Raw genomic sequence first — 55,756 nt, 5'->3', positions numbered from 1 at the left:
GCGGGCGTTCCACGCGCGACGCTGGTGGTGTTGCTCGCGACCGCATCGACCTTCCATCTGCCCGTCGAGCCGATCTTTGTCATCCTTGGCATCGACGCACTGATGGACATGGCACGCACGATGGTGAACGTCGTCGGCAACTGTCTGGCCAGCGTTGTCGTCGCGCAATGGGAAGGCGTCTTCGGTACGGAACTGCCGGACGAGATCGTGCTGGAAGGCGTCGAGGCATAGAAGGTCTTTCGTTTCTCACGAAAGAATTCGACCTTTAGTCCCAAGCCTTATCTCACGACAAATGCTCTGTCCACGATCTACCAGCAGTTCGGATCAGGCTGTGTGCTCGTGGTCTTGTTGTCGGGTCTGCCGGGTTGCGGAGGTTGTGAGGCGGGGGGTGGTGGGTTCGGGCAAGGTGTGGAAGTGGGTACGCCCGTTGAAGGGCCACTGGGGCCATGGTGCGGCGGAGCCAGTGGGGGAAGAACTCCAATAGACCGCAGCCAGATGGTGGCCAATATCGTCCAGTGTTCCTCGGGCATTCCAACGGGATGTATCCCGAAGCCGTGGCCACCGGCGCTGAAGAGATGCATATCGGCGGGGACATTGGCATCCATTAGCGCCCGATAGTAGACCAGAGAGTTCTTGATGTGGGTGTGGTCATTCTCGGCCTGGATCAGGAACGTAGGTGGAGTGAACCTATTGGGTGTGTAGGCCGGGTCAAGTGTGGTCTGTTCGGGTTCGATGGTCAGATAGGCGGGATAGGCGACGATGGCGAAGTTAGCACGTGCATCGACCTTGGTGTCTATGTCTGCAGAGGCGGGCGTGCTTTCAACGTGCTGATCGTCGGGGTGCGTGCTGAGCAGGACGGCCAGATTGGCTCCGGCCGAAAACCCGACTACACCGATGTGCGCGGGATCGATGTGCCACTCGGACGCGTGTGCGCGGGCAAGACGCATGGCCTGCTGGGCGTCTTCGAGATCGGCGGGATTATCTGGATAGCGGCCTTTCTCGGGAACGCGATACTTCACCAGCAGGCAGGTCATGCCGACTGAGTTGAGCCACTCGCAGGTGTCGGTGCCTTCGCCGTCCCAGGCGAGTCGAACGTAGCCTCCACCGGGGAAGACGAGCGCGGCTGCGCCGGTGTTCTTGCCTCCCGTAGGCGGATACACGCTGAGCGTAGGCTTCGTGACATTCGTCAGGCGCGCTGTGCGATGTCCGCTGATGAAGGAGTCTTTGTCCGTTGTTACGTCGCGTTCTGGTTCGGTGGTTTGAGCGGGTTCGGGTGTAGCGTGGGGCCAGAGAGGAAGAACGACCTGCTGTGCGAGTGCCACAGACGAAAGAGCGGCGAGGCTACAGGCAACGAAGCTACAGACGTGGGCGCGCAGGAAAATCTTCATGCGCAGAATAGTACGTCGTAAACCGCCTCCAAGGGAAAGGCAGCGCGAAGTCAGGCAAGTACATGGCTGGAATAGACAGCTACGTTGTCCGCTTGTTCGTGGTCATCCCGAGTTGTGTTTTCGGGATGACCACGAACAAGAGCAGCAATTTAGTCTTCAGCTAAGACACGGGCAAACACCGTGTCGATGTTGCTGAGTTGGCGATTGACATCGAAGGCCGCTGCCACTTTTTCCGGCGAGAGGCGAGCTTTGATCTCTGGATCGTTTTCGATGAGCTCGCGGTAGTTCAGCTCATTCTGCCAGGCGTTCATGGCATGCGATTGCACGAGACGATAGGCGTCTTCGCGAGTCATGCCGGCGGCGGCGAGATCGATGAGCAACTGGCCGCTGAAGATCAGGCCTCCGGTGGATTCCAGGTTCCTCAGCATGCGCGCCGGGTAGACGAGCAGCTTCTCAATCAGCGTCGCCGCCTTGTCGAGCAGGTAATCGGCGAGGATTGTTGTGTCGGGCAGGATGACGCGTTCGGCTGACGAGTGCGAGATGTCGCGTTCGTGCCAGAGGGCTACGTTTTCCAGGGCTACCTGAGCGTTGCCGCGAACTACGCGTGCGAGTCCGCTGATGTTCTCGCAGGTGATGGGGTTGCGCTTGTGCGGCATGGCGCTGGAGCCTTTTTGACCTGCGGAGAAGAACTCCTCCGCCTCGCGTACCTCGGTACGCTGCAGGTGGCGAATCTCCGTGGCGATCTTATCGAGCGTGGAGCAGAGCACAGCAAGGGTTGTGATGTAGGCGGCGTGGCGATCGCGCTGCAGGACCTGCGTGGAGATCAGGGCATGCTTGAGTCCGAGCGAGCGGACGATGTCCTCTTCGTGCTCGGGCTTGAGTTTGCCGAAGGCTCCCACCGCGCCGGAGATCTTACCCACGCGGAGGTCTTCGGCAGCCGCGTCGAAGCGGCTTAGGTTGCGGCCCATCTCCGAGTACCAGAGCAGGAGCTTCATGCCGAAGGTCGTAGGCTCGGCGTGGACGCCGTGCGTGCGGCCGATGGTGGGCGTGTGCTGGAACTCGATGGCTCGTTTCCGCAGGACCTCGCGCAACCGCAGAATGCCGGAACGGATGATCTCGGAGGCTTGGGTGAGGGCCAGTGCCTGGGCTGTGTCGACGACGTCGGTGGAGGTGAGTCCGTAGTGCAGCCAACGGGCTTCGGGGCCGACCGACTCCGCGACCGCCTGGGTGAAGGCGAGTACATCGTGACGGGTTTCGGCTTCGATGGCGTGGATGCGCTCGACGGTAAAGCTGGAGCGCTCATGGAGTGCCGTAGCGGCTTCCGCGGGCACCATGCCAGCGCGGACAAGGGCGTCGGTTGCGGCTAATTCGACACGCAGCCAGTTGCGGTACTTGTTTTCTTCGGACCAAATGCTGGCCATCTGTGGACGGGCGTATCGGGCGATCAATAGGACTCCTGGAGGTTTCTTTGGCTCAAGGCTAGTGTAACGAGTTGGAGAAGCCCGGGCATCAGGATCTGTGGCATTTCGGGGTGGAAGTGGTACTGCTGGAAGAGGGGTGGCTATAAATATCGTGAGACGATATAATTGAGTCATACGCTTATGAGAGTAGAAAACACAGAATCGAACAGCATTCCGCATCTGGTTGAATTGGCTGAGTTTAGATATCAGCTACGGGCATTTCTCAGCTTTAGTGAAGCGGCGTCGGAGACCTGTGGGATCGCGGCGCAGCAGTATCAGCTCATGCAGGTTATCGCGGCGACGCCTGAAGGCCGGTCGGCGACGATCAGCTACCTGGCGGAGAGAATGATTCTGCGGCACAACAGCGCTGTGGAGCTCGTGGATCGCGCGGAGCGGGCTGGGATGGTGCGGCGCAGGAACGATGAGCAGGACTTGCGGCGGTCCTTAGTCGAACTTACTCCCTCGGGGAGGGAGATTCTGCAGCGGCTGGTGGCAGAGCACCTGGAATATCTTGGAACGCACGGCGAGGGGATTACGCGGACACTCCGCATCCTGCAATCAGCGCCTCAGGAGGGGAATCGCACCCATGTTGAGGGCGAAAAAGACGGGGATCGATAATGCAGCAGCTTGGCAGTAAATGGCGCGGTAGCGTGTTGCGGGACTACTCGGCAGACAGCCGAATTCTGTATGTGAGTGCGCTGGCCGGTGGCCTGGGCGCTGTGAGTGCTGTTGCTGCCTGGGCTCTTTTGGAGATGATCGCGCTCTGTACGAACTTGTTCTACTTCCATCGCTGGAGCTTTGTCGAACACGATCCATGGCAGAGCGGTGTGCATTGGTGGTCGCCGATGATGCCCGTGCTGGGTGGGTTGATCGTCGGGTTGATGGCGCGCTATCTGTCGCCGAAGGTGCGTGGGCACGGCATGCCGGAGGCGGTCGAGACGATCGTCTTTGGCGGAGGCAAGGTGCAGCCGCGTGTGGCGATCCTGAAGCCGGTGGCGACGGCGATCTCGATCGGCTCAGGTGGCCCGTTCGGAGCTGAGGGCCCGGTCATCATCACGGGAGGCGCGATCGGCTCGGTGCTGGGGCAGCTGTTGCCGATGACCGACTCCGAGCGCACGGTGCTGATGGTGGCAGGAGCGTCGGCGGGTATGGCCGCAACCTTCAACTGCCCTATGTCGGCGACACTTCTGGCGGTGGAGATCCTGCTCTTCGAGTGGCGACCGAGGTCGCTGGTTCCGGTGGCGATTGCCTGCGTCACAGCAGGTGCCGTCCGGCGGCTGCTACTGGGGCCGCAATCGCTTCTGCACATGGTGCCAACGGGCGCGCCGGTGTATCACTCGGCCATGCTGGGAGCGCTGGTTCTGGGAATCATTGCGGCGTTTGTCGCTGCGGGGCTGAGCAAGGCGGTTCATTTCACGGAACACATGTTCGAGAAGCTGCCCATTCACTGGATGTGGTGGCCGGCGATCGGTGGTCTGGGTATCGGGCTGGGCGGGTTGGTCTTTCCGCAGGCGCTGGGTGTGGGCTACAGCGTGATTCAGCAGATGATCTCGGGAGATACGGCGTGGAAGCTGCTGGCCGGGGTACTGATCGTCAAAAGCTTGATCTGGGTGTTCTCCCTGGGGTCGAATACAGCTGGAGGCATTCTGGCTCCGCTGCTGATGATCGGCGGAGCGCTGGGCGCGGCGGTGGGGCATCTGATGCCTGTGATGTCGCCGGGCGCCTGGGTGCTGGTGGGGATGACCTCTGTGCTGACGGCAGCGATTGGGTGTCCGCTGACCTCGGCGATGCTGGCGTTGGAGCTGACCCACAACGGCGGGTTGATGCTGCCGGTGCTGCTTGCCTGTGTATCGGCCTATGCGGTGAGCGCGCTGGTGCAGCCACGGTCAATGCTGACGGAGAGCCTGAGCCGGCGTGGGCTGCATCTGAGTCGGGAGTTTGGTGTCGACCCGCTGGAGACGATGCTGGCCAGTCAGGCGATGCATACCAGCGTCTTTGCCCTCAATGACAGCGCCACACGTAAGGACGCGGCGGACTGGTTGCGCAAGATGGATGAGCGAGGTGCGGAAGCCTGGTCGCACTGGCAGCGGGTGTTTCCGCTGGTCGATGCAGATGGCAAGTTGACTGGCCTGCTGACACGTTCGCAGATGATGGCCGCCGCCAAGCAAGCGGATCTGTCACAGCCACTGGTGCTGAGCGGATCCACGACGCCGATCACCGTATCGCCGCGCGATACGCTGCGCGAGTGCGCGGTGATGATGGCCGAGACCAAGCTGACGTCGTTTCCAGTGGTGAACGCAGATGGCAAGTTGGTCGGCGTCATCATGATCGATGACCTGTTGAAGGGACGTAGCGAGCAGTCTCAGAGAGAGAACATGCGAGAACGTGTGCTGCGGCTCAGGTGGCCTTTTGGGGGGCGTGGTGAAGAAGTAGTGACAAGTGATAAGTGACAAGTCGTAAGGGCTGAAAGTCCGATATATCTCGCCAGCGCAGACGAGATATATCGGGCTTTCAGCCCTTTATCGATTGCTTAGATCCTTACCTGGGGCTTGCGCCCCAGGCTGGGATATACCGCCCCTTTGGGGCTGGCATTGTGCCGCTTCCAGGTGTTTGGGTAAATCCGTACCACTCGTCACTCGTCACTTACAACCAGCGTTTACGCCGAAGAGTTCGGACATCTCGTCGTGGAGGAATCCCTTGCCGGGCTTGTAGGGCTGGATCCATTTGCCGTCGAGGACGAACTGCGGGATGCCGCGTTTGCCGGTCTGGGCGATGACCTTGTCGGCGGCGCCGGGGGTCGTTTCGATATTGATCTCGGTGTAGGGAATCGAGTGCGTGGCGAGAAAGCGCTTGGCCTCGCGACAGTCGCGGCACCAATCGGCAGAATAAACAAGAAGATCCATAGGGATATTGTCGCCGATATGGCACGATGATTGCACGCGGTTGCTTTGGCCCAACCCGTAAAGTCTTGAAGATAAAGAGCGGAAGTCAAGCCACGAGAAAGGCTGTGTGTATGCCGGAAGGTATTCAAACTTGTACCAGCAGCTACTCCGTCGACGAGGTTGTTGCACGGTTGGAGACACTGCTTCAGGAGAAGGGGATCAAGCTTTTCTGCGTCGTCGATCACTCCGGCGAGGCTAAGACGGCTGGCTTGGAGATGCCCGCGACGAAGTTGCTGATCTTTGGAAACCCGAAGGGTGGGACGCCAGTGATGCTCGCAGCGCCGAGCGCGGCGCTGGACCTGCCGCTCAAAATTCTTGTCTCCGAGAGTGGGGAGGGGAAGACACTTCTCTCGTGGAACGATCCCGCCTGGCTACAACAACGGCATAGCTTCCCGGAGGAGTTCATTCCGAATCTTTCGGCTGCGGGAGTATTGGCGAGAAAAGCTGCCGAGTGAGATGAGCGCGGCGGCCCTAAGGAAATTTATGACTCATGCACGGAGCATCGTATCGTTCGTTTTGGGAGTCATCGCCCTCGTGGGTGGTGCTTATGCCCAGACATCCAATCCAATTCTTCCGCACGCCGATCCGTTTATCACGTTCGACCCCGTCACGCGCGATGGACAGTATGTGCTGACGACGACCGGGCGGGACATCATTTTATGGAGTGGGCCAACCCCAGCCACCGCTGCCACGAACTCACACGTCGTCTTTACCCCGAAGGACGGCATGACTCAGACCTGGTCTCCCACGGTGTGGAAGATGGATGGACACTGGTGGATCTACTTCACCGCACAGATGCCAGGCGAGAAACATAAGATTTATGTGCTGCGATCCGACACGGATGACGTGGTGGGAACTTATACCTTCAAGGGAGCGTTGGAGACAGGGCGGCAGTCCATCGATCCTTCGCTGCTGGTTGTCGGCAAATTGCGCTACCTGATGTATGTGACCGTAGACAGCGGAGCCAACCAGATATGGATTCGCCGGCTGAAGGGGCCGATGCAATTCGAGGGCGAGGCCGCGCTGATTGCAGATCCGGAGGCACCGTGGGAGAAGGGCGCAGGTTCCAGCAAGAATTATCCAGTGGATGAGGGGCCAACGGCGCTGTATCACGCGGGCAAGACCTTCATCGTGTTTTCAGCGAGCGACACGGCCTCGCCGCGCTATTGCCTTGGTCTTCTTGAGCTGCAGGGGCGTGATCCCATGCTTCGTGCGAACTGGAAGAAGACACCGCAGCCGGTCTTCGCGTGGTCTCCTGAGAACTCCATCTACGGGCCGGGACGTGGAACATTCGCGAGAGCAAAGGACGGCAGCTTCTGGTTACTCTATGCGGCGAAGACGACCGACGCGGAGAATGCTGCGCGCAGAGAGACCCGTGCGCAACGGTTTCTGTGGCACTCGGATGGTACTCCGGATTTTGGTGCGCCAGAAAAAGATGGTCCGATTAAGCCATGACGGCCAGCACGTCGAGTGGTCCCGCTCAGGATGATGCTTGCCGATGCGAAAACCATCTTCAACATGAATTGCCATGTCCTTTTCGCTGGGAGCACCTGAAGGGATACCTTGACCGCTTTCAAAGTACGCGCCTTCCCGAAATATGGCGTTCCGTAAGCTATTACGGCTTAGTCCCGACAATGTTGGCTAATGAGATGGTCCGCCGCTTGATTTACCTGCGAGAGCAGGAGGATCGTGGTGGCAGCTTCTAGCAAGGAGGATCATCGGCGTCCATATTTTCTGAGCCTATAATTCCGTAGCCTAAAGGCGATTGCCTCCCTTACCCTCCGTCTCCCCGATGCTAAAGCATCAGGGAACGCGCTTCGGGCTGTGGTGAACACGTCAATATTATTCAACGAACGAATGACTCACCACACTAGAGGGGCTCATCAAGCCTATGCGTCGTTACTCACAGCAGAGGAGACGAAATCGAGAAACACGCGTGTTCTGGGCGGGATGTAGTTGCGCGAGGGATAGATGGCGTGGATAGGGAAGCGCTCGTCGCCCCACTCGGGGAATAGTTCTACCAGAGCTCCTGATGAGAGCATTGGTTGGACAGCGATCTCCAGGACTTGCGCAATGCCCCAGCCGGCCATGCAGATGCCATGCAAGGTGACGATGTCGCTGACGATCAATCTTCCCGGCGTGGCAATCTTCACAACCTTGCGGCCGCTATGGTGCTCCCATTGGAACGGTCTTCCGGTCTCCGGATTTCGATAGACGATAAGCGTGTGCTCTTCGCTGAGAAGATCGCGGGGATGGGTGATCTTCCCGTGGCTCGCGAGGTAACCGGGAGAGGCGACGGTGATGACTCGCGTGTTCACGAGTCTCTTCGCGATCAGGCTGGAAGAGGGTAGATCGCCTACGGAGAGAGCGATGTCGATGCCTTCGTTGATGAGGTCGCCCAGCTTGTCGCTGGTGATGAGTTCTACCGACAGCTCGGGGTAGGTATCGAGAAAAGCCTTGAGCTGCTGGCCGGGAATCACATGGGACAGCAAAGGGTGCATCTTCACCCGCAATCTGCCACGCACCCTGGACTGTTCTTCGGCTACCGAGGCGAAGGCCTCTTCAAAGCCATGCAACAGCGGTTCGAGCCGCTCGAAGAGTGTCCGGCCTTCGTCGGTTAATGCGACGGACCGCGTCGTTCGGTCGAAGACCCGCACCCCGAGACGCTTCTCCAGACGCGCGACGGAGCGACTGGCCACCGACTGAGAGAGATTCATCGATCTTGCTGCGCCGGCGAAACTTCCGCTTCGCACGACCGCAGCGAAGACATTCGCGTCGCTAAGTGTTTGCTCGTCAGGGTTCATGATTATCGCTTTCCACGCACTACTAATATGCAACTTATGCGTGAAGCGCTGCAATAGCCGTTGGCGTCAGATATCCAGTAACGAGCTTTCGCTCACCTTAGGAGGAAATCATGTTTACCGTTACCGGCATCACGGGAAAAGTAGGGGGCCAGGTGGCCCGCGGCCTTCTTGCAAAGGGACACAAGGTGCGGGCCGTTGTACGCACTCCTGCAAAGGGAGAGGAATGGGCAGCCCTGGGCTGCGAGATCGCTATCGCGAATATCGATGACGCCGCGGCGCTGACGGAAGCTTTTCGCGGTGCGGAAGGCGTGTTTCTGATGACGCCGCCCAACTACGATCCCGAAATCGGCTTTCCGGATACGCACCGAAATGCGGCCGCGATTCGTGAGGCCATCGAAAAAGGCCAGCCGAAAAAAGTGGTCTTTCTGTCTACTGTTGGAGCACAAGCCACTGAGCAGAACCTGTTGAATAACTCCAGTATCACCGAGGCCATGCTTCGCACCGTCTCCGTGCCGGTGGCTTTCCTGAGAGCGGCATGGTTCATGGAGAACGCAGCGTGGGATATCGATTCCGCGAAGACGGGAGTCGTACACAGCTTTCTGCAGCCGCTCGACCACCGGATTCCGATGGTGGCTACGGAAGACATCGCCCAGACTGCAACCGGCCTCATGACCGAGACGTGGAAGGGTGTACGCGTTGTTGAATTAGAGGGCCCTGAACGCTACTCCGCCGAAGATGTGGCGGCCGCACTGGCAGGCGCGCTTGGCAACCCTGTGCGAAATGAGATCGTTCCTCGCTCAAGCTGGGAAGAGCTGTTCCGCTCGCAAGGGATGAAGAACCCGATTCTTCGCATACGAATGATAGATGGGTTCAATGAAGGCTGGATCGACTTTGAATCAGGGCAGGAAGGCACAAAGAAGGGTACGACGACCCTGGCCTCCGCTCTTCGTTCGTTGGTCTCCAGCAAACAACGCTGAAGACTCCTCGCGTGACCTGAGTCTCTGCGATTTGAACCAGGAGCAGAGACCAGGTTGTGCCACCAACTACAAAGCTGTTTGGGCGTGATCGACATCGCCCAGTGAACAGGAGAGCAACATGGAAACCCGCATCCTTGGAAAGATCGACGGCCTGAACGTATCGGCCATTGGGCTGGGTTGTATGGGCATGAGCTGGGCTTATGGTCCGGCACCCGACAGAAACGAGATGATCGAACTGCTGCATGGGGCGGTCGATCGCGGTGTTACGTTCTTCGACACCGCGGAGGTCTATGGGCCGTTCCTCAATGAACAACTTCTTGGGGAGGCCCTTTATCCGTTCCGGGATCGTGTTGCGATCTCGACGAAGTTCGGCTACAAGCTGGACCCGAACGGAGGCCCGCGACCGGTCGGAGTCGATAGCCGGCCGAAGCATATCAGGGCGGTTGTCGAGGCGTCGTTGCGCCGTTTGCAGGTGAACGCCATCGACATCTTGTTCCAGCACCGGGTTGATCCTCACGTTCCTATCGAAGACGTTGCTGGAGCCGTTCAGGACCTGATCTGGGAGGGTAAGGTAAAGCATTTCGGGCTTTCAGAGGCGAACGCTGAGACGATCCGGCGTGCGCACAAGATACTGCCCGTAACCGCGGTCCAGACGGAGTACTCTCTCTGGACGCGAGACGTGGAAGAGCAGGTGCTTCCGACGCTGGAAGAGCTTGGTATCGGCTTCATCGCGTACAGCCCGCTGGGGCGTGGGTTTCTTACCGGAGCCATCGACGCGAAGACTTCCTTCCATGCTTCTGATTTCCGGAGTACGAATCCGCGTTTTACGCAAGCCGCGCGCGATGCGAACCTGGCGCTGGTTGACTTGCTAGGGGACGTAGCGAAGCAGAAAGGTGCGACTACATCGCAGGTCGCGCTCGCCTGGTTGCTGGCACAAAAGCCCTGGATCGTTCCTATTCCCGGAACTCGCAAGCTGACACGCCTGGCAGAGAACATCGGCTCCGTCAACGTCGAACTATCAGCCGATGATCTGGCGCAGATTGACACTGTGGCGGGAACGCTGAAAGTTTATGGAGAGCGCTACGACGAAAAAGGGTTGCAGATGGTGGGCTTGTAGCCGAACGGCCGCAGAGCACTTGAGCTTTTCCCCGCAGAGGAGAAGCGACTAACCACCTATAAGGAGCAAATGATATGAGCCGCATCTTCATTACCGGATCTTCAGACGGACTTGGTCTTATGGCTGCACAACTATTGGTTGAGCAGGGACACTCCGTCGTCTTACATGCACGTAACGCCGAACGCGCTGCGGAGACACAGCGCAAGCTTCCAGCAGCCGAAGCCGTAGTTACAGGTGACCTCGCCAGCCTGCGGCAGATGCGTTCGGTCGCCGAGCAGGTCAACGCTCTTGGGAAGTTTGATGCGATCATTCACAACGCAGCGGTCGGCTACCGGGAACCGCGGCGCGTGGAGACGGAGGATGGGTTCGCCCATCTCTTCTCCATCAACAGCCTCGCGCCGTATGTTCTGACTGCGCTGATTCACACACCGCACCGGTTGGTCTACATCAGCTCCGGGCTACACGAGCAAGGCGATCCGAGTCTCCGCGATCTGAACTGGGAGCAGCGGCCATGGGAGGGGATGCAGGCCTATTCCGATTCGAAGCTGCATAACGTTCTGCTAGCGTTTGCCATGGCACGCCGCCTGCCTGGGGTACTTTGCAATGCGATGACACCCGGCTGGGTGCAGACGAAGATGGGCGGTCCCGGTGCCAATGACGACCTCGACCAAGCACACCGTACCCAGGTGTGGCTAGCGGTGAGCGACGACGCTGCAAGCCAGGTCTCGGGAAAGTATTTTTACCATCTACACTCGAAGGCTCCGTTCGCAGCAGCGCTCGATACCGGCCTGCAGGACCGCTATATGGAAGCCTGCGAGAAGCTCAGTGGCGTAGCTGTACTCTCGTAGGTTTCAGCATGCGTGACAGCTTCGCGTATCTGGCAGTTCGCTTGAGTTTTGTGGGTCGCTGGAAAGTCCTTCAGCACGTTCCTCAATTTTCCGTTGGCTTCGCGATGTGGTCGATCACGAGGTTGGGCACGGACTCGTGCACCGCTTCGAGCTGGAGTCCAAGCGGTTCCTGCACCGCGGTGAAGATCGAAGGCCAGCTGTCCGGATCGTTTGCGGACCATAGGCACTCATCCCGGGAGTTAGATTTCAGTGTCTTTCCTCCTCAGCGTCCGGGGTCAGAGAAGCCGCATACCGGCGAGGCGCGCAGCCGACGAGACGTTTGAAGGCTGTGCTGAAGGCGCTCTCCGACCCATACCCGACCTGGACGGCGATAGTCCCGATTGGGTCGACGGAGTTGAGGATGCGCTCTTTGGCCAAAGACATTCGCCACTGCATGAGATAGCTCAGTGGTGCGACCCCAACCAACTCTTTGAATTTGACCGCGAAGCCGGTTCGAGACATACCGGCGTGTTGCGCCAAGGTGTTTAGAGTCCATCGCTGACTGGGAGCTTGATGCATTGCCTGCAAGGCCAGACCGATCTTTCTATCGGAGAGCGCGAACATCCATCCAACCTTACGTTCCACCCCGGAGGTGAGATGGGTACGGAGAATCTGTACGAGCATCAAGATGCCAAGTTGCTGCGCGGCAAGAGATGTTCCGGGCTGAGGATCCTGCAACTCTTTCCTCATTCGTTCAAGGCACCAACGCAACACCTGTTTATCCGACTCCTCCCGGATGTGCACGACCGGCGGAAGCATGGAGAGCAGAAGGTCTGCATTCTCGCCTGCGATGTCGAAGTATCCCGCTATGCCGAAGCAGTCGCTTCCGTCACCAAACTGCGCTATCTCGCTGGGGAGAATAGAACGAAGGAGATGACCCCCATCGACGGGGAGCAAACTAAGATCGCTTGCCGCGCGGTAGGGCCGTCCGCTCGGCAACAGTATGCAATCCCCGGTGCGGATATGTGTCGGGTTTTGCGCTCCATCGTTTTGCACTCCATCTATGGCCAGCCACCCTTCTCCAGAGACGACCGCGAAGAGCTTGATTCCGCTAGACGGCCCAAACGATACTGACCAATCGCCGCCGGCCTGAAATCCCCGGCAAGCGTAGGCACGTATTTTGAGAAGTGACAGGACGTCTGACAGAGGATCCATAGAGCCGACTTTGAACGATCGCGAAAGTATCTTGCACTTTCAACTATAGAGAGTTTGATCTCGGAGGCCTAACCTGAGCTCAGGAGATCATCTTGAGGCAAGTAAACGACATCTGGATTTTGGGAGCAGCGGGCCGCGCAGGGCGAGCCATTGCGGCAGAGTTGGCAGAGATGGGTCTTTCGATGACCTTTGTTGGACGGGAAGCGGAGACCCTGAAGCAGGCAGCCCGAGCCTTGAACATTGAGGCCGGGATAGTCGTTGCCACTACGATCGAGGACATGGCCGCAGCGATCTCGCGCACAAAGCCACGAGTCGTCATCCATACGATTGGCCCGTTCTCGAGGACTGCGGTTGCTATTGTCAATGCTTGCCCACCAGGTACGCACTATGTTGATATCGGCAACGAATTGCCAGCATTTCTCTCGCTCTTTGCGATGAGCGACGAGTTGGCACGGACGGGACGATGCGTTGTCCCCGGAGCAGGCTGGGGTGTTCTCGGTACTGAGAGTGTCGTCCTCCAACTCTGTGAAGGCCGCCCTTCCGCAACGAAGGTGCGAGTCGATAATGTGGCAGCCGTTGCAGCGAGTGGGCCTCTCGGAACCACCTTGGCGCAGACCATTGTTGAGGGCATTCCCTACGGAGGACGACGGTATGCGGGAGGCAAGCTGAAGAAGGCCTTGGCTGGCGGCGATCAGGAAGAGTTTTTCTTGCCGGATGGCTCGACAGCAGTAACCCGTTTGATCGCAAGCGGCGAACTGGAGGCAGCCCGCCGCGCGAGCCAGGCTTCCGATGTGGTGGCCGGATTTCCCGCTGTCCCTGGTGGCCCGATCCGCTTCGTCATCCCTGCGATGGCCTTGCTCCTCTCTCTCCCCGCGGTACGTCGGTTTGCTATGGATCGATTAGCGAAGCTTGTGGCCCCTCCTTCGAAGACTGAAGTTTCCTGGGCACGAGCCCGCATCGAATGGCCGGATGGATTGGTGCGCACCGGATGGCTGCGTGCGGGGGACGGGTACGCTTTTCTCGCCAAAGCGTCGGCTGGTGTTGCTCAGCGTTTACTCGATGGAAAGGGACGACCCGGGTGCTTTACGCCTGGCGCACTCTTCGGAACCAGTCTTGCCATCGAGGCAGGCGGAACGTTCGTGCTGGAGGAGGCGGGGAGTAAGACGCAAGAGCGGCCCTGAAGAGTCGCATTCGCCCTGATAGCGACAGGCGTCAGACCAGTTGAGGTGACAGGAGCCAACACGACCTCGAGCGCGACCGGTCCTCCCAACTCCCCACAAAATTTTCTATCCTTGACCTCTCACCCACACCTACTAAAATCGTCCAACATCCAGAATCCTGTCACCCGCGAGAGGTCCCGTTTGGAGCTTCCAGGCATCACCACCCCCGCCGAGTCCCCCGTCGACGCATCGGACACTCTCGTCCCCTCCGAACTCCCCACGCCCCTCTCCGCCAACACTGCGCCCGCTCCCTGGAGCCCCGTCACCCATCTCGGCTTCCGCATCGCCTTCCTCTACTTCTTCTGCTTCATCTTCCTCGACAGCAACGGGACCCTCTTCGGCGCCTTTCCCGTCGTCGGCGACTGGATCCAGGACAAGCTCGACTGGCCCTTCAACCACCTCTCCGAGTTCGCCGGCCAGCATCTCTTTCATCTCACCGGCATCGCCGCCCACTGGCACGCCAGCGAATCCGGCGACACCACGATGAACTGGATCCAGAACGGCCTCTTACTCACCTTCGCCCTGGCCGGCGGCATCCTTTGGACCCTCATCGCCCACCTCCGCAACAACCGTCGCACCGAGTACCGCACCCTCCACGCCTGGCTGCGCTTCTTCCTCCGCCTCACCTGCGGCATGTTCATGGTGACCTATGGCCTGGCCAAGGTCTTCCCGTTCCAGATGCCATCCCCCTCCATCGCCATCCTCAACGAGCCCGCCGGCAACATGTCTCCGATGACCTTCCTCTGGAACCTCATCGGCCTCAGTCCGGTCTACGAGATCATCTGCGGCTCAGCGGAGGTCCTCGGCGGCATCCTCCTCTTCTATCGCCGCACCGCGCTGGCCGGAGCCCTCTTCTCTACCTTCGTCATCACCAACGTCGTGCTCTACAACTTCTGCTACGACGTCCCCGTCAAGCTCTTCGCCGCCAACCTGCTGCTCGGCTGCATCTTCCTCGCCCTGCCGGACTCCGTCGCCCTCTGCCGCTTCTTCTGGAGCCACACACCCGCCGTGCCCACCGCCGCCTGGGTTCCCCCCGCCAGCCGCCGCGCCGGACGCATCGCCATTCTCGTTACCGAGATCATCTTCGCCGCCGCCTTCCTCGTCGTCCGACCCATCTTCATGACCATCGGCTGGCACCACCTTCAAGTCGCCCTCCGCACGCCATCCCCTCTGGTTGGCGCCTGGCATCTCGACGCCACCCACCCAGCCTCCGGCGCCTTCATCGACCCCGAAGGCGTTCCCGTCACCGACCTCTACGTCGCCCCTTCCAGCCGCGCCTACACCCGCTCCACCGACGGCGAGCTCTGGCTCTCCAACGTCAATCTCGACCCCAAGAAACACACCGTCCGTATCAACTGCTATTTCATCAGCGACCCCACTAACTACGCCTGGCAGCTCTCCGACCCCGACCACCTCATCCTTACCTCTGTGCCGCCCGAAGCCCCCAAGCCCGACTCCAAAGACAAGCCCGCCAAACCCGCCGCGCCCTTCACCCCCGCCGTCCTCACCCTCACCCGAACCCCGACGCCCGCCCACTACCCGCTCCTCGAGCGCGGCTTCCACTTCATCAGCGAATGGCGCTACGAGCGTTAGTCAGCAGGGAAGACCCGCTACTTGAACCGGCTCGTAACAAATGGCACAAGATTATGATCGACAGTGTGGACAGAATGATGAGGATCGGCGAGCTCGCCAAGCGAGCAAAGGTGACCCCACGCACTGTGCGCTATTACGAAAGCCTTGGGCTCATTCCTCCGGGCGAGCGAGAGGGCTCGGGACAGCATCGCTATCCCGAGCAGACCGTCGCGCGGCTGCAAAAGATCGATCAATTGAAGGCTCTAGGCTTATCTCTTGAAGAGATCGGCAAGGTCATTCACCTTTACTTCGATGATCCGAGCGGCAAGAAAGCGAAGACGAAGGTGCTTGAGATGCTTCGCGGCCATCTCGCCGAGACGGAGGCACAGTTAATATCTCTCAAACAGTTTCGCTCTGAGGTTCTTGGTCACATCAAGCGTTTTGAACGCTGGTTCGAAACCAAGGCCTAGCTGGACAACCATTTGGAAAGGGAATACTCTGGCTCAAAAGGTGACGTGAACGTAAACTTCATGTTTTGAGAGAGAAGAAATTCAGATGAGCGAACGGATAGGGTGGATCGGTCTTGGAGAGTTGGGATTTCCTATGGCGAGCAATCTGCTGGATAACGGTTATCAGCTGACGGTTTATAACCGTACGCGGAGCAAAGCCGAGCCGCTTGTCGAACGTGGAGCGCAGCTTGCGACCCAACCTTCGGAGCTTGCGGCGAAGGGCGGTCTCGTTGTGTCCGTTCTTTGGGACTCTGACGCGACAGAGAGTTTCGTGACGCCAGAGTTCCTCTCGCGAATGGAAGGTGGCGTTCATATCGGGATGTGTACCGGCTCGCCCGAGGCCGCACAGAGGTTAGCGAAACTGCATGCAGAGCATGGCTCGACCTACGTCGAAGCGCCTGTTTTTGGCCGCCCTGAGGCGGCCAGGGCACGTCAACTCGCCATTCCCTACGCTGGACCTCAGGAAGCTAAGAACCGAGTGAAACCGTTACTCACCGCCTTAGGAGGTCATGCACTCTTCGATATGGGAGAGCAGCCGGGTGTTCCCACCGTGATCAAGCAGCTGGGGAACTTTCTCATCATCTCCATGGGACGCTCCCTGGCAGAGGGCCTTGCGATTGCCGAAGGGGCTGGAGTTAATCCCACGGCCGCGGTGAACATGCTTGCTGAAAGCCTGTTTCCGGTGCCAATTTTTCGCAACTACGGTAAGGCGCTCGCGGAGAAGAAAAACCTGCTCACGACTTCAAAGATTCCTGCGAAAGATCTCAGCCTCTTCCATCGATTGGCAGAAGATCATGCGCGTTCGAACCCGATTACACAGACTCTCCTGCAATTGACGCTCGCCGTGGATAAGTAACTGGAAACGCGTTTTGTAAAAACTCTCTGAACAACATGGCGCTAAACGAGGATAGGCGATGAAAGCAGCATGGTATGAACGAAACGGCAGCGCCAGGGATGTATTGCAAGTGGGTGAACTCGACAAGCCCAAGCTTGAACCCGGCAAGGTTCTGGTGAGAGTGTTTGTGACCAGCGTAAATCCGTCGGATACGAAAAGGAGGGCTCGCTGGTCACTTCCCTCGGGAGTTATTCAACAAATCCCGCATCAGGACGGGGCAGGTGTGATCGAGGACGTAGGCGACGGTGTACCGAATTCAAGAGTCGGGCAGCGGGTATGGATTTACGAAGCTTTGGTCTCAGGGAAGGCCGGTTGTGCAGCAGAGTATGTCGTTGTGCCAAGTGAAAATGCGATCGAACTTCCAGATAACGTCACCTTCGAAAGGGGTGCGTGTCTTGGTGTTCCGGCGCTCACGGCACACCGCTGTGTATTCGCCGATGGTCCCGTAAGAGGCAAAACCTTGCTGGTAACAGGAGGCGCAGGCGCTGTAGGCGTCCACGCTATCCAGTTCGCGAAGGCGGCCGGCGCCAGGGTTTTTACGACGGTTAGCCGTATGGAGCAAGCCATTGTGGCAAGAGAGGCAGGGGCGGATCTGGTGATTAACCGGCATGAAGAAGACGTGGTGGCCCGTATCCAGGAGACTGTGGATGCCCCAGGAGCTCTAGCCCTAGATAGGATCGTCGATCGGGTCATCGATGTTGCTTTCGGGGAAACGCTCGTATCCACGATGAAGCTGCTCAAGCCCAACGGCGTGATTGCCACGTATGCGTCGGACGCTCAACCGGAGCCGGCAATTCCGTTCTGGCCACTCTTATTTCTGGATGCGACCATCCGTTTTGTGAACGTTTACGGGATGTCACGGGAGGCTCATGAGAGCGCCATTCAGGCGACCACGATAGGCTTGCAGGAAGGGTGGCTCAAAACGACCATCGCGTCGCGTTTCTCCCTGGAACAGATTGCTGGGGCTCACGAGGCATCGGAATCTGGCAAGACCATAGGCAAAATTATCGTCCTCATCGACTAATCGACAGGCGTCCATAGCCCGAATAAACGCGCTTGTCAGCATGACGGATTACTTCCGTTACGCGCGTTTCACAGAACTAATTCTCGTCGCCTCGACTCTCGCAAATTGGAGTTTCCGAGAACGCCGTTTTGCGGGAAATTGTCTCGTTAGGCCTGTTGGCGAGATCGCTCGCAGCGGAGGCCTGAAACGTCCGATTCTGCCGTCGCGCCAGATTAATTCTTGGATGGCTGATCAATATGATCGATAACCAAGGTTTCAAGCGGGCCCGCTTGCTTGTGGAGGGTAAGACCCAGGCTCTCCCGTATCGCGATGGGAAGCGCTGGAACCCCCGCCTGAGGATCAGCGTCCAGGTCCTGAGAGAAACTAAATGCAAAGTTATACTTCCCTTGGAGACCGGTTTGGTCCCAGAACGGCCTTCCCACGATGCGCTCAAGAGTACGGGTAAGTTGAGTGAGCGACGCCTCACGAGCTTTGATGGATGTAACGCCGGGTGACGTCATCATTGCATAGATATAGCTCTCATTGATCGGAGCCGAAGACGCACCACTGCTTGATCCGTCATGATCAGCCTCGCCCCCAGTAGGGGAGTCCTTCATCTTGATTCCGCCCTTTCCGATGGTGACGGCGAATCCGTCAACTTCTTTGACCTGCCGATGAAAGCGCATGTTGAACCGCTCCGCGAGCAAAGACTGGAGCATGAGGCGAAGTTCATCGTCGGTTGTATTGGGCTCGAACACGGCGTTGATGGTGTAAATGACTTCGAGCCCCTTCCCCGAGACGCGACTGAAATCCAGACCGTACGCATATCCAATTAGGTAAGCGAGCTGGGTTGTCCAGACAAACCTGCCGGGGGACGACTGCGGCTCTGTAGAAAGAATGTCACCCCCCGGTCTTATGGAGGCTACTTCAAAGTGAGGCTGTTGAGGGGTCTGACTGTAAACAGCCGGTGCTGACAAGCTCGTGAGCAAAGCGATGTAAGTCCATATCCAATTCGGGGCAGCACGAAGCATTGTCATACCTCGGGAACGTTCACCATCCCATTTTTAATGGTCGGATCTTCAGTTGGCAATTCCAGATACCCATGACAATCCCAGTTGTGAGCGCGTCGTCAATTTCAGCCTCCTGCGCTGCGGGAGTAACATCCCCGAAAGTCCTATTTTCGGCAACTTCGCCGCAAGTCGTTACTACCTATAAGTTGTCTTCCCGTCAATGATAGGTAATACCTCTAGCCGAAGTCCGTGTTATCGATGCACGCCACTCGATCCACGCGATGGACACAGCACAGCCTTCAGCACGCACCTCAGTTTTCGGTTGGCTTCGTGATGTGGTCGACCACGAGGTTGGGCACGGACTCGTGCACCGCTTCGAGCTTGAGTCCAAGCTGTTCCTGCACCGCGGTGAAGATCGAAGGCCAGCTGTCCGGATCGTTTGCGGACCATTCGCGGCCAAACTGAAGCGTGTAATTGTAGGTGCCGATGAGACCGGTCTTGTCCACGACAGGCGCTTCTACCATCGAACTCAGGGCGCCGCTGATGGCCCGCATGGAGGCATTCGATCCGACGAACTCGAGACCATGCCTTGAGCCGTGGGCCTGGACGTTGGCGGGTGGCGGCGGAGGTGGCGCCTCTCCATTGGCGGGTGGCGGAGGCGCGGGTACAGCCTGCATCTTGAGGCCGCCTTTGTCCACGACGAGGTGATAGGTGGAGCTGTTGCGCGTTTCAAGGTGCGTCTTCAAGCTCAGGCGCTCGGCCAGCAACACGCGAATCGCATTTCGCTTTTCCAGCCGGACCTCGTTATCGGTGAGCTTGGCGAGCCTGGCGTCGGCGGCTTCGTCCGAACGAGCCTGGATGTCGTAGAACGTGTTCTTGACCCAGTCTGGGGCGTCGACGACCGGAGCATCGAAGCCGTAAGCAATCTGGAGAAGGGCCTTGATGGGAAGGTTCGTGGCTTCGAAGCGGCTGGAGTGTGGCGGGCTGGAGACGGATACGTGGAAGTTGGCGTCCGGCGGCGGCGAAAGGCGGATGGTGGCGACGTCAAAGGTCAGCGTGGGCGTGTAGTTGGGCTCTTCCACGATGGGGGCTTGCGCGTGAAGGCACGGGCCGGACAGAAAGACGAGAAGGGTCGCGAGCAAACCGATAGTTCGTTGAACGATGCGGAACATGGGCGTAACGCTCCTTGTGGGGATAATGCGGGCGAACGGCCTGGCTCCCGCATGGATACGAAGACGATTTACAAGGTTCTGCTTCAGGTTGCGTGGATTGGACCCATTTTAGTTCTGAAGCCGTTCGCTTCGCCATCCCCCCAGCGTTAAATCCTGGCACCGCCTTTTGTGGCAAGGAGAACCTGCTTTGGTTTCTCCCTGTACCTTCATCTCGCATCGTCAGGGCTTCGGTCGCTTGCTGGGCTGCAGTTCTTATCCAATCTCCTGAAGGTCTTCAGGATAAGAAGAGAATAGATTTTCGATCTAAAGGTTGGAGATATTCCGAGGGAGATTTTCTGGCCAGCCAGGCATCGCACCCTCTGTGGCTAAAGCCACTTTTATCGGGGGGGGGCCTTAACGGCGGGACTGAAGTCCCGCCCCTTCAAAGCAAAAGCAAAAACGACTGAGGTCCTGCCCCTTCAAAGTAAAACGACTGAAGCGCGCTTTTTCAACGCAAAGGCCTGACTATAGCCTGGAACCAAGTCCGATGACACGCCCTGGCGTTTGGATCTACTGGGCCGCGCCGGGGACGTGGAAGTCGATGCCTGCTTCGTGATTTACCTTCTGGGTCGCGGCGAGATCAAGCTGGTCGACTGGGATATCGCGACGGTGCTGATCGCGGACGTAGAGAGTGGTCCGGGTCAGGGCGTAGTTGTGAATCTGCTCAGGCGGGCGACCGTCTTTGAAGACGAGCGTGACGGCGTCCTCGTTCTCAGGGGCCGCTGCGGGAGCAGCTGGTGCCGGTTGAGGCTCTGCATACGGTTGCTCAGCGGGCGGCTGCTCCTGATAGGGCGGTGGGGGCCCTTGATCGGTCGCTTGCTGGGCGTATCCATCAATAGAGTTGCCAGAATCGTCGGGCTGGCCTGCTGAGGGATCGTAGCCGGTCGAATCGAAGTCGCCGGGATAATCGGAATCGCCCCAACCGGTGATTGGAACGCCGTAGGGAATCCCTATTCCATAGTAAGGAGCATAGGGTCTGCGATAGCGATTCGGTCCAGGATAGCCGGTGCGGCGATTATAAAAGCTGGGTCTCTGCGCGATTGGGGCGAAACCTGATGGCCTGCTGCCATTGGAAAGCGGACCGCCGGAGTAGTGATACTGGCTTACAGGGGCGGAACTCCCGTGAAACGCTGGGGCGCTTCTAGCCGGCGCACTGTGGCCTGAGAATCCGCCGCCGCGGGCTCCACCCACCCCTCCACCACGTTGGGCGTACAGGGGTGTTGCCACCACAACAACAGCCAGCGCGAGTCCGGCGAGGTATCTCATATGAATATTTGACGCCTGGACGTGATGAAAAGTCACGCTTAATTCTTCAGGGGTAACTACTGCTCGTGATAGTTGCGCATGAGGCCGCCGTCGATGACGTACGTGCTTCCTGTGACATAGGCTGCATCGTCGGAGGCCAGGAAGGCGGCCAGGCCGGCGATCTCCTCGGGTTTGGCGAGGCGGCCCAGGGGGATGTTCGCGAGCAGGGCATCGAGCTTGGGTTTGTTGGCCAGCAGCGAGGTGTTGATTGGGGTATCGACCGCTCCCGGAGCGATGTTGTTGACCGTAATCCCCAGTGGGCCGAGTTCGACGGCGAGGTCGCGCATCAGCATGCGCATGGCGCCCTTGGAGGCGCAATAGGTGGAGAAGTGCGGGAAGACCATGTCTTCGTGCACGGACGAGATGTTGATCACGCGGCCGGGCTTTTTGGCGTCGCGCAGTTTGCGAACGAAGGCCTGCGTGAGGAAGAACGCACCCTTGAGGTTCACGTTGAGGACAAAGTCGTAGTCGGCTTCGGTGACGTCCCAGAAGTCCGCACCCTTCTCGACGCCTGCATTATTGACGAGAATGTCACAGGAGCCGAGCTGCTGCCAGGCTTGCTCGATGAGATTGCTGCAGTCGGAGAGCACGGAGACATCGGCGTGGACCAGGATGGCCTTGCCGCCGGCGGCAGTGATCTTGTCTGCTGTGGCCTGAGCCTGCTCGACATGATCGCGATAGTCGACGACGCAGTTCGCGCCCTCTTGTGCGAGGCGCTCAGCGATAGCCTGACCTATGCCAGAACCTGATCCGGTGACGACGGCTACTTTTCCTTGCAGTGTGGGCACGGTGTCTCCTCGAACGATGATGATGGATACGATGCAAATTTGAAGGATGCAGCAGTACGAACATCGGCTACGGATTACCCAGGGCTGCATCGTCGTCGGAGGTTATAGGATTATCAAGGTAGGTCTGCCATTCCGATGGAGAGAGCGTGACATTGCGGCTTATCTGATGGCTGGCGATACCGAGATCGTAGCCGCAAGTGACACCGATCTGGAGTAAATCGTATTCCTCTATCCTCGGGTCGCGTTGAAGAAGTAGCTCTGCAATATGGCCTGCATGGGACCGTTCTTCGTGGCAGGGTCCTCTCCAAACGACATTTACCGTAAAGATAGTTTTGATTTCATCACTGCTTGCGAAGTGCTGTGTCCCTGTCATCACGCTCGAGGCTTCGACTCCATCAACACCTTCGACCAGTCTTATATCCTGCATGATTTCGGGGAAAGAGCCATTCTGCTCCAGCCAATTGTACGTAACCATTGCAAAGATTCCCGAAACCAGTAAAGGAAGAGCGAGTATGACCCAATGAGGCTTCCAGATTGGACGCACTCTCACAGGGCCGCTTATGTCCGCTTCGACCACATAGCTTCCGACTGCGAGATCATGCAGTCCCTGCCTGGTATTCCCATTGAAGAGCACAAGATAAAGTGTGGCTCCGCCAATACCGAAGATGACCACACTCAGGAAAAAAGTGATGATTCCTGGCGCTCGACTGATGGGGACTGGTAGCCGGTTAAGAAAGACGGGAATTGCGAGTATGGAATATCGAACAAGAGATTTTCCAAAGGAGATCGTTCGTCCTTGCGAGTCGACAACCCGCAGGCGCATCAATTGCTTTCCGCCCGTCTGTCCCCCTCCCAGCTCGCTATTAAGAGTTGCCAGGTAGAAAAGGGCGATGCAAAAACCGATCAACCGTCCCCAAAGGCCTAGCCGGGAGAATGTGCTGGACAACGGGAGTGCGATGGCAGTACCGGTGACGAAGAGAATGATGGCGTCTATGAAAAACGCAATGAGACGGTGCCAGAGGGCGCCAATCTGGCCAGGCTGTGGGGTGTCGATCCTTACCGACGGATCGCCAGCGGGGAACGGGGTGAGATCAGTCAAGGTCGTCCTTTTAAAACCCGGAACTGTGTAGGAGCTTTATGCAACGAAGGATACCAGTGTCTGCGATATAGCTAACAGGTCAATTTTTTGACGCAGTCTTTTCCTTGCAGTGTGGGGACGTGTCGCTCCTTGAGCGTTGAGGCTTCGCGGGATGCAGGAAATGGGTTCTTCTGGACTTCTTGCAATCGGGGTGACAATTTATTGAAGCCAGATTTGTTATTGGTACGTATTTTGTATAGTACAAACACGTTACACAGTAATGAGGCGGTCACGTGGCACCCATACTTCTCTGGCTGGTGATGTTTCTATGTCTCCTGATCTCCGTCGTGAAGTACCTCATGGGGCTTATTCTCAAGTGGTCTTTCCCGAGCGCGAAGGCCAGGAAGGACTACACCTGGACGCCCACGGTGAGTGTTCTCCTGCCTTGCTATAACGAAGGCAAGACCGTCTACGAGACGATTGAGAGCATTAGTAAGAGCAGATACCCCACGGACCTCTTTGAGGTCATAGCGCAGGACGACTGTTCCGTCGATGACAGCTATCAGTGGATGCTCAAGGCCCAGCGCGACTTCACCAATATCCGTATCCGAACTGGCCGCAATGCAGTCAACTGCGGTAAGGCCCGCACCGTCTGCAATGCTCTACAGCACTCCAGCGCAGAGGTGATTATCTCGATCGACTCCGACTGCATCTTTCATCCCGATTGCATTCGCGAGCTCACCGCCTGCTTTGCGGAGCCGGGTATCGGTTCGGTGGGAGGCCGTGTTGGCGTGCGCAATCCCAACGACAGTGTGATCACGGTCATCCAGACGATCATCTACTACACGGCGTTTGAACTCTATAAGATTCCAGAGAACTGGACTCGCAGTGTCTGCTGCATCAGCGGTTGCCTCTTTGCCATTCGACGCGAGCTGTTGCTCGAAATTGAGCCTGCGATCCGCGGGCGCCATTGGTTCGGCATACCGGTCAACCAGGGGGAAGACCGCTTTCTCACCCACCAAACGCTGCTCCGCGGCTACGGGACCTACATCAACAACGACGCGCTTTGCTGGACAACCGTTCCTACCACGCTCTCCGTTCTCTTCAAACAGCAGCTTCGCTGGCGGCGCAGCATCGTGCGAGACCTCTTCTATACGCTCAGGACGCTGCCGCAGCATGTCTGGAAGCTGCATCCGAACACGGTGTTTACCCTTGTGCTCACACCTTTGGGAGCTATCGTCGCTCTGCTGGTGATCGTTACGATGCTCACCACTGATCCTCTCGCCTGGACGGGGCCCATGCCGCTCGTGCTGTACCTCGGCATTGCCTGTGTCTTCAGTTGGGTCATCAGCAAGTACAGCCCAGCCGAGACACTCAAACATCCGCTGGCCTTCGGCGCTTATATTGCATGGTCGATCGTCAGTACGCTCTTTATCACCCCTCTCGCGCTTCTCACTATGGACTCTGCCGATTGGGGCACACGAACCAAACAACAAGAGGTGCCTCTTGGCAACGCCGGCAATTAATTCCCTTCCAGACCCGCGTCAGGACCCGCTTCCTGAACCGCTCTCCGATACGCTCCCGACTACTCCGGCAGCGCCTCCGCGCCGGCAGTCCTTTCTCTACAAGTCAATCATCACGCTCTATCGGATATTCGCCGTCGTGGTGCTCTATGCGGTGCTTGGAGGCATTCTTACCTACGCCTTCGTCATGGGCTTCTATGCGGTCAACGGCACCTGGTGCGCGCCTGTCATCCTCTCGGCTTCCGATGAAAAGAGTCTCGACTTCCTGCAGAAGCTTGTTCTTAGCAAGCAGACGCTGGAAGACCTCAAGGTGGATGTCACTCGACAGCAGAGCAGCCTTGATGAGATGACGAAGCATCGCGGGTCGCTGGAGGCACTCGACCCCGAATTGGAGCACGCGATCCTTCGGGAACGCGGACACGATCGTTCTACAGGGCCAGAGTTGGTCACGCTCGACACGCAGAAGCAGGGTGACAACGTTAAGACACAGCGGGTTCTAACCCAGCTCCAGCAGGTAGAGGACCAGATTCACAAAGACCTTGCGGCTGGACTGATTACCAAGGGAGACGCCGCCACGCAGGTTGCGGCGATCAACCAGGCACAGGATTCGTACACCGACAGCAAGATCGGCGAGGTCATGCTTACCGACAGCATCCTCGACAAAACCACGATCGGCACCAAGTCGCTGGATGTGCTGGAGAAGCAGGCTGAACTCCGTTCCGAGATTGCCCAGCTGGATGTCGCCATCAACGTCGCACAGAAACAGTTGCAGGAAGACAATCGCCAGGTCGAGAGTCTGCGCCAGGCCATAGCTACGGCCAAGCAGAGCCCCTATTACCTGAACGCCACCGGCACCAATCGGCTCTACTTCGCGTTTGTGCCTTATGACAATCAGGCCAACGCCAAAGTAGGTTCGCCGATCTACGACTGCTATTTCAATATGGTCTTGTGCCGTAAGGTCGGTACGGTGAAACAGATATTTCTGGGAGAAGAACAGATCACGCATCCGATCTTCAAGACGCAGGTGCGCGGTCTGATGATCCAGATGAATCTCTCGCATCCCAACTCGGCGAAGTCGCAGACCGTATTTCTTGGCCGCAAGCCGTTGCTGTTCTGAGTGTTAGGAGCAGAAAGAATGTCCCGTCGCTATACGATCTCTGTCACCGCCGCGCTGCTGTTCGCATCGGCCTATGCAACGTCCCAGACCGGCCAGCCCAGTCCCCAATCCAATCTCCAGAACGACCCGCAGGCCTACTGTGCGTATCTCGCTGAGCAGGCCGCGGCGCAGAGCGATCTGCTGCGTACGCCCAATGCGCTTGGTGCGTTCACCCAGCCCGAGACCGGCCTTCCCACGCAACTCGTCGCGGGTGCGTCGCTTAGCCTTTCGAGCTATAAAAAGGCCGGGATCACTGTCGATGCCGCGCGCAAGAACTGCGATCTCTACAAGGCCACGACGGGCGTCCAGCAATATCTTCAATACGCGCTCCCCAGCATCGAGAAGCAGGCGCTTACCCACCGCCTCGATCTGATTGAGCAGGCGATGAAGTCGCTTGACGATCTTATCGACAAGAGTTCGAAGATGGTGGAAGCCCAGAACATGACCCGCCCCATGCTTCTGGAGCTTCAGGTGAACAGGATCAAGCTCGAAGCGGATCGCGCGGATACGCAGTCGAAGATCGCGGCTCTCTATGTGCCGCAGCTTGCGGCCCAGTCGCTCAAGCAGCAGGTGGCCGACAAGCAGGCCACCGACATTGCTGAGCAGAAGGCGCAGGACAAGCTTGCGCGCCAAAACAACTGGGACGTTGCGCTTACCGTGGGCGCCCATCAGCAGATTAATCCGGTAGCCAATAGCGTGGAACCTTACGGAGAGGTGACTGCGACGTATAACTTCGCCAGCCGTGCGATTGACCGGCATCTGGACCGTGCGGTCGATGCGTATGCGGGTTGGAAGAAGGTGCAGGAGGGCGATGTTGTCCGAAATATGGATGTACTGCGCGCACAGGTTACGGACAACATCGCCGCGCAGGAGAACAGGCTCAAATCCCTCCAGCAGGAGTCGCAGCAGATCGAGAAGAGCCTGCAATTGGTGAACGACGCGGATACTACGGCTGCTTTGGATTTTCGCAATCAGCTCAGCAGCACGCAGCTTCTCCTGGGGATTGAAGTGGGTGATGCTAGTTTTCGGCTGGAATCTTTGCGGGATTTTTTGAATAGAAATTATTGATGGAGACGAGTCACGTCCAGCGTTGGGGTGGCTCCCAGGCGTGTCATTCAATTGCCATCGTTCCGCCGCGCCCGTTGCGTCAAGGTTTTTGTAGCACCCTGCAGTGGAACGATGGCAGAAATCGATAACACGCCGCTAGCGTGCGGTCGATTTTTTCGACGCACTCTTCTTTTTGGCGGCCTTCTTCAGAGCTGATTTCTTTGCAGGCGCCTTTGCTTTCGCAATGATGTCGGAGAGCAGATCCTTCGCCCGCTCCAACGTAGCTATACGCCCTTTGGAGAGGTTCTTCCCGGCGCGGTTGATATAGAAGTTCAGCATTTGCATGCCCGAGGCAGGACCCTTCGGCGAGACGCGCTTGGTGGCGAGCGCTTGGGCGATCTTCGGGGCGCTTTGCAGGAAGAGTTCGTGGTCGGGATGTGTGGAGTCGGTATCGACTTTGGCGGACCAACGGCGCGAAGGTGGGGTGGTGGACCTTTTCGTGGCTGACTTCTTCGTAGCGGACTTCTTTGCGGGAGCTTTACGGGTTGCCATCGGTGTTGCCCTCCGTCAACAAGTCTGATGCGGACTGGTTGCTGGAGGTTTGCGATGCCCGGCGAGCGCGAAAGAAATTGGTGAGCATGGCACTGCACTCTTCGGCGAGCACGCCTTCGACGACCTCAACGCGATGGTTGAGTGCGGGATGATTCATTACGGAAAGCACAGATCCGCAGGCACCGGCCTTGGGGTCGCGTGCGGCGAAGACGAGGCGGGCGATGCGCGCGTGCAGGATGGCTCCCGCGCACATCGCACAGGGCTCAAGCGTGCAGTAGAGCGTGCAGCCGCCCTCCGGTGTCAGGAGGCGGTAGTTGGAGAGTGCGAGGCCGGCGGCGCGGAGGGCGACGATCTCGGCGTGGGCTGTGGGGTCGTTGGTGCGGAGAACATGGTTGTTGCCGCGTCCGACGATCTGCCCCGTGGGCGAGACGATGATGGCACCGACAGGGACCTCGCCCGCGATCTCGGCGGCGCGCGCCTCGGCGATGGCGAGTTGCATGAAGTCTGTGTCGGCGGCAGGGAAGTCGGACATACTCTGGAAAGAGTATCCGATAGACGACCTTTTGGTGAGAAAAGACCGGGAAGGTCAACGGTGGAAACCTTGTCCTTGCATCCAATCGTCTGACGTACGTTACTAGCTGAAGGAGAACTTCTTAACATGAGCAACATCGTCAAGACTCTGCAACTCGTCGACGCCCGCCGCATCATCGCCGCCGCCACCAAGAAGGCCGAGGAGATCAAACAGCCCATGTGCATCGCTGTCGCCGACGCAGGCGGCCACCTGGTTGCCTTCGAGCGCATGGAGAATGCCTGGCTGGGCTCCATTGATATCGCTCAGAAGAAGGCCTGGACCTCGCGTGCCTTCGACATCGAAACGGGCCAACTCGCAGCCCACTCACAGTCCGGCGGCCAATTCTTCGGTATCCATGCGTCCAACGATGGCAAGGTCATGATCTTCGCCGGGGGCATTCCTATCAAGCAGGATGACAAAGTGGTTGGGTCTATCGGCGTGAGTGGTGGCTCTGGTGAGCAGGATCATAGCGTTGCAGAGGCTGGGGCAGCGGCGTTTTAGAGCCGTAACCAGAAAAGCAAAAACCAGGAACAGCACAGCAACAACGAAGCCCCGCACCAAGCGGGGCTTCGTTGTTGACATATCCATCTGCTACATGGATTACTGCCATCCTGTTTTATGTTGATCTATTTCGTAAAGATCGAATTTCCCGGATCTTTCGTCTCGTTAGCGTGCTCCCGATTCTGCGCGCGCTTGGCGCTCTCCATCGCTGCCTGGTCGATGCGTTCCGTCGGAGTTCTGGCCCCGGTGATCGGGTTGCCACCAGTGTCCTCGATCGCTTCATGCGAAGGTCGTGATGCTGTCTTGGTTGCATTTACGCCAATTCCCATAAATCACCTCTGCCCTAGACAGATGGCCTGCATCGCTCGCGGGTTGCCGTCTCCTCCAGTATGAATTTCTCCGCATTGTTACAATCAAGCCTCGCAGCCAGCACAACACCTGCGGTCTCAATCACATGCAAGATCCCGCAAAATTTCACGCCTCCACTCTCGTCATCGATACCCACGCCGATACTCCGCAGCGCTTTGTGGATGAGGGCTGGAACTTCTCCGATCCGCTGGGCGGAGGCATGCTGAACCTCGAGAGTGCGCGGCGGGGCAACCTCTCCGCTGAGTTCCTTGCCATCTGGGTGGAGCCTACTCAGTGGCGTGGCCGCTACGCGTTCCGTACTCTGCAACTCATCGACGGCGTCTACGAGCAGCTTCGCAAACACCCCACCACGATGCGTCTCGGCCTTACGCCTGCAGACATCGTGCAGGCTCATCAGGACTGCGTCTTCTGTGCGCTCCTGGGGATTGAAGGCGGACATTCGATCGAAGCCGATCTCGGCCTGTTGCGCGTCTATCACCGCCTGGGAGTGCGCTATATGACGCTCACCTGGTCCAACAGCAACGAGTGGGCCGATAGCTCCGGCGACCTCAACGATCCCCGCGTGCAGCACCATGATGGGCTTACACGTTTCGGACGCAGCGTGATCCGCGAGATGAACAGCCTCGGCATGATGGTCGATGTGAGCCACGTGTCCGACAAAACCTTTTGGGATGTGCTGCAGACAACACACGCGCCTATCATCGCGTCGCACTCCAGCGCGCGGGCTCTCACCGATTCAGCGCGCAACCTTACCGACGAACAGCTGCGCGCCGTCGCGACCAACAACGGTGTCGTGATGGTGAACTTCTATCCTTCGTTCATCGACGACAACTGGCGCACCGCCTGGTCTGCAACACAGCCGCAACGCGAACCACTCTATGCGGCCGCGGCTGCTCCTTATCTCGAACGCGGTGAGCCCGTTCCCTATGCGGTTCCTCTTGCGGTCGACCGCGAGTTCTACGCGCAGCATCCCATACCGCTTGCGCCACTGGAGTCGTTGATCGACCACTTCGATCATGTCGCCCAGGTGGCGGGCATCGACCACGTCGGCATTGGCTCGGATTTCGACGGCTTTGCGCTGCTGCCTGCGGAGATCGCCAGCGCCGCGGATCTGCCAAAGATCACTGCCGCACTTCTGCAACGTGGCTATACCGAGGAGCAGATGAAGAAGCTCCTCGGCGGCAATCTCCTTCGTGTCTTCGCCGATGTCCAGGCAGCGGCGGAAAAAGAGCAAGAGCCTTAACGCAGGGGGCGCGGAGGTTTCGCGGAGGTCGCCACGGTTTCCATCGCGACCTCCGCGAAACCTCCGCGCCCCCTGCGTTAAAAGGCCCTTGCCGTTGCTTGTTCTACTTCGACGCCAGAACGTCCATCTTCTCAATCCGTATCTCATTCGAGAACAAATCTGGCGCGTTCGCCATTAATGCCTTCGCAATTTCGCCGCTCAGATGAGCATCGCGGCCTTCATCGCCAGCAAACGTGTCGAACACACCATAAACACCTGGCCCCATCTTGACTCCATACCAGTTCACCGTGAGCGGTTCTTCCTTAGCCAACAAAGCACCCTGGCTCAGAAACGCCTCTATCTCTGCCTCTTTGCCCGGCTTCGCCTTCAACATCACCCAGATTGCCTTTTTGACCACGATTGAATCCTCCTGAGACATGGGATATACGATGCCATAGAAACGTTACATGGAATCCGAAATGGCCTCTTATTCCTAAGTCGCGCCTTTGCCCTGTCCGCCTCTTCGGAGTAGCCTTATACCTGAAATGACGTTCGCGAACCTCAAGCTCCCAGCCCTCCTCTGCTCGCTCGTCCTCTCAGCCACAGCAGCCAAGGTTTCTTCAGCACAGGCCACGACTCCGGCCCAATTACCTGACGCACCCAGCACGACCGCGCATGACGCGCCACCTGCTGAGCCCACAGGCCCAACCGTTGTCTTCGATACCACGATGGGCCGGCTCACCTGCAAGCTCTTCGACAAGGAAGCGCCTGCTACTGTCGCCAACTTCATCGGACTCGCCACGGGCACGAAGACGTGGACCGACTCTACGACGCAGAAGAAGATTACCGGTACGCCCTTCTACGACGGCACAACCTTTCACCGCGTCATCCCCAACTTTATGATCCAGGGCGGAGACCGTCTTGGAACTGGTGCCGGCGACCCCGGCTTCTACTTTGAGGACGAGTTCTCACCCGCGCTTCGCTTCGATGTCCCTGGCCGCTTGGCCATGGCCAACTCCGGCCCCAACACCAACGGCTCGCAGTTCTTCATCACCGAAGGTCCGGTTCCGGATCTCAACGGCAAGCACACAATCTTCGGCCAGTGTGACGCGCACACCGTTCTGCTCGTCGCTTCGATCGCTCGCGTTGAACGCAACGCCGAGGACAAGCCTCTTACCCCGGTTGTCATGAACAAAGTGACGATCGTTCCCGACGGCAAGCCCCTTCCACCGGAGCCTGTTGTTCCAGGGGCTGCGCCTGCCAGCACCCAACCTGCAGCCCCACAACCTGCGGCCCAGCCCCAGCCCAAGTAAGGGAATCAATACGCCCTTCCTCGCAGCTGATTTTCTTGTAGCTCGTTGCTGGAAAGAAACCACCGCGAGACCTCGCAAAGCATCCAATCCTCAACTAACAAACGTAAGGAGAACCAATGCCCACTACCGCAACCTTCAAGACCTCCGAAGGCACCATCGTCTGTAAGCTCTTCGAGACCGAAGCTCCCGAGACGGTCGCCAACTTCATCGGTCTGGCCGAAGGCACCAAAGAGTGGAACTCGCGCTCGAAGAAGGGCGCCAAGCTGTTTGACGGCACCGTCTTTCACCGCGTCATTCCCGAGTTCATGATCCAGGGCGGCGACCCCGAAGGCAACGGCATGGGCGGCCCCGGCTACAAGTTTGCCGACGAGACCAAAGGCAGCCCACACCACTTCAAGGCTCCAGGCAAACTCGCCATGGCTAACTCCGGCCCCAATACCAACGGCTCGCAGTTCTTCATCACCGTCACCGATACCAGCTGGCTCACCGGCAAGCACACCATCTTCGGCGAAGTTACCGAGGGGTATGACATCGTCGAGAAGATCAGCAAGGTCGCCCGCGACGGCATGGACCGGCCCAAGACGGCGGTTGTGCTGGAGAGCGTCACGATCAACCGCAGCTAGTTTGTTTGCCAGAAGCACGAAGGGCTCGCCTAGGCGAGCCCTTCGTGCTTCAGCACATCATGCGCTGCTTACGCGACGCCGATCACGGTACACAGCTCGCGCACCGCTTCCGCACTCTTGTTTAGCGCAGCCTGCTCCTCGGCCGTGAGCTTGATCTCGATGATCTGCTCCAGCCCCTTCTCGCCCAGTTTGCACGGCACACCAACGTACAGCCCGTTGATGCCGTACTCGCCCTGCAGATACGCGGCGCACGGAAGGATCTTCTTCTTGTCCTTCAGTATTGCCTCGACCATCTCCACAGCCGCCGCCGAAGGCGCGTAGTACGCCGATCCCGTCTTGAGATGCTTCACAATCTCCGCACCGCCATTGGCTGTGCGCGTCTCCAGCTCCTTCAACCGCGTGGGCTCGATCAGCTCCGTGATGGGAATGCCGGCCACCGTCGAGTAGCGCGACAACGGCACCATCGTGTCGCCGTGTCCGCCGAGCACGAACGCTGTAACGTTCTCCACCGACACCTTCAACTCTTCCGCGATGAACGTGCGGAAGCGCGCGGAGTCGAGCACACCGGCCATGCCGATCACGCGCTCGCGCGGCAGCCCGGCCTTCTTGAAGGCGGTCTGCGCCATCGCGTCGAGGGGATTCGACACGATAACGAGGATGGCATTGGGAGAAGCCTTCACGGACTTCTCGACCACATCGCTCATGATCTTGAAGTTGGTGTTCAACAGGTCGTCGCGGCTCATGCCGGGCTTGCGTGCAATGCCGGCAGTGATCACAACGATGTCGGAGTTCGCGGTATCGGCATAGTCGTTCGTGCCCAGGATCGCGCAATCGCGCTTCTCGATGGGCATGGCCTGCAGCAGATCCAGCGCCTTGCCCTGGGGCACGCCTTCGATCACGTCGATCAGCACAACGTCCGCGAGTTCCTTTGCTGCAATCCAATGAGCGGCAGTAGCGCCGACGTTGCCGGCTCCGACAATAGTGACTTTCTTACGCATGGTGAATGAAATCTCCAGAAGAGTATGGCGCCCGTAGCGCCCGCGGTCGCAGGCTCTTGCGTGTCGTCCCTTTAATGATACCTTCCGGCGGCCAGACCATCGACCGCTAACCGACCAATCCCTTCCATAAGTGCTAATCTAGTCAGGTAACTAGTCAGGGGTGTTTGGATGGCAACGTGGCAACTACAGGAAGCGAAGGCAAAGTTGAGCGAAGTGATCGATATCGCACAGAAGAAAGGCCCACAGATCATCACCCAACGCGGAGTGAAGACCGCAGTGATCCATTCTTTTGAGGAATGGGAACAGAGCCAGCAGTCGAAGAAACCGACGCTTCTTGAAATTCTCCAGTCTGGTCCACAAGGGGATCTGCCTATTCCGCCTCGCGGCAGTTGGAAGATGCGAAAGCCGGTGAAGTTTTGAGGTTTTTGCTGGACACAAACGTGATCTCCGAGCTTCGTAAACCACGACCACATGGAGGCGTGTTGGCTTGGATGCAAGCCTACCCAACCGACGCGTTTGCTACACCAACGATAGCTCTTTTTGAATTACAGATCGGTACAGAGAAGCTGCGCCTGCAGGATCCTGTGCGTGCCCAGGAGTTCGACTTCTGGATTGACCGAATAGCCGGAGGAAGCACTATACTTTCGCTCGATGCAGCGGCTGCGCGTCTCGCTGCACGCCTCATGGAGAAGCAAGCCATGGAGTTGATGGCAGATGCGATGATAGCTGCGATCGCAAAAGTCAACGGACTCACCGTGGCGACACGAAACACCCGTGATTTCGTGCGTTTCGATGTGCCACTAGTGAACCCATTCACGTTTGAACGTCTGTAATTACCCCATATTCTCAATCATCCGGTTGGCGAACTCACTCGTCTTGGCCTTCGTCGCACCCTGCATCTGCCGTTCGAAGTCATACGTCACAAACTTCTGCTGAATGGTCTTTTCCATCGAGCTTTCGATCAGCCGTGCCGCCTCGTTCCAGCCCAGAAAGTCGAAGAGCATTACGCCAGAAAGTATGACCGACCCCGGATTGATGACATCCTTGTCCGCATACTTCGGCGCCGTTCCATGCGTTGCCTCGAAGACCGCATAGCCATCGCCGATGTTCGCTCCCGGCGCGATTCCCAGCCCACCCACCTGCGCTGCCGCGGCGTCGGAGATGTAGTCGCCGTTGAGGTTCGTCGTCGCGAGCACGCTGTAGTCCGAAGGACGAATGATGATCTGCTGAAAGATTGAGTCGGCAATGCGATCGTTAATCAGGATCTTATTCTTCCACTGGCCATTGCCATGCGTTGCGCCGATGCTCGCCACTACATCGCGCACCTCCTGCACGATGCTCTCGCCGAACTCCTTCGCGGCAAACTCGATTCCGGGCTCGACCAGGGCGGCGTTTTCCTCGGGTGTCAGCTTGGGATTCTGTTCCAGGTTGCCCAGAATCCAACTCTCGCGTTCGGTCACCGTGTGTTCGCGAAACTCCTGGGTTGCGACCTCATAGCCCCACTCGCGAAACGCGCCCTCGGTGAACTTCTGGATGTTGCCCTTGTGCACCAGCGTCACGGTCTTGCGCTTGTGGTCGATCGCGTACTGAATCGCCGCGCGCACCAGGCGCTTCGAGCCTGTGATTGAGATTGGTTTTACGCCTACGCCGGAGTCCAGCCGCACCTTCTTCTTTGTGCCCTTCAGCATCTCGTCGTTCACAAATGCGATGAACTTCGCGGCCTCCGGCGTCCCCTCGCGGAACTCGATGCCCGCATAGATGTCCTCCGTGTTCTCGCGGAAGATGACCACATCGAGCTGCTCCGGATGCTTTACCGGGCTTGGCACGCCGCTGTAGTACTTCACCGGACGCACGCACTGGTACAGATCCATCAACTGTCGCAGCGCCACGTTCAGGCTGCGGATGCCACCGCCGACCGGCGTCGTCAGCGGTCCTTTGATCGACACGCGAAAGTCCACCGTCGCCTTTACGGTGTCGTCGGGCAGCCAGTTCTGCGTCTTGCGATAACTCTTCTCACCCGCCAGTACCTCAAACCACTTCACCGAGCGCTTGCCGCCGTAGGCCTTCTCGACTGCCGCATCGAACACGCGCTGCGACGCCCGCCAGATATCACGGCCTGTTCCATCGCCTTCAATGAATGGAACGATCGGATGATCGGGAACGGTGTACTTGCCGTTGCTGTATTCGATCGCCTGTCCGTCGCTGGGTACTGGAATGTCGTTGTAGCTGATCTGCATCGCGTGGGTCCCCTTATTCGAGATGCCGCCAACGTATCACCGGCAAAATACGCCTGGCAACGATTTACTACCGTGCTGAGCGGTAAACGCCCGCCGTCCCTAAACGCAAAAAAGCGCCCCAGCCGAAGCCGGGGCGCTTTGTATCTGCAGCGAAGGTATTTAGAACTGGCCCCACAGCAGCTGGTTGTACACGTCGTGGTGAAACTGAATCTCCGACGGCTTGACGATGGTGCCCAGAAGCCGCGCGGAGCGGTCTGCCGAGGCCTGCTTCAGATCGGCGTAGCGTGCCTTCACGTCTTCGCCCAGCAGTTCGGTCGTCCATTCCGCATTGCGGAAGTCTTCGAGAGCGGTGTAGATGTTGTCCGGCAGATACCGCTCAGCCTGGCGCAGGTTCTTGATCTTCGACGTGTTGCCCTGCAGTCCGGTCTTGAAGATCGAGTGCAGCACCATGTAGGGGTTCGCATCCGGTCCAACCGAACGAACCTCAACGCGCGCCGACTTCTCATTGCCGATGGGGATGCGCACCATCGAACCGCGATCGGTGGCCGAAGCCTTGATCTGGTTCGGAGCCTCGAAGTGAGGATCGAGACGGCGATACGCATTCACGCTGGCGTTGAGCAGCAGGCAGAGGTCGTTGCCGTGGGTGAGGATCTTGTCCACAAAACCCCATGCAAACTTCGAGACCTTCTCTTCGCCCTTCGGGTCCCAGAAGAGGTTCTTGCCGGCCTTGTTGGTGATCGAAACGTTGGTGTGCATGCCCGAGCCGTTCACGCCTGTAACAGGCTTCGGCAGGAAGCTCGCCGTCATGCCCATCTGCGTCGCAACCTGGCGACAGATCAGCTTGTAGAGCTGGATCTGATCGGCAGCCGCCACGACATCACCGTACGAGTAGTTGATCTCGAACTGCGAGGGAGCAACCTCAGGATGATCCTTCTCATTCTCAAAGCCCATCGCGCGCTGCACTTCAGCGGTTGTATCGATGAACTCACGCAGCGGGTCGCCCGGCAGTGAGTGGTAGTAGCCGCCCTGGTTGACGTACTCGAACTTGCCCGTCTCGTGGAACGTGCGCTCGGCGTCGATACCGTCGAAGAGGAAGCCTTCGATCTCGTTGGCTGCATTCAGCGTGTAGCCATTCTTCTCAAACTGCTCGTTGGCAAAGCTCTTCAGCACGCCGCGCAGATCGCCCGAGTAGTGTCCGCCGTTCTTGTCGATCACTTCGCCGAACACCAGCACCTTGCCGGAACCGAACACGTCGGCTGGCGTCCAGTAGAAAGCGCTCCAGTCGAGGCCGAGGCGAAGATCGCTCTCGCGCTGCGCCGTAAAGCCGCGGATCGAAGAGCCGTCGAATGTCAGGTTGTCATAGCTCTTGACCAGGAACTTCTTGTCGTAGTCGAGCATGTGCAGCCGGCCTTCGAGATCGGAGAAGAGCACGGTCACAGCCTTGATGCCCGGTGTATCGGTAAGGTACTTCAGGCGCTCTTCCTGGATAACTTCAGCAGACACGCGCTTTTTGCGCTGGTCTTTAGCCTTCAGGTTCAGGTCTTCCAGTTCTTCGTAGGACAATTCCAGAAAGTTGCGAAATTCGCTCGACATGGCACTCCTTGAGGACAGCTTCCGCTGCCGGGTGATGGATTTTTGCAAGGCAAGAACGGTGCAGGGGGAACAAATTACCGCGGCCGCGGGCAAACTTTGGGCCACATCTAAAGTTAGCAGAAATTCATCGTCAAGCAACATCGTCTTCATTGCGTTCTTGCCGTTTGTTTTTCGCCGCCATCCTGTATTTTGAGCGGCAGGGCAAACCCATCCTATTTCTCAACAAATTCGTGGCAGACAGCCAAAAAGCTTTGACGCAGAGGGCGCAGAGGAAAACGCAAAGGCGGCTACGACACCCTCTGCGACCTTTGCGAAACCTCTGCGTCCTCCGCGTTAAGGCTTTTGCTGTTGCTTGTTCTTCCTGGGTGCTGGTTGAAATTTAGAGGCGTTTGCCCTGATTCGAAAGGGGAATCTGCTTCTGACGTGCGATAATTTTTCTCCTGTGGCTGGGTATCTCCCGTCTCCGCCCCAGCTGGCGACAAGACTCACCGGCAACACACTGGAGGGTTCAAAAATTGGGCATAAATATGGTTCCCACGCGCCTGTTCTTCACCAAGGGCGTTGGCAAGCACAAAGAGCGCCTGACCTCGTTTGAGATGGCGCTGCGCGACGCCGGGGTCGCCGCACAGAATCTGGTTCGCGTGTCCTCCATCTTTCCGCCGCACTGCAAGCTGATTCCGCGCAAAGAGGGACTGAAGTTCCTGAACCCCGGCGAGGTCGTCTTCGCCGTCGTCGCGGAGAACTCTACGCGCGAGGCCCATCGCCTCGTCGCCAGCTCCATCGGCGTCGCCATCCCCTCGGACAAGAACGCCTACGGCTACCTCTCTGAGCACCACAGCTTCGGCGAAACCGAGGACCAAGCCGGCGACTACGCGGAAGAGCTGGCCGCCGAGATGCTCGCCACCACGCTCGACGTCGACTTCGATCCCGACAAGAGCTGGGACGAGAAGAAGGAGATCTACCGTATCTCCAATAAGATCGTCCGCACCGCGAACGTCACTCAATCCGCCGTCGGAGACAAAAACGGCAGATGGACGACGACCATTGCCGCGGCGATTTTGCTGTTCGAGGATAAGTAGATCGAAGCCAGTGAAATATTCTTAGAATTCAACGTTACGCAAGAACTGTGGAGTGATACGAGATCTAGCCCCGAAGGGGCGGCCCATCACAGCCCAGGGTGAAACCCTGGGTTTTGTGCCAAGAGGGTGACTGAGCCCTGAAAGGGCGACCTATGGGTGCAGCCTCGATAGATCGCCCTTTCAGGGCTCTGCTTTTTACAGTGCCCCGTAACCCAGGGTTTCACCCTGGGCTATGATGGGCAGCCCCTTCGGGGCTGGAGCCGTGCGAATCCATCGTTCTTGAGTAACATCAAATTAAGGAGGCTGCCTTATCCTGTGAGTCGGAGAACTCTAGAGACAACATCATGAAAAGGGATTTGCTGCTGGAGCACATGATTGAGCGCAACGAAGTTCTTCGCTCGACATATCCGATAGACGTCATCACAGCCCAGCGTCACTTTCACGGAATGCTTCGCGAAGTTGAAGCGACGGGAAGATCCTACGACTTTATATTGAGCGGTCGCCTCGTTGGGCGACTGCAGAGCGCATCAGAATCGAGTATTGTCCATGTCTAAAACCACCCGCGTCGCCCTCATCCAGATGTCCTGCGTCCCCTCCACCGAGGCCAACCTCGCAAAGGCCGTGGCCCGCGTGCGCGAGGCCGCCGAGAATGGGGCCAAACTCATCTGCCTGCCGGAGCTCTTCCGCGCGCAGTACTTCTGCCAGCGCGAAGAGCACGCGCTCTTCGATATCACCGAGTCCATCCCCGGCCCTTCCACTGCCGCGCTCAGTGAAGTCGTTCGCGAGCACAAGCTCGTCGTCATCGCCTCTTTGTTCGAGCGCCGCGCTCCGGGGCTGTATCACAACACCGCCGCCATTCTCGACCACACCAGCACCGCGCCGGATAATATCGCCGCGATCTATCGCAAGATGCACATTCCCGACGACCCGCTCTACTACGAGAAGTTCTATTTCACACCCGGTGATCTCGGGTTTCTGGCGCAGAAGACCTCCGCCGGCCCCATCGGCACACTCGTCTGCTGGGACCAGTGGTATCCCGAAGGGGCACGCGTCACCGCGCTCAAGGGTGCCGAGACGCTCTTCTTTCCCACCGCCATCGGCTGGCATCCCAGCGAGAAGGTTGAGTTCGGTGAGCGCCAGTATGACGCCTGGCAGACCATCCAGCGTGCCCACGCGATTGCCAACGGCGTCTTCGTCTGCGCCGTCAACCGTGTCGGCCACGAGCACGGCGACGTGGAGCACAACGGCGTCCTGATGGAAGGCCCCGGCGACCACACCCCCGCCAGCGGCCTCGAGTTCTGGGGCGGCAGCTTCATCGCGGATCCCTTCGGCCGCATCCTCGCTAAAGCCTCGCACGACAAGGAAGAGATTCTCTACGCCGACCTTGATTCAAGGGAAGTTGAGATCACACGCCAGCACTGGCCCTTCCTGCGCGATCGCAGGATCGACGCGTATGGTGGCATTACGAGCCGGTTCCTGGATTAAAGCAAAGGGCGAGGTAAGAGATGCTCAGTCTTGAAAGCCCGGAGTGGTCGAACCTCGTAGATGCCTATGGAGAAGCCTCTGGTATTCCTGGGCTACTGAGCCAGCTCGAGACATTCCCTTCCGATAGGGGGCGTGCCGAACCGTGGTTCTCTCTGTGGAGTGCACTCGCTCATCAAGGCGATGTTTATTCAGCTTCGTTTGCGGCCGTCCCACATGTTGTCAGAGTGCTCGCTCTCGCACCGGAACGAGCATCTGGTTCCTTTTTCCAGTTTCCTGCATGGGTTGAAATCTGCCGGCATCGCAAAAATGTATCTGTCCCTGATGCTTTATCGGCATCGTATACCCAGGCTATCGAAAGATTGCCGCATCTTGTCTGTGCCGTCGCAGCCCGGCCGTGGGATAAAGGCTTCCTCCACTGCGCTTTGGGTGCAATGGCTGTTGGCAAAGGATCTCCCGAATTGGCTGAAGTTTTACTTGAGCTAAGTCCAGATGATCTTAAAGATTTTCGTGAGTGGCAAAACTCGCGTTAGTACACTCGCCCTTGGAATACGTCTCAAGCATAGACAGCATGAGAGGGAAGACTATGACCAACAGCGCATGGATGTATCCGGGACGTTGGCTGGCTCTTGTGCTTTTGCCCTGCACGAGTCTTTTGCCCATCGCAGCAGGACAGGCAGTCGCAGACTCCGTTACTGCGCCGAAGTTTGACGTCGCCTCGGTGAAGTTGAACAACGGCGGCGGTGACGGGCGGTCACATATCTACAGCTCGTCGACGAGTGGTAGCTTTCGCACGGTTAATGTTTCGCTAAAAGGGTTGTTGCAGTTCGCGTTTGGCTTGCCGGAGACCCAGATCCTGAATGTTGCTGGCCCCGCCGCTTCGCAGACCTTCGACATTGACGCCAAGGTGGACGACGCCACCGAGGAACAGATGCACAAGCTTAGCTCTGACGAGGGCAGGCTGCGAAAGCGGCAGATGGTGCAGGCGCTTCTGGTAGAACGGTTCAAGCTGGCGAGCCACCCTGAGACCAGGGAGCTTCCAATCTATGCCCTTATGGTGGCTAAGGGCGGATCGAAGCTGGAAGAGACGAAGTCGAACGGGCTGAAGATTTCAGGGTCGTACGGAAAGCTCGTGGCGGAGGGGGTAACCACGGACGGTCTTGCACGAGAGCTGGCGAAGGCTGTGGGACGCGTAGTGGTCGATAAGACCGGCATCCCAGGGCGGTTCGACGTGACCTTGCGCTGGACCCCGGACGAGGGACCGGCAAAGCTCAATGGTGAGCCGATTCCGGACCCGCCACCGTCCATCTTCACGGCAGTGCAGGAGCAGTTGGGGTTGAAGCTGGACTCGGAGAAAGGGCCGGTCCAGGTCCTCGTGGTGGAACATGTGGAGACACCGACGGCGAATTAAGCCGTTCGCCCCTTCAAAGCAAAAACCTAGCTAAAACCTGGAGCTAAGTTTGATGACACGCCCTACATCTGTAGAAGAATCGCTTCTGTCGTTACACTCAATAGACGAGGCTAACTTTGCCTTCAAGACTGGAGTCTGACTCTGAAATGATTCTCTCTATCGCACTGCTCGCGCTCGCCGCTCTGCCTCAAACCCCGGACCCAACGCTGCCTCCTGCCAACGCCCACGTTCGCTTCACGGTGGCGGGTCATGGCGTGCAAAACTACAACTGCTCAGCCGTGAATGGCGGTTTCCAATGGGTCTTTGAAGAACCCGTAGCAGGGCTCTTCGATCCTGCTACTCGCCAGCAGGTGGGCACGCATAGCGCAGGCCCTACCTGGACGTGGAGCGACGGCAGCGCCATCGTCGGCAAAGTGCTGCAGACGAGTCCCTCCATCGACCCCGGAAGCATCCCCTGGCTCTTGCTCGAGACTCACTCCACTGGCACAGTCACAGGTGCGCTCACGGGTGTCACCTTTGTGCGCCGATCGGACACGCAGGCCGGCAAGGCTCCTGCCGCCGGCTGTGACGCGAATAACGTGAATGTCGTCCTCCACGTTCCTTATCAGGCCACGTACACTTTTTACTCGACCAACTGATGACAAAGAACGCGACCGCCTCCCAGAATCACTACCGCATGCCCGCTGAGTGGGCTCCGCACGCCGCTACCTGGATCGCGTGGCCCCACAATCCCGAAGACTGGCCCGGCAAGTTCCAACCCATTCCCTGGGTCTATAGCGAGATCGTCCGCCACCTCTCGCAGGTCGAAGACGTGCATATCCTCGTCAACGATCTCGCCTCCGAAAAGCGTGCGACGAGCATGCTGCGCCGCCAGAACGCGAACCTCGCGCGACTGCACTTCCATCACTGGCGCACGGATCGGGTGTGGCTCCGCGACTCCGGCCCGATCTTCGTGAAGAAGCAAGTCAGCGAGTCAGCGAGTCAGCAAGCCAGCGAAGTGGCGTTGACCAATTGGAAGTTCAACGCCTGGGCCAAGTACGACAACTGGCGAAACGACGACCTCATCCCGAAACATGTAACAAAGCTCTACGGCATGACCAGCTTCGAGCCGGAAGTAATTCTTCAGGATGGCAAAGCCAAACGCCTTGTCCTTGAAGGTGGCAGCATCGACACCAACGGGGAAGGCATCCTGCTTACTACTGAAGAGTGTCTGCTTAGTGAGGTCCAGCAGCGCAACCCCGACGTCTCGCGCGAGCAACTGGAACAGGCCTTCCACGACTACCTTGGGATCGAGAAGGTGATCTGGCTCAACCGCGGCTGTGCCGGCGACGACACCCACGGCCACGTCGACGACATCACACGCTTCGTTGCGCCGAACACCATCCTTACGGCCGTTGAACCCAACACCGCCGACGAGAACCACCTGCCGCTCGCCGAGAATCTCGAGCGCCTGCACCAAGCACGCAACCTCAAAGGCCGGCCCTTCACCATCAAGACGCTGCCTATGCCTGCGCCCGTCCACTTTGAGGGGCAGCGCCTGCCCGCGAGCTACGCGAACTTCTACATCGCCAACGGCCTCGTCCTGGTTCCCACCTTCAACGACCCCAACGACCGCATCGCGCTCAACACCCTCGCGGAGTGTTTTCCTACGCGCACGGTCACCGGTATCCACTGCACCGACTTCATCTGGGGCCTGGGCGCACTCCACTGTATGACCCAACAGGAGCCTGCCTAAGCATGTCGAAGCCCTGGCCACCACCTCCTGACCTGGAGTCGATCCGAGACCTCATGCGTGAGGCTGATCCTGAAGGCCACATCGCCGACGGCTCGCCCGCCGATGAGTACGAGCCCGAAGAGGAACAACTCTTCGCCGCCATCCGGCACTTTCCTACCGCCAACCTGCTTGCGGCAAAGTTGCTGCCCATCCTCGAAGACATCTGGCGCAAGAGCTTCGGACTGAACGACGCAACGCTAGCGCCGCGCCGCCCAGCGCTCGAAGGCCTCGCCCAGCAGATCGAACGCTTCTTCGGCCCGGAAGCGACGCCGCAGGTTCGCTAATTGGAGTGAAGCCGCTCGTTTATCGAACGATGGAAATCACTGCTCGCAGCGATAGATAATGGAAGAGTGAACGTACTGCTCAGCGCCAACTCTATCGATGGAATCGAAGCTAGAATTGCCCCGCTTCGTGAACAGCTTACACGGCATCCGCTCTATGCGGCGATCCAGACTCCGGAGCATCTGCGGCTCTTCATGGAGTCGCACGTGTTTGCGGTGTGGGATTTTATGTCTCTGCTGAAAGCCTTGCAGAAGGAACTGACCTGCGTGACGGTGCCGTGGGTTCCAACGCGTTGGCCGGAGAGCCGCCGCTTCGTCAATGAGATCGTTCTGGGAGAAGAGAGCGATCAGTTCGAAGGCCGCGCTGTGAGCCACTTCGAGGTGTATCTGGAGGCGATGGAGGAGTGTGGTGCGGATACGACTCCGATCCGGCAACTCGTACAGCGCGTCCCTCGTGGTCTTCTGATTGAGGCTGGGTCTGCTCCAGAAGCTGCGCGGCAATTTGTCGAGGCGACGTTTGCGTTGATTCGTGAGGCGAAGCTGCCTGCCCTGGCTGCGGCGTTTACCTTCGGGCGAGAAGATGTGATTCCGGATATCTTTCGCGAACTGGTGAGGGACTTGAACGAAAAACAGCCGGGAAGATTCGGCAAGTTCGTCTGGTACCTCGAGCGGCATATCGAAGTGGATGGTGAAGACCACGGACCGCTCTCGCTGCGCATGGTGGCGGATTTGTGTGGAGACGACCCTGAGTTGTGGGAGGACGCAGCGACGGCAGCGGAGACGGCGATTGAGGCACGTCTGGCGCTGTGGGATGGGATTCTGGAGCAGATTCGGGGTAGTTGAAGGCCGGGTCGCAGTCATTAGCCTGTGTCGCATAGGGCAATCGCATTTGGAATTAGATAGAACTAGCAACAGCCCGCAAAGATATGAGGGTTCGATCAGGCACAAATCCCAGCCCCGCAGGGGCGGCCTCATCATAGCCCAGGGTGAAACCCTGGGTTACCGGGCCCCACAGATGTAGAGCGCTGTAAGCGCGATCTATCGATCAATCCCAGACATACCGCTCATCGTATTCGACGCCATATTTCTCGAGAAATATCCGATACTCCTGCTGAAACGTGAGGGTCTTGTGATGTTCTTCCTGCATGTCGATATATCGTTTCAATACTTCCAGATCTGAAGATCCGACAGAGAACACACCATATCCTCCCTGCCATGCAAAGCCAGCGTGAGCGGTGATTGTGCTTTCATCCATCTCGAGGAGGAGATTTTTAGCTCCTTTACAAGCTCTGAAACCGCCAGAGTTCGTGAGAGAAGAATGGCGAGATGGACGTGGTCCGCAACGCCTCCTACGCGGTAGCATTCACATCCAGCGTTACGAGCTACCGTAGCAAGATATGCGTGGAGTTTCGGACGTATTGAATCCCCGATGATCGGTGCACGATCTTTTGTGCTGAAGATGACGTGGATGAGCAGATAGGAGAGCGATTGCGACATACAGAGAGAATAGATCGCGCTTACAGCGCTCTGCATTCCAGGAGGACCTGTAACCCAGGGTTTCACCCTGGGCTATGATGGGGCGCCCCTTCGGGGCTGGTTCTAAACCCGAGGCTGCTACTAAGATCTACCTCGTAAACAGATCCTTCACCTGCTGCACGAATACATCGCGGCCCATATCGCTGATGGCCTCGGTGAGTGGAAGCCCTTTGGGGCAGGCCTGGACGCAGTTCTGGGCGAAGCCGCACTCCTGAATGCCGCCGTCGCCTGCCAGTGCGCGCAGACGGTCTTCCTTCAAGACGGAACCTGCCGGGTCCATGTTGAAGAGCCTTGCCTGAGCGATGGTCGCCGCGCCTACGAAGCCGGTGACATCGTTGAACTGCGGGCAGACCTCCATGCAGATGGTGCAGGAGATGCAGTTGGAGAGCGGATAGCGCTGCTCCTGGATCTGAGGGAACTGACGCGGCGCAGGGCCGAGGTCGTAGGTGCCATCGATCGGCACCCAGGCTTTGACGGCCTTGAGGTTCTCAAAGAGCACCGAGCGGTCGACGGCGAGGTCGCGCACGACAGGGAACTTCGACAGCGGCGCAAGCCGGATCGGCTGTTCCAGCTTATCCACCAGCGCAGAGCAGGCCATCATCGCCTTGCCGTTGATCAACATGGCGCACGAGCCGCAGATCTCTTCCAGGCAGTTGGAGTCGTAAGTGATCGGCGTAGTCGCAGCACCGGTCACGGTGGTGGGATTGAGCGCGATCTCGCCGAGCAGCGAGGTGATGTTCATGTTCGGACGATAGGGAATCTCGAAGGCCTCAGTCGTGGCCTTGCCGTCCGGTGTGGACTGGCGTTTGATCTCGACCTTGATCGTTCTGGTGCTCGTGGCTGCTTGTGCCATGCTCTTGCTCCCTCGCTTCTACCTAGTACTTCGGCGTGGCAGTCCCCGGTTGCGGACTACCCGCCATGTGGCGCTTCTTGATGCATCTGCCCGGCGATCGCTCACCGGGGCCTTGCTTTAGTGACTACTGGCGTACAGATGATGCCGCTTGTGTTCCGTGGCAATCAGTATGCCTTCTTCCAGTGACATCGGCAGGCGGCCCTTTTCTTCCAGGGTGTCCCGCTTGCTGTGGAGCCGGACGTTGTATGTGACCATCGAAACAACTACGGCCACGTAGGCTACTGCGAGCGTGATGTAAAGTAGGTCGATCATGTACCGTTAGACGGCGAAATCGACGATCACGGATGTAGGGCACCTTCTTTGGCAACTGGCTTTACTATTCGGAGATCCCTGTAACAATAAAGCGCCATACGGTCTTATCCGGAAGCAACAACTCATACTCCCGGAATAGTGGCGTGTCTTTCGTTGTATGAGAATCCTTCAAAAGTCGTGCCTGCTGATCTCCAAGTGGAAAATTGTAGAAAGGAAAAGGAATCTCCTGGTTCAGCTGCAATTCGACTTTTTCCCCATCCATGACGGCATTTTCGTACATTGCTTTATTGGGCATACCCAGGTCCAGAATCCCTTTGGGATTTTCTGAGCGGTAATGTATGCCAGAAACATGTACTTTGATCGGGTAAACGACTCCCGCTTTCGCATGTTCTATGCCTTGCGTTAGTCGTGTCTTTTGCCCGTGCGCTGCGAAGCAACAAAAGCAGATCGTCAAAATGACAAAAAACCTTCTCATGACTTACCTCATTGCTTGAATCCAAACAAACATCTCTTGCTGTTGGAGACGTTTGCTTCGGGAAAACTTACGCGGTCGCGTCATAACGGCGCGGCCGTGGGGTAATGAACTGGGTGTCGACCTCTTCGAACTCGAAGGCCGGAGCGCCGTCTTTGTACGCGGCTTTAGTGGTCTTGAGGAACTTCTCGTCGTTGCGCTCGGGGAAGTCGGGTTTGTAGTGTGCGCCGCGGCTCTCGTCGCGGAGACGCGCACCCTGCACGATGACCCGGCCGAGTTCGAGCATGTTGTACAGCTGCCGCGTAAAGGCGAAGCTGGTGTTGGCCCACTGGCTCTTGTCGGAAAGATTGACGTTCTTGTAGCGCTCCAGCAGCTCGACGATCTTGGCATCGGCCTCGTCTAGCCCAGCGTTATACCGGATGATTGTGGCGTGCTTGGTCATGGTCTCGCCCAGCTCGCGCCAGATCTTGAACGGGTTCTCGGTGCCCTTGTTGTTCAGCAGGGCTTCGTTCTTTTCCTTCTGGCGGGCGAGTTCGGCGGCGTGGCCTCCGTCGCCTTCCTGTGCGGGCAGTGCCTTGGCATAAGCCATCGCCTGCGGCCCGGCTACGAAGCCGCCATAGATGCAGGAGAGCAGCGAGTTCGCGCCCAGGCGGTTCGCTCCGTGGATGGAGTAGTCGGCCTCGCCAGCGGCGTAGACGCCGGGGATGTTGGTCTGCTGGTTGAAGTCCACCCAGAGGCCGCCCATGGTGTAGTGCATGCCGGGGAAGATCTTCATCGGCACTTCGCGAGGATCGTCGCCGACGAACTTCTCGTAGATCTCGAGGATGCCTTCGAGCTTGCGATCCAGCGTCGCGCGGTCGATGTGGGTGAGGTCGAGGTAGACCATCGGCTGGCCGTCGATGCCCATGCCATGCTCGTAGACGACCTTGAAGATGGCGCGAGTCGCGACGTCACGCGGCACGAGGTTGCCGTACTTCGGATACCACTCCTCGAGGAAGTACCAGCGGTCGGCTTCGGGGATAGACCGTGCCACGCGCTTGTCGTTCTTGTCGCGAGGCACCCAAACGCGGCCGCCTTCGCCGCGTGCGGACTCGGACATGAGCCGCAGCTTGTCTTCGCCAGGGATCGCAGTGGGATGCACCTGGATGAATTCGCCGTTGGCGTAGAAAGCTCCCTGCTGATACAGCGCCGATTGGGCAGACCCGGTGCAGACGACGGAGTTGGTGGACTTCCCAAAGATCGCACCATTGCCTCCGGTGCAGACGATGATGGCGTCCGCGGGGAAGGTGCGGGTCTCCATGGAGCGGAGATCCATCGCGCAGATGCCGCGTGCGGCACCCTTGGAGTCGAGCACGGCGGAGAGGAACTCCCAGCCTTCGTACTTCGTGACCTTGCCCTCGGCCTCGTAGCGGCGTACCTGCTCGTCGAGCGCGTAAAGCAACTGCTGCCCGGTGGTCGCGCCAGCAAAGGCGGTGCGGTGATAGAGCGTCCCGCCGAAGCGGCGGAAGTCGAGCAGGCCTTCGGGGGTGCGGTTGAAGGGCACGCCCATGCGATCGAGGAGGTCGATGATCGCCGGTCCCTGCGCGGTCATGGCTTTGACCGGCGTTTGGTTGGCGAGGAAGTCGCCGCCGTAGATAGTGTCGTCGAAGTGCTTGAAGACGTCGTCGCCTTCGCCCTTGAGGTTCTTGGCGGCATTGATGCCGCCCTGGGCGCAGACCGAGTGCGAGCGCTTGACCGGGACGATGGAGAAGAGGTCAACCTTGCCGCCAGCTTCGGCGATCTTGATGACGGCAGAGAGACCGGCAAGGCCTCCTCCGACGACGATGATTCTGGGTGTAGCTGCCATTCCGTACCTCTGGGGCTAATTCTTAGGAGTTTGGGGCATACCTTCGACTGCGCTCAGGACAGGCTCCAAAGCCATGCCCATAACGAAACTTCCTGCAACACAAACTCAGGGTTGTACAGGCTGTACGATTGCGGGAGGTTGCGTGGGCATGACATCTTCAGGTGCGTTCGCATACTTCGGATTGATAAACGCATACATCCCAACAAGTCCGAGAACACAAAGTGCAGTCCCCCCCGCAGCGCACACATAGCCAAAGCGTTGGCGAGCTTTATCGCCAGGGGTGATGCCCCACTTCGCGGCGAAGAGCCAGATGCCATAGGCGAAGTGCCAGCAGGTCGCAATCATCGCGATCACGTAAATGGCCAGCATCCAGGGATTATGCAGCTCGTGCTGCACTTTGGCGAAGGCCGCGCCGGGATGCTCGGGCAGGTTGACGCCGGAGAACCGCTGTCTCCAGAGGTGTTGAACGATATAGAGCAGCGCGATGATGCCGGTGATGCGCTGCGTGAGGTAGCCCCAGTTTCCCGCCCAGGGGTAGACGTTCACGGTGGCGCGTCCGCGGAAGGCTATCCAGACCCCGTAGAGCGCGTGGAAGGCCAACGGGATGAAGATAAAGCACCACTCGAGGACGCGCACCAGCGGCAGGCTGTTGAGGAACTTTACCTGCTGGGCGTAGGCGAGTGGGCCGTTGACGGCTTCGAAGTTGGAGACGATGTGCTCGATCAGGAACGCGCCGATGGGCACGATGCCGGAGAGCGAGTGCAGCCGGCGCCAGAAGAAAGAGTGGCCTTCGCCGGCACGAAGCGGCTGGACGCCTCGAAGAGTGGGTGTTGCGGGAGCTGCGGCTGTGGCCATGCGGTACTCCTGAGATCCTTGGGTAGGCTGGCCTGAGAACTCTGTCTGGGGTTGTGGACAGGTTGAGTTCCTGCGGTTTTCGCCGCAGGTAGGCAGGATGATTATTCCGCTGTGTTAAATGCAGCGTCAAGCAAACCTTGGCCGAGTGAGCGGTAATCGGCGTGTTTGTGCGAAATTCTTACATTGAGCCGTTTTGGAGCTGTTTCAGGAGGCTGCGGAAGGCGTTGCCGCGATGGCTGATCTGCCACTTCTTCTCGCGGGGAACCTCAGCCAGCGTAAGGGTAAGCGAGGGCACGAGGAAGAGCGGATCGTAGCCGAAGCCGTCCTTGCCGCGGGGAGCGTAGAGGACCTCGCCTTCGACGGTACCCTCGGCGCGGAGCAGGACTTCTCCGTCACGGGCCAGGGCCAGGGTGCAGACGAAGCGGGCGGTGCGGTGAGTGTGTTGGGTGAGTAAGGAGAGGAGGCAGCGGTTGTTGCGGTCGTCCTTACTTCCTGAGCCGGGTTCGAAGCCAAGATCGTCGGCAAAGCGCGCCGAGCGGACGCCCGGCTGGCCGTTGAGGGCATCGACGGCAAGTCCCGAGTCGTCGGCGAAGACCAGCAGACCAGGAGCGAGGAGGGAATAGGCCACGGCCTTCAACTCCGCGTTGCCCATGAAGGTGTCGGCGTCTTCGACGGGTTCAGGCATCGACTGAATGCCCGGCAGGGCGAGGACGTCGATACCGGCGGTGCTGGCGCTGGTGGAGAACTCAGCGAGCTTGCCGGGGTTGGAGGTGGCGGCGTAGAGGGTCATCAGGGAAGAGTGTAGAGGATAGAAGGCCGTTGCTTTTCTTGTTGTCATTCCCGCAGGGAATCTGCTGTTTGTTCGTGCCACAGCAATCGCTAGGGGGTGGCCAGAAGCAGGTTCCCTACGGGAATGACAACAAGAAAAGCAAAGACAAAGGCAAGAACAACCCGTCTACTCTCTCCACTCCTCGCGAAGCGACTAATGGCAGCAATGGTGCGCTGGTGCATCGGGTGCTGGCGCTTCGTCCATCATCTTCAACATCGCAGGCCCGCCGGTCTTCAGGAAGCGCAGGAGGAGAACGGCGGAGACCAGCAGGAACAGAATGTTGAGCACCGAGGTGTAGTTCCAGCGGACGCTCTCCTGCATGATCTGCACTTTGCGCTCGGTGGGGATGAGATGCAGCGCCCCAAAGAGCGCTTCGACAGCGAGTGCGGACAGCGCCATCGCGGCGTAAAAGGCGGCGAAGAGAAGGGCGGCAACCTTCCACCCGTAGTACTTGCGATAGATGTTGAGAATGGGCAGGATGATGAGGTCGGCGAAGAGGAAGGCGATGACGCCTCCGAAGCTGATGCCTCCGTTCCAGAGCACCGCAGCCAGCGGCACGTTGCCCACCGAGCACACAAAGGACAGCACCGCGACGAGCGGGCCAACGAACGGCCCCCACAGTTTTGCCAGCATTGGGTGGCCGGTGAGGAAGAAGCCCTGCCAGAAATGTTGCGGCACCCAGGCGGCGAGGCATCCGGAGATCAGCAGGCCTCCCGCGATGTCCGGCCATAGCGAGTACCAGTCCATCCAGTAATAGTGCGTCGTTGCGGTGTAGCCCTTGGCCGAGGTCAGCTTCTGCCAGAACGTGCCGGAGTGCAGGCTCATGTCCATGGCGGCGTGGCCTTCCATGCGCCCGATCAGGCCGCGCTCCGCCTGTTTGCGGGCAGCTTCGATGACGCGCGGCTTGAGCGTGGCGCGCAGAAAGATCACGACGAGCGCGATCATGATGGGGCCACCGACAAACTCAGCCGCCATGAAGCGCCAGCCCAGCAAGGCGGCGAGCAGGACGCTGAGTTCGATCACCAGGTTCGTGGAAGCGAACTGGAACGCGATGGCGGCGATGAAGTCCGCTCCCTTGCGAAAGAGCGAGCGCGCCAGTGCCGTAGCCGCGTAAGAGCACGACGAGCTCGCCGCGCCGAGCACCGAGGCGACGACGATGGTTTTCGCAGAGGAGTCAGGCAGCAGCTTGCTGACGTGTTCTTTAGAGACAACGGCCTCGATGATGGCTGAGAGGATGAAGCCCAGGCAGAGTGCCCAGAGAATCTCCCAGGCCATGATGCCGGTCATTTGCAACGCTTCTGTTAGATGGATCAGCAATGGCGTCTCCTGTATTTGTTCTAGGTTGCGTGGCCCGCGAGAAAATTGCTTCAGTGTGTCACTACAAGGGCTGACGTAACCGGCGGTGCGACATTACACCCCGCGCTACTTGTGCGGCGCGAGTGCGCCATCGCGCAGGATGCCGATGCGTCCGTGCGGGCCAACGACGAAGGGCAGCGAGAGTGCGTTCCAGTTCTTGTCGGCGTCGGGCGCATCGCTGGAGCCAGGCGTGAGAGGGTGCCAGTTGCGGCCGTCGTCGGTGGAGATGTCGGTGCCGTTGGGGCCTACGGTGAGCCAGGTTTTGGTGGGGATGTCGTAGGCTACGGAGGAGCGATAGCCGTGGGGTGGGGTGGTTGATGCTGTCCAGTTATGACCCTCATCTTGAGTGAACGCGGCTGTACCGGTGGAGGCATTGGGTTTGAGGTAGTCGCCTCCGACGGCGACACCCGATCCTGTCAGCAGAAGGGCAAGTGAAAATAGACCTGAGGACTCCGTTCTTGATCCGAGTGGAACTGGAACAGAAGTCCACGAATCCATGCTCCAGTTTTTATTTTGATCTTTTGGGGGAGAGTCGTCTTCGTAGACCATCGACGCAATCAGCCGATATAGGAAGGCCCCGCCCACGCCTCCTGAACCGAAGGAAGGCTGTCCGTGCATTACGGACATCGAAGTGTTGCTGGCAGCGAAGGCTCCTTGTCGGGCAGCATCGGCCTCTAGGCCACGATTCTGCTTTTGAATCCATGTCTTGCCACCATCGGTTGTTTCACCCAAGTAGAAATATCCATGCACTGGATCTCCAAGCAAGAAACCGGTTGTCTGATCTTCAAATATCAGGGCGTCCCAAAATCCATCTTTGTCAGGATTGGTGAAGATCAACTTCCACGTCTGACATCCATCGGTGGTCTTGTACAGCCGCGACAGATCGCCTTTTCCGCTGGACATGACGATGGCCGTTTTGCTGTCGAAGGCCTGGATGCCGCGGAAGTCGAGGTGTTCAGCGTTGGGTGGCGTAACGCAGTGTTGCCACGTTTTGCCGTTGTCTTCGGTACGCAGCACCGTGCCTTCTGTCCCCGAGGCCCAGGCGATGCCGTTGCCGAGGCTGTAGACGCCGCGCAGGCTGGCGGTGGTGTGTACGTCTTGAATCTGCCATTGAGCGTGTGCTGCAGTGGCGAGGGCCAGCATTGTGAGCAGAAGAGTGGCGCGCATGGGAGGAGTGTAAATGCTGGCGGTTGTGGCAGCTCGGGTGAAGCAGATCCCCTGCGGGGATGACAACCAGAAAAGCAGAGCAACGGCAAAAATCGGGTGCTCCATCTTCGACGCGCGTTCTATGCGCGGCTAAGGTGGGTATCGGGCGAAGCCCGACCGCTCCTGCTTATCGCTCGTATCGTCACTGGCCCTTGGTACAACAAACATGGGCAGGAGCGGTCGCTTTCAGCGATGCCCACCTTAGGCGCAAAAAGCGCGCCGAAGATGGGGCACCCGGTGTTGAGGATGGGGCCGGATTGTGGCGCTCTAAAATAGCCGCATGAAGGTTCATACCGAGTACCTGACGTTCAACACCGAAGAGCAGTATGAGATGGTTCACATCACCCCGCAGGTCGAGGCTATCGTTCGCCGTAGCGGCGTCGATGATGGCTTGTGCTTTGTCTCGCCCATGCACATCACCGCGGCGATCTATGTCAACGACAACGAAGACGGCCTGATCGAAGATATCGGCAAGTGGCTGGAGAAGCTAGCTCCGCGTTGGCCGGGATACAAGCATCACCAGACCGGCGAGGACAATGCTGACGCGCACCTGAAGGCGTTGTTGTTACACCATGAGACGACGTTGCCGGTCACGCATGGCAGGCTCGATCTTGGCACATGGCAACGAGTGTTTTATGCCGAGTTCGATGGCTGTAGATCGAAGCGCGTGATCGTGAAGGTGATGGGAGTCACGAAGAACTAGGGTGCTTCTCCTATAGACCTATCTCCAAACCTGTCATCTCGACGGAAGGCGGCAAACGGTCAGTTTGAAATTCAGGGTGCGTGATAGGATGGCACTCTCTCACTTTTCACACGAAAACAATGATCGAACTGGCCAAACTCATACACACGGCTTTGCGTTCAGATTCTACGTGGACTGTTGTTTTGGCATTGGCATTTATAGGAGCCGTTATTTTTGGCGGTGTCGGCTTCTTGGTCAACACTGCATATCTGAGTGGATTACCTCACCTCGATATACAGATCACAGCACTGAATGTTGGTACCCCTGGTCCTCCCTATGAAGGACAGGGGGCTTTGATTGTGATGCAGGCCATTGTCAGCAACGCTGGCAGCCAGAGTGCCGTTAGGGATTGGAATCTATATGTAAATTTTCCAGATAAGACCCAAGTGAAGGCGATACCCCTTCCCACTGACACTCAGCTAGAGCTGAAAGGGAATGACTATCGGCTCTTTCGTGGTGATGATGCGCTCTATAAGAAGACGATCGCTCCTATTCAACAAGGTCAAATCGTCCCCGGTTTTCTGGCTTTCATTTTGCCCGGTAAAACTAGCGCGGACATTCTGATCCCCAGCGTTAGCTTCCAACTCGTTGCAATGGATGCATATGGAAAACTCCACACTGCGGTTAAGACGAGAGAACAATTCAAAAACGAAGTGCATTTCCCATTGATCCCCGTCCAATAACCCGACAGGCTCGTCAATTGCCCATACAAACGCTGCCTTCGGTCGAGATGACAAATTGGGAAGAGAAGTGATTCTCTTACGCCGTGAGTATCTCTTCCTCAAGGCTCTGTTTCTCGAAGAGGTCGTTGTAGTAGCCGCCGCGAGCGAGCAGTTCGTCGTGCGTGCCGAATTCCACAATGCGGCCATCGGCCAGCACCGCAATGCGATCGGCATTGCGCGCTGTCGACACGCGGTGCGCGATGAAGATCGTTGTCCTGCCCTGCATCGCCGCGCGCAGGCCGTTGAGGATCTGCTCTTCGGTGTAAGTGTCGACGGAGGCCAGCGCATCGTCGAGAATCAGGATGCGCGGATCGCGCAGGATAGCGCGCGCGATAGCCGTACGCTGCTTCTGTCCGCCGGAGAGCGTCATGCCACGCTCGCCTACAACGGTCGCGAAACCCTGCGGGAACTCGAGGATCTCGGTACGGATGTGTGCGGTGTGCGCCGCGGATTCGACAGCTTGATCCAGCGCCTGATGGCTCTCCTTCGTCGTCGCTGCGGGAACTCCGAAGGCGATGTTATCGGCAATGGTGGTGGAGAAGAGAAACGTCTCCTGCGGTACGAAGCCGATAGCGTGGCGCAACGTGGCGAGCGGATACTCGTGGATGGGGCGACCATCGACCAGCACCATCCCGGAGGCTGCGTCCTGCAGGCGCGGGATGAGCGAGACGAGCGTCGATTTGCCGGAGCCTGTAGGGCCGACGATGGCGAGGCTCGATCCGGCAGGGATCTCGAGCGAGATGTTATGCAGCACCTCGCCACCAGTCGCGTAGGAGAAGCTGAGATTGTTGAACTCGATGCTGCCGGCAATGGGTGTGGCCGCAAACTCGGGCTTGGCCTCACTATCGTCGATGACAGGCTGCTGCTTCATCAGTTGGTCGATGCGGACGATTGAAGCTGCGCCGCGTTGCACAAGGTTTACGACCCAGCCAATCGCGATCATGGGCCAGATGAGCATCACCATGTAGACGTTGTAGGTGCTGAACTGACCGACAGTCATTCGGTGCTGGATAATCTCGCGGCCACCCACGAAGAGAGTGAGCATCATGGAGATGCCGAGGAAGAACTCCAGCGTGGGCCAGAGCATCGCCATCAGGCGGGCAAGCATCAGGCTGCGGCGAATGTACTCGCGGTTGGACTCTTCGAACGCCGCGATCTGCGCCTCTTCCTGCGCGAAGGCGCGGATGAGGCGCGCACCGGAGAAGTTCTCTTCAGCCTGTGCGGAGATGTCGGAGAACATGGCCTGGATGCGTTCGAAGCGGGTGTGAATGCGCGCCCCAAAGTATTGCACCAGCACCGAAGCAAAGGGCAGCGGGACGAAGGCGCACAACGTCAGCCATGGGCTGATGCGAATCATGAACGGAAGCGCGATAGCGGTAAAGAAGATAGTGTTCGCGCTGTACATGATGGCCGGGCCTAACAACTGACGCACCGCGTTCAGGTCGTTTGTGGAACGAGCCATGATGTCGCCGGTGCGGTGCTGCTGAAAGAAGCTTGGCGGCTGCAGCTCCAGGTGCGCGAAGAGGTCGTTGCGCAGATCGTACTCAATCTCGCGCGAGGCGCCGATGATGATCTGGCGCATGAGGTACAGGAAGATTCCGGAGACGACCGCAAGGGCCAGCAGTTGCAGTGCGTCATACCCGATTTTGGCAATGCTTGAGCCCTGGTGCATATCTTCGATCGCCTTGCCGACGACGAGCGGAACCATGGCCTTGGTTCCGTTGTAGGTAATGAGCGCAAGGCCGCCCCAGGCGAAGCTCTGCCAGTAGCGTTTCAGGTAGGGGAAGAGCGGGCTGAGGCGTCGAAACATAGGCAGGATAGGAAACAGGAAACAGGAAAAGGGAAAAGCGAAATTAAAAGGGCACGGCCGTGGCCGTGCCCTTCCGGTCCTGAGATTAGATTACTGCTTGGGGGTTGTCGATGCAGGTTGTGTTGTGCTCGCTGGCGCTGCGGCAGGTGTGCTTGCGGGAGCAG

Annotated in this window: 60 protein-coding genes and 1 pseudogene (1 of these 61 cut by a window edge); 33 read left to right on the top strand and 28 right to left on the bottom strand. The window is 58.4% G+C overall.

The annotated features are described in order from the left end of the window. Positions 1-231, top strand: partial view of a dicarboxylate/amino acid:cation symporter gene (locus GSQ91_RS17625; protein ID WP_158823062.1) — the 3' end only. It extends 1,158 nt beyond the left edge of the window; the window shows 231 of its 1,389 coding nt (coding positions 1,159-1,389); the start codon falls outside the window, past its left edge; the stop codon is at positions 229-231. Between the two features lie 77 nt (positions 232-308). Here GSQ91_RS17625 and GSQ91_RS17620 read toward each other — a convergent pair whose 3' ends face one another. Both GSQ91_RS17620 and purB read right to left on the bottom strand, forming a co-directional pair. After that, positions 309-1,388: an alpha/beta hydrolase gene (locus GSQ91_RS17620; protein ID WP_158823061.1), complete on the bottom strand. Its 1,080-nt coding sequence runs from the start codon at positions 1,386-1,388 to the stop codon at positions 309-311. Between the two features lie 149 nt (positions 1,389-1,537). After that, positions 1,538-2,836 (bottom strand): adenylosuccinate lyase, encoded by a 1,299-nt coding sequence (gene purB / locus GSQ91_RS17615; protein ID WP_158823060.1) that lies wholly within the window; start codon positions 2,834-2,836, stop codon positions 1,538-1,540. A gap of 153 nt (positions 2,837-2,989) precedes the next feature. Here purB and GSQ91_RS17610 point away from each other — a divergent pair, with 153 nt between their 5' ends. Then, entirely contained in the window at positions 2,990-3,466 is a 477-nt protein-coding gene (locus tag GSQ91_RS17610; RefSeq protein WP_158823059.1) for a MarR family winged helix-turn-helix transcriptional regulator, read from the top strand. Beyond that, a complete protein-coding gene (locus tag GSQ91_RS17605) occupies positions 3,466-5,298 on the top strand; it encodes a chloride channel protein (RefSeq protein WP_158823058.1) in 1,833 nt (610 codons plus the stop codon). Before GSQ91_RS17610 ends, GSQ91_RS17605 begins: the two co-directional genes overlap by 1 nt. Before the next feature lie 189 nt (positions 5,299-5,487). On the opposite strand, the gene GSQ91_RS17600 is transcribed toward GSQ91_RS17605, so the two are convergent. After that, complete coding sequence (locus GSQ91_RS17600; RefSeq protein WP_158823057.1) at positions 5,488-5,751, bottom strand: glutaredoxin family protein; 264 nt, start codon at positions 5,749-5,751, stop codon at positions 5,488-5,490. A 110-nt stretch (positions 5,752-5,861) separates the two neighbouring features. Between GSQ91_RS17600 and GSQ91_RS17595 the strand changes: the two genes are divergently transcribed. After that, entirely contained in the window at positions 5,862-6,245 is a 384-nt protein-coding gene (locus GSQ91_RS17595) for a DUF302 domain-containing protein (protein WP_254064668.1), read from the top strand. A 28-nt stretch (positions 6,246-6,273) separates the two neighbouring features. Next, entirely contained in the window at positions 6,274-7,245 is a 972-nt protein-coding gene (locus tag GSQ91_RS17590) for a glycoside hydrolase family 43 protein (protein ID WP_158823056.1), read from the top strand. Between the two features lie 434 nt (positions 7,246-7,679). On the opposite strand, the gene GSQ91_RS17585 is transcribed toward GSQ91_RS17590, so the two are convergent. Further along, complete coding sequence (locus GSQ91_RS17585) at positions 7,680-8,594, bottom strand: LysR family transcriptional regulator (RefSeq protein ID WP_158823055.1); 915 nt, start codon at positions 8,592-8,594, stop codon at positions 7,680-7,682. Positions 8,595-8,704: 110 nt separating this feature from the next. Here GSQ91_RS17585 and GSQ91_RS17580 point away from each other — a divergent pair, with 110 nt between their 5' ends. The 3 genes from GSQ91_RS17580 (at position 8,705) to GSQ91_RS17570 (ending at position 11,536) form a co-directional block, all read left to right on the top strand. After that, on the top strand, positions 8,705-9,571 hold the full coding sequence (locus GSQ91_RS17580; RefSeq protein WP_158823054.1) for an NmrA family NAD(P)-binding protein: 867 nt from the start codon (positions 8,705-8,707) through the stop codon (positions 9,569-9,571). 118 nt (positions 9,572-9,689) lie between these two features. Continuing rightward, a complete protein-coding gene (locus tag GSQ91_RS17575) occupies positions 9,690-10,688 on the top strand; it encodes an aldo/keto reductase (protein ID WP_158823053.1) in 999 nt (332 codons plus the stop codon). Between the two features lie 74 nt (positions 10,689-10,762). Further along, on the top strand, positions 10,763-11,536 hold the full coding sequence (locus GSQ91_RS17570) for an SDR family NAD(P)-dependent oxidoreductase (RefSeq protein WP_158823052.1): 774 nt from the start codon (positions 10,763-10,765) through the stop codon (positions 11,534-11,536). A gap of 82 nt (positions 11,537-11,618) precedes the next feature. Here the strand turns inward: GSQ91_RS17570 and GSQ91_RS26090 are convergent, their stop codons facing one another. Together GSQ91_RS26090 and GSQ91_RS17560 are read right to left on the bottom strand one after the other, a co-directional pair. Beyond that, positions 11,619-11,786 (bottom strand): DUF3738 domain-containing protein, encoded by a 168-nt coding sequence (locus GSQ91_RS26090; protein ID WP_256370393.1) that lies wholly within the window; start codon positions 11,784-11,786, stop codon positions 11,619-11,621. Next, positions 11,783-12,730, bottom strand: a complete 948-nt coding sequence (locus GSQ91_RS17560) for an AraC family transcriptional regulator (protein ID WP_158823051.1) — start codon at positions 12,728-12,730, stop codon at positions 11,783-11,785. The genes GSQ91_RS26090 and GSQ91_RS17560 overlap by 4 nt, the downstream gene beginning before the upstream one ends. 92 nt (positions 12,731-12,822) lie before the next feature. On the opposite strand from GSQ91_RS17560, the gene GSQ91_RS17555 reads away from it, so the two are divergent. The 5 genes from GSQ91_RS17555 to GSQ91_RS17535 all read left to right on the top strand — a co-directional run bounded on the left by GSQ91_RS17555 (position 12,823) and on the right by GSQ91_RS17535 (position 17,950). Beyond that, a complete protein-coding gene (locus tag GSQ91_RS17555; protein ID WP_158823050.1) occupies positions 12,823-13,911 on the top strand; it encodes a saccharopine dehydrogenase NADP-binding domain-containing protein in 1,089 nt (362 codons plus the stop codon). A gap of 45 nt (positions 13,912-13,956) precedes the next feature. Then, positions 13,957-15,543, top strand: a complete 1,587-nt coding sequence (locus GSQ91_RS17550; protein WP_158823049.1) for a hypothetical protein — start codon at positions 13,957-13,959, stop codon at positions 15,541-15,543. Between the two features lie 53 nt (positions 15,544-15,596). Continuing rightward, positions 15,597-15,992, top strand: coding sequence for a MerR family transcriptional regulator (locus GSQ91_RS17545; protein WP_216845303.1), 396 nt, complete (start codon positions 15,597-15,599; stop codon positions 15,990-15,992). An 85-nt stretch (positions 15,993-16,077) separates the two neighbouring features. Further along, positions 16,078-16,887: an NAD(P)-dependent oxidoreductase gene (locus GSQ91_RS17540; protein WP_158823048.1), complete on the top strand. Its 810-nt coding sequence runs from the start codon at positions 16,078-16,080 to the stop codon at positions 16,885-16,887. 58 nt (positions 16,888-16,945) lie between these two features. Next, entirely contained in the window at positions 16,946-17,950 is a 1,005-nt protein-coding gene (locus GSQ91_RS17535) for an NADPH:quinone reductase (RefSeq protein WP_158823047.1), read from the top strand. Positions 17,951-18,162: 212 nt separating this feature from the next. Here the strand turns inward: GSQ91_RS17535 and GSQ91_RS17530 are convergent, their stop codons facing one another. From GSQ91_RS17530 to GSQ91_RS17510, 5 genes are all read right to left on the bottom strand, one after another. Then, positions 18,163-18,966, bottom strand: coding sequence for a TIGR03435 family protein (locus tag GSQ91_RS17530; RefSeq protein WP_158823046.1), 804 nt, complete (start codon positions 18,964-18,966; stop codon positions 18,163-18,165). 284 nt (positions 18,967-19,250) lie between these two features. Next, on the bottom strand, positions 19,251-20,111 hold the full coding sequence (locus tag GSQ91_RS17525; RefSeq protein WP_158823045.1) for a TIGR03435 family protein: 861 nt from the start codon (positions 20,109-20,111) through the stop codon (positions 19,251-19,253). A gap of 549 nt (positions 20,112-20,660) precedes the next feature. Next, the gene (locus GSQ91_RS17520) at positions 20,661-21,416 is read right to left on the bottom strand and encodes a hypothetical protein (RefSeq protein ID WP_158823044.1); all 756 of its coding nucleotides are present in this window, start codon (positions 21,414-21,416) and stop codon (positions 20,661-20,663) included. Between the two features lie 56 nt (positions 21,417-21,472). Continuing rightward, the gene (locus GSQ91_RS17515) at positions 21,473-22,243 is read right to left on the bottom strand and encodes an SDR family NAD(P)-dependent oxidoreductase (RefSeq protein ID WP_158823043.1); all 771 of its coding nucleotides are present in this window, start codon (positions 22,241-22,243) and stop codon (positions 21,473-21,475) included. A gap of 67 nt (positions 22,244-22,310) precedes the next feature. Next, positions 22,311-23,342 carry an RDD family protein gene (locus GSQ91_RS17510; protein ID WP_158823042.1) on the bottom strand — a complete coding sequence of 344 codons (1,032 nt, stop codon included), beginning with the start codon at positions 23,340-23,342 and terminating at the stop codon, positions 22,311-22,313. A 272-nt stretch (positions 23,343-23,614) separates the two neighbouring features. Here GSQ91_RS17510 and GSQ91_RS17505 point away from each other — a divergent pair, with 272 nt between their 5' ends. From GSQ91_RS17505 to GSQ91_RS17495, 3 genes are read left to right on the top strand one after another with little or no spacing between them, the layout of a single operon-like run. Beyond that, positions 23,615-24,847, top strand: a complete 1,233-nt coding sequence (locus GSQ91_RS17505; RefSeq protein WP_158823041.1) for a glycosyltransferase family 2 protein — start codon at positions 23,615-23,617, stop codon at positions 24,845-24,847. After that, a complete protein-coding gene (locus tag GSQ91_RS17500) occupies positions 24,828-25,961 on the top strand; it encodes a hypothetical protein (RefSeq protein ID WP_158823040.1) in 1,134 nt (377 codons plus the stop codon). The genes GSQ91_RS17505 and GSQ91_RS17500 overlap by 20 nt, the downstream gene beginning before the upstream one ends. 18 nt (positions 25,962-25,979) lie before the next feature. Then, complete coding sequence (locus GSQ91_RS17495; protein ID WP_158823039.1) at positions 25,980-27,068, top strand: hypothetical protein; 1,089 nt, start codon at positions 25,980-25,982, stop codon at positions 27,066-27,068. Positions 27,069-27,203: 135 nt separating this feature from the next. Here GSQ91_RS17495 and GSQ91_RS17490 read toward each other — a convergent pair whose 3' ends face one another. Together GSQ91_RS17490 and tadA are read right to left on the bottom strand one after the other, a co-directional pair. Continuing rightward, positions 27,204-27,599, bottom strand: a complete 396-nt coding sequence (locus GSQ91_RS17490) for a DUF3175 domain-containing protein (protein WP_158823038.1) — start codon at positions 27,597-27,599, stop codon at positions 27,204-27,206. Further along, positions 27,586-28,131 (bottom strand): tRNA adenosine(34) deaminase TadA, encoded by a 546-nt coding sequence (tadA, locus tag GSQ91_RS17485; protein WP_174240702.1) that lies wholly within the window; start codon positions 28,129-28,131, stop codon positions 27,586-27,588. The genes GSQ91_RS17490 and tadA overlap by 14 nt, the downstream gene beginning before the upstream one ends. A 126-nt stretch (positions 28,132-28,257) precedes the next feature. Here tadA and GSQ91_RS17480 point away from each other — a divergent pair, with 126 nt between their 5' ends. After that, on the top strand, positions 28,258-28,671 hold the full coding sequence (locus GSQ91_RS17480; RefSeq protein ID WP_158823037.1) for a heme-binding protein: 414 nt from the start codon (positions 28,258-28,260) through the stop codon (positions 28,669-28,671). A 125-nt stretch (positions 28,672-28,796) separates the two neighbouring features. Here the strand turns inward: GSQ91_RS17480 and GSQ91_RS17475 are convergent, their stop codons facing one another. Then, positions 28,797-29,000, bottom strand: a complete 204-nt coding sequence (locus GSQ91_RS17475) for a hypothetical protein (protein WP_158823036.1) — start codon at positions 28,998-29,000, stop codon at positions 28,797-28,799. A 125-nt stretch (positions 29,001-29,125) separates the two neighbouring features. On the opposite strand from GSQ91_RS17475, the gene GSQ91_RS17470 reads away from it, so the two are divergent. Continuing rightward, positions 29,126-30,283, top strand: a complete 1,158-nt coding sequence (locus tag GSQ91_RS17470) for a dipeptidase (protein WP_158823035.1) — start codon at positions 29,126-29,128, stop codon at positions 30,281-30,283. Positions 30,284-30,386: 103 nt separating this feature from the next. Here the strand turns inward: GSQ91_RS17470 and GSQ91_RS17465 are convergent, their stop codons facing one another. Further along, on the bottom strand, positions 30,387-30,680 hold the full coding sequence (locus GSQ91_RS17465; RefSeq protein WP_158823034.1) for a putative quinol monooxygenase: 294 nt from the start codon (positions 30,678-30,680) through the stop codon (positions 30,387-30,389). Positions 30,681-30,807: 127 nt separating this feature from the next. Between GSQ91_RS17465 and GSQ91_RS17460 the strand changes: the two genes are divergently transcribed. Together GSQ91_RS17460 and GSQ91_RS17455 are read left to right on the top strand one after the other, a co-directional pair. Beyond that, positions 30,808-31,575: a peptidylprolyl isomerase gene (locus tag GSQ91_RS17460; protein WP_158823033.1), complete on the top strand. Its 768-nt coding sequence runs from the start codon at positions 30,808-30,810 to the stop codon at positions 31,573-31,575. A gap of 116 nt (positions 31,576-31,691) precedes the next feature. Beyond that, positions 31,692-32,198 carry a peptidylprolyl isomerase gene (locus GSQ91_RS17455; protein WP_158823032.1) on the top strand — a complete coding sequence of 169 codons (507 nt, stop codon included), beginning with the start codon at positions 31,692-31,694 and terminating at the stop codon, positions 32,196-32,198. A 68-nt stretch (positions 32,199-32,266) separates the two neighbouring features. Here GSQ91_RS17455 and mdh read toward each other — a convergent pair whose 3' ends face one another. Beyond that, positions 32,267-33,196: a malate dehydrogenase gene (gene mdh, locus GSQ91_RS17450; protein WP_158823031.1), complete on the bottom strand. Its 930-nt coding sequence runs from the start codon at positions 33,194-33,196 to the stop codon at positions 32,267-32,269. 168 nt (positions 33,197-33,364) lie between these two features. Between mdh and GSQ91_RS17445 the strand changes: the two genes are divergently transcribed. Beyond that, positions 33,365-33,616: a type II toxin-antitoxin system Phd/YefM family antitoxin gene (locus tag GSQ91_RS17445; protein WP_158823030.1), complete on the top strand. Its 252-nt coding sequence runs from the start codon at positions 33,365-33,367 to the stop codon at positions 33,614-33,616. Then, on the top strand, positions 33,586-34,029 hold the full coding sequence (locus tag GSQ91_RS17440) for a PIN domain-containing protein (protein WP_216845301.1): 444 nt from the start codon (positions 33,586-33,588) through the stop codon (positions 34,027-34,029). The genes GSQ91_RS17445 and GSQ91_RS17440 overlap by 31 nt, the downstream gene beginning before the upstream one ends. Here GSQ91_RS17440 and GSQ91_RS17435 read toward each other — a convergent pair whose 3' ends face one another. Together GSQ91_RS17435 and GSQ91_RS17430 are read right to left on the bottom strand one after the other, a co-directional pair. Then, positions 34,030-35,433, bottom strand: coding sequence for an NADP-dependent isocitrate dehydrogenase (locus tag GSQ91_RS17435; RefSeq protein WP_158823029.1), 1,404 nt, complete (start codon positions 35,431-35,433; stop codon positions 34,030-34,032). 159 nt (positions 35,434-35,592) lie between these two features. Beyond that, complete coding sequence (locus tag GSQ91_RS17430; protein ID WP_158823028.1) at positions 35,593-37,026, bottom strand: glutamine synthetase family protein; 1,434 nt, start codon at positions 37,024-37,026, stop codon at positions 35,593-35,595. A gap of 515 nt (positions 37,027-37,541) precedes the next feature. Between GSQ91_RS17430 and GSQ91_RS17425 the strand changes: the two genes are divergently transcribed. The 9 genes from GSQ91_RS17425 (at position 37,542) to GSQ91_RS17385 (ending at position 43,896) form a co-directional block, all read left to right on the top strand. Then, entirely contained in the window at positions 37,542-38,105 is a 564-nt protein-coding gene (locus tag GSQ91_RS17425) for a pyruvoyl-dependent arginine decarboxylase (RefSeq protein WP_254064666.1), read from the top strand. Between the two features lie 344 nt (positions 38,106-38,449). After that, on the top strand, positions 38,450-38,659 hold the full coding sequence (locus GSQ91_RS17420; RefSeq protein WP_158823027.1) for a hypothetical protein: 210 nt from the start codon (positions 38,450-38,452) through the stop codon (positions 38,657-38,659). Continuing rightward, a complete protein-coding gene (locus GSQ91_RS17415; RefSeq protein ID WP_158823026.1) occupies positions 38,652-39,590 on the top strand; it encodes a carbon-nitrogen hydrolase in 939 nt (312 codons plus the stop codon). Before GSQ91_RS17420 ends, GSQ91_RS17415 begins: the two co-directional genes overlap by 8 nt. 20 nt (positions 39,591-39,610) lie before the next feature. After that, positions 39,611-40,120 carry a hypothetical protein gene (locus tag GSQ91_RS17410; RefSeq protein WP_158823025.1) on the top strand — a complete coding sequence of 170 codons (510 nt, stop codon included), beginning with the start codon at positions 39,611-39,613 and terminating at the stop codon, positions 40,118-40,120. A 38-nt stretch (positions 40,121-40,158) separates the two neighbouring features. Beyond that, positions 40,159-40,998, top strand: a complete 840-nt coding sequence (locus GSQ91_RS17405) for a TIGR03435 family protein (protein ID WP_254064665.1) — start codon at positions 40,159-40,161, stop codon at positions 40,996-40,998. A 146-nt stretch (positions 40,999-41,144) separates the two neighbouring features. Then, complete coding sequence (locus tag GSQ91_RS17400) at positions 41,145-41,636, top strand: DUF3455 domain-containing protein (protein ID WP_158823024.1); 492 nt, start codon at positions 41,145-41,147, stop codon at positions 41,634-41,636. Further along, positions 41,636-42,733, top strand: coding sequence for an agmatine/peptidylarginine deiminase (locus GSQ91_RS17395; RefSeq protein WP_158823023.1), 1,098 nt, complete (start codon positions 41,636-41,638; stop codon positions 42,731-42,733). The genes GSQ91_RS17400 and GSQ91_RS17395 overlap by 1 nt, the downstream gene beginning before the upstream one ends. Positions 42,734-42,735: 2 nt before the next feature. Continuing rightward, positions 42,736-43,056, top strand: coding sequence for a hypothetical protein (locus GSQ91_RS17390; protein ID WP_158823022.1), 321 nt, complete (start codon positions 42,736-42,738; stop codon positions 43,054-43,056). A 66-nt stretch (positions 43,057-43,122) separates the two neighbouring features. Then, entirely contained in the window at positions 43,123-43,896 is a 774-nt protein-coding gene (locus GSQ91_RS17385) for a DUF3050 domain-containing protein (RefSeq protein ID WP_158823021.1), read from the top strand. A 202-nt stretch (positions 43,897-44,098) separates the two neighbouring features. Here the strand turns inward: GSQ91_RS17385 and tnpA are convergent. The 9 genes and pseudogenes from tnpA to GSQ91_RS17340 all read right to left on the bottom strand — a co-directional run bounded on the left by tnpA (position 44,099) and on the right by GSQ91_RS17340 (position 52,279). Further along, a pseudogene (tnpA, locus tag GSQ91_RS26280) lies at positions 44,099-44,550 on the bottom strand (IS200/IS605 family transposase). A gap of 127 nt (positions 44,551-44,677) precedes the next feature. Next, complete coding sequence (gene sdhB, locus GSQ91_RS17375; RefSeq protein WP_158823020.1) at positions 44,678-45,442, bottom strand: succinate dehydrogenase iron-sulfur subunit; 765 nt, start codon at positions 45,440-45,442, stop codon at positions 44,678-44,680. A gap of 117 nt (positions 45,443-45,559) precedes the next feature. Then, positions 45,560-45,754, bottom strand: coding sequence for a hypothetical protein (locus tag GSQ91_RS17370; protein WP_158823019.1), 195 nt, complete (start codon positions 45,752-45,754; stop codon positions 45,560-45,562). Positions 45,755-45,818: 64 nt separating this feature from the next. Continuing rightward, entirely contained in the window at positions 45,819-46,229 is a 411-nt protein-coding gene (locus GSQ91_RS17365) for a hypothetical protein (protein WP_158823018.1), read from the bottom strand. A gap of 67 nt (positions 46,230-46,296) precedes the next feature. After that, a complete protein-coding gene (sdhA, locus tag GSQ91_RS17360; protein ID WP_158823017.1) occupies positions 46,297-48,072 on the bottom strand; it encodes a succinate dehydrogenase flavoprotein subunit in 1,776 nt (591 codons plus the stop codon). Positions 48,073-48,177: 105 nt separating this feature from the next. Continuing rightward, the gene (locus GSQ91_RS17355; protein ID WP_158823016.1) at positions 48,178-48,927 is read right to left on the bottom strand and encodes a succinate dehydrogenase; all 750 of its coding nucleotides are present in this window, start codon (positions 48,925-48,927) and stop codon (positions 48,178-48,180) included. Between the two features lie 178 nt (positions 48,928-49,105). Beyond that, complete coding sequence (gene rdgB, locus GSQ91_RS17350) at positions 49,106-49,765, bottom strand: RdgB/HAM1 family non-canonical purine NTP pyrophosphatase (protein ID WP_254064663.1); 660 nt, start codon at positions 49,763-49,765, stop codon at positions 49,106-49,108. A gap of 144 nt (positions 49,766-49,909) precedes the next feature. Further along, positions 49,910-51,073 carry a permease gene (locus GSQ91_RS17345; RefSeq protein ID WP_254064661.1) on the bottom strand — a complete coding sequence of 388 codons (1,164 nt, stop codon included), beginning with the start codon at positions 51,071-51,073 and terminating at the stop codon, positions 49,910-49,912. A gap of 105 nt (positions 51,074-51,178) precedes the next feature. Beyond that, on the bottom strand, positions 51,179-52,279 hold the full coding sequence (locus tag GSQ91_RS17340; protein ID WP_158823015.1) for a hypothetical protein: 1,101 nt from the start codon (positions 52,277-52,279) through the stop codon (positions 51,179-51,181). Between the two features lie 319 nt (positions 52,280-52,598). Here GSQ91_RS17340 and GSQ91_RS17335 point away from each other — a divergent pair, with 319 nt between their 5' ends. Both GSQ91_RS17335 and GSQ91_RS17330 read left to right on the top strand, forming a co-directional pair. After that, a complete protein-coding gene (locus GSQ91_RS17335; RefSeq protein ID WP_158823014.1) occupies positions 52,599-53,021 on the top strand; it encodes a secondary thiamine-phosphate synthase enzyme YjbQ in 423 nt (140 codons plus the stop codon). Between the two features lie 119 nt (positions 53,022-53,140). After that, entirely contained in the window at positions 53,141-53,743 is a 603-nt protein-coding gene (locus GSQ91_RS17330) for a hypothetical protein (RefSeq protein ID WP_158823013.1), read from the top strand. Positions 53,744-53,819: 76 nt separating this feature from the next. Here GSQ91_RS17330 and GSQ91_RS17325 read toward each other — a convergent pair whose 3' ends face one another. Beyond that, a complete protein-coding gene (locus GSQ91_RS17325; RefSeq protein ID WP_158823012.1) occupies positions 53,820-55,592 on the bottom strand; it encodes an ABC transporter ATP-binding protein in 1,773 nt (590 codons plus the stop codon). Positions 55,593-55,756: the final 164 nt, after the last annotated feature.

The organism is Granulicella sp. S156 (genome assembly GCF_009766105.1).
GTDB lineage: Bacteria > Acidobacteriota > Terriglobia > Terriglobales > Acidobacteriaceae > Granulicella.
Note: the sequence above shows the minus strand (reverse complement) of the source record. Positions and strands in the feature narration are given on the sequence as shown.

Bases quoted from the DNA above. Each gene is read 5' to 3' on its own strand.
- GSQ91_RS17620 (WP_158823061.1), bottom strand. From the start codon at position 1,388: ATGAAGATTTTCCTGCGCGCCCACGTCTGTAGCTTCGTTGCCTGTAGC.
- GSQ91_RS17610 (WP_158823059.1), top strand. From the start codon at position 2,990: ATGAGAGTAGAAAACACAGAATCGAACAGCATTCCGCATCTGGTTGAA.
- GSQ91_RS17605 (WP_158823058.1), top strand. From the start codon at position 3,466: ATGCAGCAGCTTGGCAGTAAATGGCGCGGTAGCGTGTTGCGGGACTAC.
- GSQ91_RS17600 (WP_158823057.1), bottom strand. From the start codon at position 5,751: ATGGATCTTCTTGTTTATTCTGCCGATTGGTGCCGCGACTGTCGCGAG.
- GSQ91_RS17595 (WP_254064668.1), top strand. From the start codon at position 5,862: ATGCCGGAAGGTATTCAAACTTGTACCAGCAGCTACTCCGTCGACGAG.
- GSQ91_RS17590 (WP_158823056.1), top strand. From the start codon at position 6,274: ATGACTCATGCACGGAGCATCGTATCGTTCGTTTTGGGAGTCATCGCC.
- GSQ91_RS17585 (WP_158823055.1), bottom strand. From the start codon at position 8,594: ATGAACCCTGACGAGCAAACACTTAGCGACGCGAATGTCTTCGCTGCG.
- GSQ91_RS17580 (WP_158823054.1), top strand. From the start codon at position 8,705: ATGTTTACCGTTACCGGCATCACGGGAAAAGTAGGGGGCCAGGTGGCC.
- GSQ91_RS17575 (WP_158823053.1), top strand. From the start codon at position 9,690: ATGGAAACCCGCATCCTTGGAAAGATCGACGGCCTGAACGTATCGGCC.
- GSQ91_RS17570 (WP_158823052.1), top strand. From the start codon at position 10,763: ATGAGCCGCATCTTCATTACCGGATCTTCAGACGGACTTGGTCTTATG.
- GSQ91_RS17560 (WP_158823051.1), bottom strand. From the start codon at position 12,730: ATGGATCCTCTGTCAGACGTCCTGTCACTTCTCAAAATACGTGCCTAC.
- GSQ91_RS17545 (WP_216845303.1), top strand. From the start codon at position 15,597: ATGATCGACAGTGTGGACAGAATGATGAGGATCGGCGAGCTCGCCAAG.
- GSQ91_RS17540 (WP_158823048.1), top strand. From the start codon at position 16,078: ATGAGCGAACGGATAGGGTGGATCGGTCTTGGAGAGTTGGGATTTCCT.
- GSQ91_RS17535 (WP_158823047.1), top strand. From the start codon at position 16,946: ATGAAAGCAGCATGGTATGAACGAAACGGCAGCGCCAGGGATGTATTG.
- GSQ91_RS17530 (WP_158823046.1), bottom strand. From the start codon at position 18,966: ATGACAATGCTTCGTGCTGCCCCGAATTGGATATGGACTTACATCGCT.
- GSQ91_RS17525 (WP_158823045.1), bottom strand. From the start codon at position 20,111: ATGTTCCGCATCGTTCAACGAACTATCGGTTTGCTCGCGACCCTTCTC.
- GSQ91_RS17520 (WP_158823044.1), bottom strand. From the start codon at position 21,416: ATGAGATACCTCGCCGGACTCGCGCTGGCTGTTGTTGTGGTGGCAACA.
- GSQ91_RS17495 (WP_158823039.1), top strand. From the start codon at position 25,980: ATGTCCCGTCGCTATACGATCTCTGTCACCGCCGCGCTGCTGTTCGCA.
- GSQ91_RS17490 (WP_158823038.1), bottom strand. From the start codon at position 27,599: ATGGCAACCCGTAAAGCTCCCGCAAAGAAGTCCGCTACGAAGAAGTCA.
- tadA (WP_174240702.1), bottom strand. From the start codon at position 28,131: ATGTCCGACTTCCCTGCCGCCGACACAGACTTCATGCAACTCGCCATC.
- GSQ91_RS17480 (WP_158823037.1), top strand. From the start codon at position 28,258: ATGAGCAACATCGTCAAGACTCTGCAACTCGTCGACGCCCGCCGCATC.
- GSQ91_RS17475 (WP_158823036.1), bottom strand. From the start codon at position 29,000: ATGGGAATTGGCGTAAATGCAACCAAGACAGCATCACGACCTTCGCAT.
- GSQ91_RS17470 (WP_158823035.1), top strand. From the start codon at position 29,126: ATGCAAGATCCCGCAAAATTTCACGCCTCCACTCTCGTCATCGATACC.
- GSQ91_RS17460 (WP_158823033.1), top strand. From the start codon at position 30,808: ATGACGTTCGCGAACCTCAAGCTCCCAGCCCTCCTCTGCTCGCTCGTC.
- GSQ91_RS17455 (WP_158823032.1), top strand. From the start codon at position 31,692: ATGCCCACTACCGCAACCTTCAAGACCTCCGAAGGCACCATCGTCTGT.
- mdh (WP_158823031.1), bottom strand. From the start codon at position 33,196: ATGCGTAAGAAAGTCACTATTGTCGGAGCCGGCAACGTCGGCGCTACT.
- GSQ91_RS17445 (WP_158823030.1), top strand. From the start codon at position 33,365: ATGGCAACGTGGCAACTACAGGAAGCGAAGGCAAAGTTGAGCGAAGTG.
- GSQ91_RS17435 (WP_158823029.1), bottom strand. From the start codon at position 35,433: ATGCAGATCAGCTACAACGACATTCCAGTACCCAGCGACGGACAGGCG.
- GSQ91_RS17430 (WP_158823028.1), bottom strand. From the start codon at position 37,026: ATGTCGAGCGAATTTCGCAACTTTCTGGAATTGTCCTACGAAGAACTG.
- GSQ91_RS17420 (WP_158823027.1), top strand. From the start codon at position 38,450: ATGAAAAGGGATTTGCTGCTGGAGCACATGATTGAGCGCAACGAAGTT.
- GSQ91_RS17415 (WP_158823026.1), top strand. From the start codon at position 38,652: ATGTCTAAAACCACCCGCGTCGCCCTCATCCAGATGTCCTGCGTCCCC.
- GSQ91_RS17410 (WP_158823025.1), top strand. From the start codon at position 39,611: ATGCTCAGTCTTGAAAGCCCGGAGTGGTCGAACCTCGTAGATGCCTAT.
- GSQ91_RS17405 (WP_254064665.1), top strand. From the start codon at position 40,159: ATGAGAGGGAAGACTATGACCAACAGCGCATGGATGTATCCGGGACGT.
- GSQ91_RS17400 (WP_158823024.1), top strand. From the start codon at position 41,145: ATGATTCTCTCTATCGCACTGCTCGCGCTCGCCGCTCTGCCTCAAACC.
- GSQ91_RS17395 (WP_158823023.1), top strand. From the start codon at position 41,636: ATGACAAAGAACGCGACCGCCTCCCAGAATCACTACCGCATGCCCGCT.
- GSQ91_RS17390 (WP_158823022.1), top strand. From the start codon at position 42,736: ATGTCGAAGCCCTGGCCACCACCTCCTGACCTGGAGTCGATCCGAGAC.
- sdhB (WP_158823020.1), bottom strand. From the start codon at position 45,442: ATGGCACAAGCAGCCACGAGCACCAGAACGATCAAGGTCGAGATCAAA.
- GSQ91_RS17370 (WP_158823019.1), bottom strand. From the start codon at position 45,754: ATGATCGACCTACTTTACATCACGCTCGCAGTAGCCTACGTGGCCGTA.
- GSQ91_RS17365 (WP_158823018.1), bottom strand. From the start codon at position 46,229: ATGAGAAGGTTTTTTGTCATTTTGACGATCTGCTTTTGTTGCTTCGCA.
- sdhA (WP_158823017.1), bottom strand. From the start codon at position 48,072: ATGGCAGCTACACCCAGAATCATCGTCGTCGGAGGAGGCCTTGCCGGT.
- GSQ91_RS17355 (WP_158823016.1), bottom strand. From the start codon at position 48,927: ATGGCCACAGCCGCAGCTCCCGCAACACCCACTCTTCGAGGCGTCCAG.
- rdgB (WP_254064663.1), bottom strand. From the start codon at position 49,765: ATGACAACAAGAAAAGCAACGGCCTTCTATCCTCTACACTCTTCCCTG.
- GSQ91_RS17340 (WP_158823015.1), bottom strand. From the start codon at position 52,279: ATGCGCGCCACTCTTCTGCTCACAATGCTGGCCCTCGCCACTGCAGCA.
- GSQ91_RS17335 (WP_158823014.1), top strand. From the start codon at position 52,599: ATGAAGGTTCATACCGAGTACCTGACGTTCAACACCGAAGAGCAGTAT.
- GSQ91_RS17330 (WP_158823013.1), top strand. From the start codon at position 53,141: ATGATCGAACTGGCCAAACTCATACACACGGCTTTGCGTTCAGATTCT.
- GSQ91_RS17325 (WP_158823012.1), bottom strand. From the start codon at position 55,592: ATGTTTCGACGCCTCAGCCCGCTCTTCCCCTACCTGAAACGCTACTGG.